Source organism: Clostridium sp. (assembly GCF_034179595.1).
In the GTDB taxonomy this organism is placed as follows: domain Bacteria; phylum Bacillota; class Clostridia; order Clostridiales; family Clostridiaceae; genus Clostridium.
Window position 1 is genome coordinate 1 of record NZ_JAXFPT010000084.1, and the last position, 57,671, is coordinate 57,671.

The window sequence follows — 57,671 nt, forward strand, 5'->3', positions numbered from 1 at the left end:
AGTACGAGAGGACCGGGATGGACTGACCTCTGGTGTACCAGTTGTTCTGCCAAGAGCATAGCTGGGTAGCTAAGTCGGGAAGGGATAAACGCTGAAAGCATCTAAGCGTGAAGCCCACCTCAAGATGAGATTTCCCATAGCGTAAGCTAGTAAGACCCCTTGAAGAACACAAGGTTGATAGGTCAGGGGTGTAAGCATGGTAACATGTTCAGCTGACTGATACTAATAGGTCGAGGGCTTGACCAATACATAGATAATCAACAAAAATTCGTGTACAATTTTCAGAGAATAATTCTGAATTTAATAATCCGCGATAGCTCAATGGTGGAGCATTCGGCTGTTAACCGACAGGTTGGAGGTTCGAGTCCTCTTCGCGGAGCCAAAAATAAGCTAAATTTAGCTTATTTTTTTTGCGTTCATTTCTATAAAAAATTTAATTAATAATGTATATTTATATAAGTTTATGTTAAAATATGTAATGAACAATGTTACGAAATTGTAATTTATATTAACATTTTTGTAATAGTAAAATATAATTTAAGTAATATAATTATATTGTTAATAATAAAGGGATAAATCATAACAAACAATAATAAATATAATTAAATATAATTAAATGTAATTAAATATAATAAAGATAAGAGAAATTATAAGAAAAGGAATTTTAAGATGGCAAAAAGAAAAAAACAAGGTTTAGTATTAGGTTTAGTAGTATTATTAATTATTGGTGGAATAGGTATTTATTCAGCTTTTTCTTCAAATAATAAAAATGAACAAGCTTTAGCAAAGGAAAAAGACGATAAAGAAAGTAGTAATGAAAATAAAATAGAGGAGAAAGATAATTCAGGATATCTAGCATTAAAAGATGATCCTAACGCTGATGATGCAGTTGTTGTTTCAGAGCGTACTTCAGGTCTTCTTAAGGGTCAATTACATTATCCAGTAAGAGAAGATGGAAAAAAAGTAGTATATTTAACTTTTGATGATGGTCCATCAACTACAAATACTCCAGAAGTTTTAAAGATTTTAGATAAATATAATGTTAAGGGAACATTTTTCATAATGGGAAAAAGTATAGAGGCTAATAAAAAGGCAACTAGTGAAATTTTAAAGAAAATAGCCTCAAATGGTCATGCAATAGCAAACCATAGTTATAGCCATGATTATTCATATTTGTATCCAAATAGAGTTATAAATATAGAAAGATTTATGGAAGAATATAATAAAACAAATAATTTATTAAAATCTGTCTTAGGAAAAGATTTTGAAACTAGAGTAGTTAGATTCCCAGGAGGATACTGGTCATGGCAAGGAAGAGAACAAGCTAGGCCTGTATTAGATAAAAATAACGTAAATATTGTTGATTGGAATGCATTAAATGGAGATGCTGAAAATGGTGGAGTAAATACTCCTGAACAATTAGTTGAAAAAACTAAAACAAGTGTAGAAGCTTTAGGAGAAAATGCTGATAGTGTTGTATTTTTAATGCATGATACTTATCAAAAAGAGAATACAGTTAAGGCTTTACCTGAAATAATAGAATATTTTAAGGCTAAAGGATATGAATTTAGAACAATTAAATAATGTTAAGAAATATGAATATAGATTATAATAGTATTAAAGAAGCTTAGTTATATTAAGCTTCTTTTTTAGAATATTTGTTTAATATACAAAAGAGAGGTGTTAAATTTGGCTAAGATATTATTAGTAGAAGATGAAGTTAGTATAAGAGGATTTTTAAAAATAAATTTATTAAGAAATGATTTTGAGGTTATAGAAGCAGGTAATGGAGAAGATGGAATAAAAAAGGCGATTGAAGAAAATCCCGATATTGCTATATTAGATGTTATGCTGCCTGGAATAGATGGATTTCAAGTTTGTGATAAATTAAGAGAAAAATATCCTGATATGGGAATTATAATGCTTACAGCAAAGGGACAAGATATGGATAAGGTAATGGGTCTTGAATATGGTGCAGATGACTATATAGTTAAACCATTTAATCCTTTAGAAGTAGTCCTTAGAGTTAAGGCAATATTAAGAAGATTAGAGAAAAATACGGATGTGAAATCTAATGAAATTGTTAATGGTCCATTTGTAATAAATCTTTATTCACAAAAGATAACTAAGGATGGAGTAGAAATAGAATTAACACCAAAAGAATATTTAATCATGAAAACATTTATTGAAAATCCTAATAAGGCATTTTCAAGAGATGAACTTTTAAATAGTATTTGGGGTTGCAATTATTTTGGAGATCCTAAGATAATCGATGTTAATATTAGAAGATTAAGAGCAAAGATAGAAGAAAATTCTTCAGAACCGAAATTTATAGAAACTGTTTGGGGGATAGGCTATAGATGGAGAGGATAATATATGAAAAGTATAAAGAGTAGGATAATACGAAACTTTATAATAGTAGTTCTAATGACGATAATTATATTAGATACATTACTAGCTATTTTTGTAAGACAATATTATTATAATAATACGGAAACTATCCTTGAAAATCAGATTAATTTAGCAGTTAATTTTTATGATAGATATTATTCAACGTCATCATTATTAGAGAATATCTATGATAATGTTGATTCTTTTTGGAAACAAACATCAGCTCAAGTTCAAGTATTTGATGATAAAGGTAAGCTATTAATGGATTCTATAGGTGTTGATGATAGATCTATACAGCAGAGTAATGAAATTAAAAAAGCGTTAAAAGGTGAAAGTAGTAGATGGGTAGGAAATGTACCATATCAAAAACATAAAGTAATGGCTGTAACTAAACCTTTAAAGGTAAATGGAAAGATAATAGGAGTAATAAGATTTGTTACATCATTAAAGGTTATAGATGAATCTATAACTACAATAGTAGGATTTTTTATAATAATATCAATTATTGTTTTAATAATAGGAATTATAATTAGTCTTATTATGGCAAGAAATATAGTAACGCCTATATTAAAACTTAAAGATACAGCTAAAAAAATGGCAAATGGAGATTTAAGTCAGAGAAATAATTCTATATCTAAAGATGAAGTAGGTCAACTTGCAGACACTTTAGATTTTATGGCGGAAGAGCTTGAACAGAGAGAAGAGATGAAAAATAATTTTATATCATCAATTTCACATGAATTAAGAACTCCTTTAACTGCAATTAAAGGATGGGTAATAACACTTAATGATGATAATACAGATAAAGAAACATTAAAGCTTGGATTTGATATAATTGAAAAAGAAACTGATAGATTATCAGGTATGGTAGAAGAATTATTAGACTTTTCAAGGCTTATAAACAATAGGATAACTCTTAATAAACAACTTATAAGCATAAGAGATTTTGCAGAATATATAGATTTATATATGAGGCCTAGAGCAGAGCGGGAACATATAAATTTTTATGTATATAATAATGCTGGTGAAGATGAGTTTAGTATAGATGTAAATAGGATGAAGCAAGTGCTTATAAATGTAATTGATAATGCATTTAAATTTACACAACAACAAGGAAATGTTAGTGTAGAATTTAATACTTTAGAAGATAATTTTATTATAAAAGTAAAAGATAATGGATGTGGAATAGCTCCAGATGAAATTGATAAAGTTAAAGAAAAATTTTATAAGGGAAGCAATGCAAATTCAAATGCAGGTATTGGTCTTTCAATAGCAGATGAAATAATTAGGCTACATAATGGCAGTTTGGTTATAAAGAGTGAATTGCATTTTGGAACTGAAATTATAATAACTATACCTAAAGTTGAAGGAGCTGAAATCTATTATGAAAAATAGAGTAATATTATTTATAATTGCTATTTTTACTTTATTTTCATTAAGCGGTTGTGGTGCAATGGATATTAATCAGATGATTGAAATAAAGCCACCTAAGAATAATGACTTAGCTATAAGAGGAAAATGGCAAATAACAAATTATAAAGTTTTAGACAAGAATATATATAGTGATAATGTTGAGAGTTTAAAAGGTAAAATTATTGATATAGGAAATAAAAATATAAATATTGATGATAAAACATATGATGGTGTTGATTATAAGTTAAAAGTTGTAAAAGATGATTATTATATTTCTTATCAAGCAGGATTTACTATTAAGAATTTAGGAATACAAAATGATCATGTTGATATGATAACTGCAAATGATAAAAATAATATTATATTTGATTTTTTTCATATAGATGATGATAAAAGCTATATATATTATCAAGGAGTATTTCTTACTGTTAAAAAAGTTGGAGATATTTTAAAAGAAAGCTTTAAAAATAAAAGTAATAGATTAATAAATTCACCTACTCATATTGAAAAGGTAAAGAATGATTTAGGGCTATATTTAGCTTTTAAGCAACCAAGAGAGCAAAAAGAGGATGGAACATATACTGATGAAAAGTATAAAACGCTATGGATAAGTTACAAGAATGATAAGATTCAAAAGATAGAAGAGGCAGATGGTATAATATTTCCTAGAATGTCTGGAATATGGACATTAGAAAAGAGAGTATTAAATAATAATAATAAACATCAAGAGTATTTTGTAGCAAATACTCTTGATGGAAAAGGAAAAGAAGGTAGTGTTATACTAAATGATGATAAAGATATTTATAGGAGTATAAATTTTATAAGCAATGATTATATTTCTACTGAAAAGTATGAAGGAAATAATTTTGAAAATAAGTTTTCACAATATGAAGTACTTCCTGTAGATAATTTATCTACGGAAAAGCCTCTTGCAATACAAGATATTTATCCAAAAAATACAGATTTAATATATAAACAAGATTTTGGAAATGCATATGAAAAACTTACGGATAAACAAAAAAGCTTATCTAAAAAATATATTGAGTATAGTAATTTTACTATGAAAAGAGAAGAGGGCAAGTGGGTATTACAAGGAAAAATATCACCATTTAATCCTGACAATGATTCATATGATTATAAATTATCAATAATCCCAAATGAAAATCTAGTTAAATATGATACATTAGTAATTCCGTGGAGAGTATTAAAAAATAAAGTTCCTTTCATTGAAGATGCGTACATATCTCCAGGAGGAAATCTAGCTGTTATAATAATAAATGGAGAAGTATTGATTTATGAAATTAAAAATAATACATTAAGCGAAAAGCCAATAGAGAGATATGATATTGAAAAAGGAGAAAAAGTTATAATGGCAGAATGGTGTGAAAATGTTTATGTAGATTATTGGGGAAATTCATTTAAAGAGTTTCAAAAGAAATCAAAATAATGGGAGGTATAGAATGTTATCAAAAGAAGTTATAGGAAAAGTTCTATCAAAGTGCATGAGCACAGGTGGAGATTTTGCAGAAATTTATGAAGAAGATACAATAAATAATTCGTTAGGAATTTTAGATAATAAAGTAGAAAATGCTATAGGTGGTAGAAGCTATGGTGTTGGTATAAGAATCTTTAAGGGGCTTAAGAGCGTTTATGCATATACTAATGATAATTCATTAAGCAGTCTTTTAGATACAGCTTATAAAGCTGCTATAGCACTTGGAGAGCTAAAAGAAGAAAAAGAGATATTTGTTAATGATGCTATTTTAGTTCCAAATAAGCACATAATAAAGTATTATCCAGGTGATATTTTATATGCTAAAAAGATTGGACTAATGAAAATGGCATATCATAGTGCAAAGGAATATAGTGAAGATATTACAAAGGTAAGTGTTAGTTATTTAGATAAAGATCAAAGAATTTTAATAGCTAATACTGATGGATTATGTGTTGAAGATAGAAGAGTTAGAACAAGACTTGCAATAAGTGCAGTCGCATCAAAAAATGGTGAAAATCAGACAGGGTTTGAGGGCCCAGGACGTTCAATGGGATTTGAAATGTTTAATGAAATAGATCCAAAATGGTATGGAAAAGAGGCTGCAAGAAGTGCAGTTACAATGTTACATGCAAAAGAATGTCCAGCTGGAAAAATGACTGTTGCAATTGATAATGGATTTGGTGGAGTTTTATTCCATGAAGCTTGTGGTCATTCATTAGAAGCTACATCAGTTGCAAAGGGTAATTCAGAATTTGCAGAAAAAATAGGAGAACAAATAGCATCTTCAAAGGTTACTGCAATTGATGATGGAACTATAAAAAATGCTTGGGGCTCAATAAATATTGATGATGAAGGTATGCCATCTCAAAAGAATGTATTAATAGAAAATGGTATCTTAAAAGGATACATGATAGATAAATTAAATGCAAGAAGAATGGGAATGAAGCCAACAGGTAGTGGAAGAAGACAAAATTATAAGTATGCACCAACTTCAAGAATGACAAATACTTATATAGCACCTGGAAAAGATAATCCAGAAGATATAATAAAATCTATTGATGATGGATTATATGCAAGAAAACTTGGAGGAGGTTCAGTAAATCCAATTACAGGAGAATTTAACTTCTCAGTAGCAGAAGGTTATCTTGTTAAAAATGGTGTTATTACAGAACCAGTTAGAGGAGCTAGCCTTATAGGAAAAGGTAGTGAAGTATTAATGAATATTGATATGGTAGGAACTAACGTTGAGCAGGCACAAGGGATGTGTGGATCATCATCAGGAAGTATAGCAGTTAATGTTGGTCAGCCAATGATTAGATTAAAAGAAATAACTGTAGGTGGAAGATAGGAGGTGTATTAGGATATGGAATTTAAAGATTTTAAAAATAAACTTTTTGAAGAAGCAAGAAAAGAAGGACTTGCAGAATTTGAAATATATTTTTCAAATAAAGAAAGTTTAAGTATAAGCATATATAAAGAAGAGGTTGAAAAGTATAATTTAAATAAGTCATTTGGTGTATCTTTTAGAGCAAAGATAGATGGAAAGATGGGTTATTCTTATACTGAAATAATAGATGAAGATGCTATAAAAATGCTTGTAGAAAATGCAAAAGCATCAGCTTTATCAATAGAAAATGATGATCCTCAATTTATATATGAAGGTGATAAAGAATATAGTAAGGTTGAAAGCTACTATAAAGAATTAGAAAATATAGATGCAAAAAAACTTATTGATCTAGCTATAGATATGGAAAAAGAGTGTAAGAAATATTCAGATAAAGTAGTTAATTTTGCAGGTTGTGGTATAAGTTACGTAAATGTTAAATATGGTCTTATGAATTCAAAGGGGTTAGAGCTTACAGATAAATCTAATCTTTTAACAGCTTATGTTGTACCTATAATAAAAATAGATAATCAAAAGTATGATGGATTTGGGTATGGAAAAGCTAAATCAGTAGATGAGTTAAATCCAGAAAAAATAGCTAAACAAGCAATAGATGAGGCTATGGAAAAAGTAGGAGCAAGATCAATAAAATCAAATAAATATAAGACTGTAATAAAAAATGAAGCAATGGTTTCTCTACTTCAATCATTTTGGTCAGTATTTGATGCTGATTCAGCACAAAAGGGGATTTCACTATTAAAAGATAAAGAAGGCGAAATTATAGCTTCTGATAAAATTACAATAATAGATAATCCATTAATGAAAGATGGATTGGCTTCAGTTGGATTTGATGATGAAGGAGTTGCAACTTTTGAAAAAGAAGTAGTTGAAAATGGAAAACTTAAAACACTTCTTTATAATTTAAAGACTGCAAATAAAGCAGGTATTAAATCAACAGGAAATGGATTTAAAAGTTCATACGCATCACCAGTAAGTGTGGGACCTACAAATTTCTATCTAAAAAATGGAGAAAAAGATTTTAAAGAACTTTTAAAGGAAGTTAAGAATGGAGTTATAATTAGTGAGTTTTCAGGACTTCATGCAGGCGCTAATTCAATAACAGGGGATTTCTCATTAGCAGCTAAAGGATTTATGATAGAGGATGGAAAACAAACATTCCCTATAGAACAAATAACAGTATCAGGTAATTTCTTTAAGCTTTTAAAGGATGTAGAAGAAGTTTGTTCTGATATAAAGTTCCCAATGAGTAGTTTTGGATCTCCATCAGTACTTATTAGTGAATTATCAATAGCGGGAGAATAGCAGTTTACTTTTAAGCATAAGGATATAAATTTATATTCTTATGCTTTTTTATTAATAAATTCATAATATCTAAGTGATATAATACAAAGCGGAATTTAGGTGTAAGGAGTAAGCTTTTAATGGAACATATAATTACTATTATTATGAATATCACAGATAATTTTGGATATTTAGGGATATTTCTAATTACAATGCTTGAATATGCATGTTTACCATTACCAAGTGAAGTTATTTTACCGTTTATTGGTTTTGGAATTGCAAATGGAAAATATAATTTTATATTAGTATTTATATGTGTAATGTGTGCAGCGATAATAGGTGCATTAATAAGTTATACAATAGGATATTTGGGAGGAGATTCTATAATAAGGTGGCTTAAAGAAAAAGTACCACGTAGTGAAAAAGCAATAAATAGTATAGAGTTGTTATTTTTACGTTATGGAAAGCTTACAATATTTTTAACTAGAATTATGCCTTTTGCACGTACCCACGTATCACTATTTGCAGGAGTAGAAAAGGTTAATAAGTTTATATTTATTGCATTTTCATCTATGGGTATTGGTATTTGGAATTTTGGCTTATTGATTATAGGATATTATCTAGGAAGTAACATGAAGATTATAGAAAGTATAATAAAAAAATATTCGATTTTATGTATATCAGTAATAATAATTGCATTGCTTGTGTTTATATATAAAAAGTATTTAAAGAAAAATAACAAATAAATCTTATTATATTATTTAGCATCTATTAATTATTAGATGCTAAAATTCTAAATAATGGAGGCGAAAAGATGAATGTTGTAGGTATAGCAAATCAATTAATACATACATTTGGATATTTAGGAATTTGTCTTATTTGTGTATTACCATTGCCAAGTGAAGTGGTATTACCACTTATAGGATTAGGAGTTTCTTATGGAAAGTTTAATTTATTTTTAGTGCTATTATGTACAATAGCAACTGAAATTATAGTTTCTTTATTTAATTATATGGTTGGATATTATAAAGGTAATGATGCATTAATTAAAATTGAAAAAAAGTCTCCAAAGAGCAAAAAAATAATAGATAAGCTTGGATTAATATTAAACAAATATAAATGGTTTACAATTATATTAGCAAGGTTAGTACCTCTTTTACGTACATATATATCAGTATTAGCTGGTGTAGAAAAATTAAATAAATATATATTTATAATAATATCAACAATAGCAATTATAGTAGTAAATACATTTTTAGTAGAACTAGGATATTATACTGGAAATAATCAAATTCTAATAAAAAAGATATTAAGGAAATGTTATATAATTATAATTGTAATAGCAATAATCTTTGTACTTATATTAGTTGTATATAAATATAAAAAGAGCAAGAAATAAAATTCTTGCTCTTTATTATTAATTGTTATTATTATCCTTAAAATAATCAGAACGTATCATTTTATCTGACATATCAATAGAATTTTTTATAAGTGTTTTATCTTTATCTGAAAGATCAGTTAAATCACCAACAAGTTTGCCATTTGTAAGCACTGCATAATTTCTTTTTGTATTAAATAAGTTTCTTCCAAGTGCAGTATTTTGGTATTCACTAGAAGGAATTCCAAGAGCATATAAAAGTGTTGGCATTATATCAATTTGGCCACCTACAGTATTAAATGTTTTGCCAAGTGGTTTGCTCTTATTATAAATTATAAGAGGAACAGTTGGTTGTCCGTTGTTTGAATACCAATCTTTTTTGTTACTTAAATTAGCAAATTTACTTTTAAAGTTTTTATTTAAGTAATCTAATCTATATTGATAATATTTATGAACACCAGTATGATCTCCTTCTATTGCAATTACTGTATTATCAAGTAATCCTTCTTTATCAAGAAGACTTAAGAAATGGCCTATTTGAGCATCTGTATAATGTATGCTCTCTATATATCCTCCAAGTTCACCAAGTTCAGGATCTAAATTAAATTTAGTTAATTTTTCTGGAAGGTCAAATGGTCCATGGCTTGTAAGTGTTACAGTAAATGCGTAAAATGGTTGCTTTAATTTTTCTAGCATAGGAGCAACTTGATTAAAGTAAGTTTTATCGCTTAAACCAAGTCCAATTATTTCATCAGCATTAAATGAATAAAAATCAGTGAATCTTTTAAATCCTATTCCTGTTAATCCGCTTCTATAATTCCAGAAAGAACCCTTATCAGGATGTATAGCTTCAGTATCATAACCATTACGTTCAAGTATTAGTGGAAGAGAATTATAAACTGTATTTGGATATCTAAAGAATGTTGATCCTCTTTTAAGTGGTAGCATTGAAGTATTAACCATTAAATCTGCATCAGAGCTTGTCCCTTCATTAACTTGTTCATATATATTTGGAAAATAAGCTCCTTTACTGATTAAACTATCTAATACAGGAGTAACTTTTTTACCATTTATTTCTTGACCTAATATAAAACTTTCTAAAGATTCTACTTGTATTACAATTAGATTTTTACCCTTATACATTCCATAATAATCATTATTAGGTAAGTTTTCATTTTTAAATTTATAATAATCATTTATTTGATCTTTTTCTTCTTCAGTTAATTTATAAGGTTTTGAATCCTTATATACATTAATTGCATCAAATATATGATATCCAATAGGTGAAAAATATTGGATAGTATTTATTGGATCATAATTATCAAATAAATATGAGTTTTTAACATCTTTATTTCCAAGAATATATATGTTAAATGGTACATAGACAATAAAAATTATAGGAAGTATTAATGTACATAAAAATGTTTTTATAGCTCTTTTTTGAACTCTTACGTAAGATTTTCTAGTAAAGAAAACGTATATTGCCATTATTATGAAATCTATAAAAAATAAAATATCATATATACTAAACATCGAAAGTATACTTCCAGACATATTATCTAGATTTGCAGTTTGAGTAAATAAAAGCAATGATGGACCTGTTAAAAATCCTCTAAAGTATATAATATCAATTAAAATTACTATTGTTAGTATTAAATCCATTATAAATAGATATATTACTCTTCCTTTGCCTTTAAAAAGTAAAGCAAAACTTAAAAATATTAAAGCAAAAGCATAGTAATAATCTAAGAAATATCTAGAGTTATTAAATCCTTTTATGATATCTAAGTTATGAGGATTTTTACTAACGATAAAGCATTGTAAAAGAATACTTTTAAAAACTATTCCAAACAATGGAATTAAAAATAATATAATTCGAAAAAGTGTATCCTTATTAAATTCAAATTTAAAGTTTTTAAAGAACTCTTTCATGTTGTCACCCCTTTGAATGTAGTCAACTAAAATTATATTATATGGTCTATATTTAATCAATAAACTAAAATGTAGCAAGAAAGTATTAATATAATAATTTTATTAAACCTATAACTACAATGATATGGAATTAGAAAGTTTTTATATGATATAATTTATAGTATTAATTGGGTATTAAATTATTTTAAATAGAGATTAATTAATATGTAGTAAGGGAAGTGTAGGGCCATGAAAAAATATGATTTAGTAGTTATAGGTGGAGGAATAGCAGGAATGACAGCAACTCTTTCAGCTTTACAAAATGGAATAAAAAATATACTTTTAATTGAAAAGGAAGATGAATTTGGTGGTGTGCTAAATCAATGTATTCACAATGGCTTTGGTAAATCATATTTAGGGGAAGAAGTTACGGGGCCAGAATTTATAGAATTTATTAAGATTAAACTTTCTAAACATGAATTTGATAAAAAGAAAAAGACTAGCGTTTTAAATATATCTAAAGAAAAGATAATAACTTATGTAAATGAAAAAGAAGGAGTTTGTGATGTAGAAGCTAAAGCGATTATTTTAGCAACAGGTTGTAGAGAAAGATATACAGGAAATGTATTGACTTCAACAAGCGGATTTACTGGGGTATTTACAATAGGAAATGCACATAGATTCATAAATTTTGAAGGAATGTTACCAGGTAAAAATCCTGTAATAGTAGCTAATAATAGATGGGCATTAATACTTGCTAGAAGATTAGAAATCGAAGGTGGAAAAGTTTCTGCAATTATAATAAATGAAGATAATATTTTTAAGTTTACAGATGAAAACAAAGAAATACTTGAAGGCTTTGATATAGATATTTTAGAAAATACAAAGCTTGTAGATGTTTATGGTAATAAAAGAATTAATAAAGTTAAGGTATTTAATGAGAAAACAAATGAAATTAGAGAAATTGAATGTGATTCATTATTTTTATCAGTAGGCTATTACCCAGAACTTGGAATGGTGAAAAATCTTAATATAAAAATTGATGAAAATATTAATACTCCTTATGTAGATAATTATCAAACATCAGAAGACGGAATATTTGCTTGTGGAAATATAATATACGGTAAAAAATGCATAGAAATGAAAGATATAAATGGGTTTGATGCTGGATTTGTAGCATCAAATTATATCCATAATATATCTAAATAAAAGTTCATTTCCTAATGAATTTAAGTGAATTCCATCTAAAAATATCTGTTCGTGTATATGATTTTTAGTTAGTTTATAAAGGTCAGCATACTTGAATGGATATTTTTTTGACAGTGAAATAATTTTTTTTCTAAGAAGAGGTAAAGATTTATCACAATAATCATAATAATTTGAAGGCATAAATAAGTTTTCTGCTAAATCTTTTAGGATTATAGGAGGAATTCCAATTATAACCGAAGCACCGATACTAAGGCTATCTTTTATCATGAGTTCTATGTTATCAACTATATAGTTAATATTTCTACCACTTAATAAGTCATTAGTTCCACCCATTATAAATACTTTTTTAGGGGCTTTACTTGTTACATCTCTATAAAATCTAGTAAGCATAGAGGAAGTTGTATCTCCATTTATTCCTTTATTTAATATAGTGATATTATTATATTTTTCTTGAAGTTTATAAGCCCAAGAATCTTTTTTAGGAACTCCAAACCCAAAAGTAAGACTATCTCCAAATAAAATTATATCAACATCAGTATTCATAAAAACACCTCTTTTAAAATAGTTTATTAAAACACTTTTTGCATATTAAAGTTTTTCCTTTGTTTGCTTTAATTGAATCTTTAGGAGAAATTTCTTTATTACATATTTCGCATACAGAAATTGAAGTATTTTTTGTATCTGTTTCTTGTTTTGAATTTTTATTATTTGTTTGTTTTAAAGTAGAAACTTTTTTTATAGGATCATAATGTTTTTTTTCTAATGCAGTTTCTCTTTTATTTATTGAAAATGAAAGTTCAAATTCACTAACTGGGAATAATTCAAGTTCAAAACGTGGATCTTCTTTATCATAATATTCTTCAGTTATTATTTTAACTATCTGCGCATCATTTACTATAAGACCACTTTTTTCAATACCATCAAAAATACTTTTTGAAATATTTATTGTATCAGGATGACGCTTTTCACTTTTATAATAAACCTTAAGTATTGCAATTAAGCTTTCTGTAAAAGTAATGCTTGGATTTTGAGATCTTGCAATATATGCTATTTCTTGTTCGTAAAGAGCATATCTATCATGATTTTTATTACCTGTATTAAAGGGAAGTATAGCTCGTCCGTTTTTATTATGAAGTTTAAAATTTGATTTAGTTATGGGAGATCCTTTAACTATTATTTTAGCGTATTGTGACATAAAAAAACTCCTTCTAAATTTGATTTGTGAAATATTGAAATATAAATGTTAAAAATACATATATTTAAATATACATTATTAAAAAATACTTAACAAGTAGATGTTTCATTGATAATAAATTTGTAATGAAGTATAATTACAAATAGTAAATTTACATGATTTTTTAAAAAAGAGGGAGTTTAGATGGATAAAAAAGTAATTTTAGCAATTGAATCAAGTTGCGATGAAACATCAGCTGCTGTTGTAGTAAATGGTAGAGAAGTTTTATCTAACATAATAGCTTCTCAAATAGACACGCATAAAAAATTCGGAGGTGTTGTTCCTGAAGTAGCATCTAGAATGCACACTGAAGTTATAAATGCGGTTGTACAGGAAGCTTTAGAAAAAGCAAACATGACTTTAGATGATATAGATGCAATAGGAGTTACATATGGCCCAGGGCTTGTAGGAGCATTACTTGTAGGCCTACAATATGCTAAAGGATTATCTATGGCAACTAAAAAACCATTAGTTGGTGTTAATCATATAGAAGGACATATATCAGCAAATTACATACAACATAAGGATTTAAAACCACCTTTTGTATCACTTGTAGTATCAGGAGGACATACTTTCATAGTTCATGTAAAAGATTATGGAAAATATGAAGTTATAGGGCAAACAAGAGATGATGCAGCTGGAGAAGCATATGATAAAGTAGCAAGAGCGTTAGGGCTTGGATATCCAGGTGGACCTAAAATAGATAAATTAGCTAAAGAAGGAAATAAAGATGCAATAGCATTTCCAAGAGCTAAATTTCATGATAATACATTAGATTTTTCATTTAGTGGGCTAAAATCAGCAGTTTTAAATTATCTAAATAAAGCAAAGATGCAAAATGTTGAAGTTAATAGAGCTGATGTTGCAGCATCTTTCCAAAATGCTGTAGTAGAAGTATTAAAGGATAATGTTTTTAAAACTTGCAAAGATAAGAATTTAGATAAAATCGCAATAGCAGGTGGAGTTGCATCAAATTCAGCATTAAGAGAAGCATTAATTTTAGAAGGAAATAAAAGAGGAATAAAAATACTATTCCCAGATCCAATTTTATGTACAGATAATGCAGCAATGATAGGAAGTGCTGCCTATTTTAGATTTATAAAGGGTGAAGAATCAACATTGGATTTAAATGCTAAACCTAATTTAAAACTATAGTATAAATAGGGGGATGGATATGAAGTTACTACCTAATTCGAATAGTTTTCAAATTGTTGATATGAAAGAAAAAATTCCAAAGATGACGCTATTTAAAAGAATTATGATAATAACATTAATTGTATTGATTACTGGATTTTTAATTCAATGGGGATATGGCTTTTATATAAATGAAAGATTTGGGAGCCGAATGAAGTATACAAGAGTTAATGAAAAGAAAATGGAATACAATATTTCAGGAAGTGGAGATTTCACTGTTATTTTTGATGGTGATATAGGAATGAATTCTTATGAATGGAAAGGCGTAGCTGATGAAGTACAAAAGGAACTTGGAGTAAGAACTTTTGTATATAATAGACGTGGTTATGGTTTTAATGATTCAGGAAGTAGAATAGGCCCTAAAGAACAAGCTGAAGATTTAAAAATATTATTAAGAAAAGCAGCTGCAAGTGGACCTTATATATTAGTAGGAGAAGGATATGGAAGTTTAGTTATGACGAATTTTGCTAGTATGTATCCTGATGTAGTAAAAGGCGTAGTATTAATAAATCCATATGATGAAAATAAATCAGAAGATGGTACGAAAGAAAAAATTAAAGAAAGTGCTGATTTAATTAGGAAAAAAATAGAGTCTATTGGATCTAATTTTTCATTCACTCTATTATTAGATAAACTTGGACTAGCTAGTAGCGTTGATGACTTTGAAAATAATATTTCAGGTTTTATAGGACAAGAGTTTTCTTATAAGAAAAATCAAAGTAGTTATAGAAGTGCTGTTTACAACGAAACAAAAAATTTATATGACAAGATAGATAATAGTGAAAGAGATGGAATGTTTAAAGATATACCTTTTTATATATTAAGTAATGAAAGTGATAATTCACTTAAAAGACTTGGTGGTGGTGATTTAACATTCCAGTATAAGAGTGATTATAATGGACCAGCTTATTCTATTGTAGATTCAAAGAATGTTGAAAATGCAATTAAGAAAGTTGTTGAAACAGCTAGGAAAATTGAGAAGAAGAATTCTCAAAATAAAAATTAATGGATAGATAATAAATCTTAGGATATATTATTAATACTGAATAGGATAATCCTATTCAGTATTTTTTGTTAAAATATAAATAAAATTTAAGTAAAAATTTTCTTTTATGCCATATATTTGACACAAAACTTTTTTATACTTAAAATATGATGTATTTAAATAATTTGGAGGTATTTAATGAGTTACTTAGATGATAATACAAAGGCAAATACAAATGAGTATGGTGATAACATAGAAAAAACCAAAAGATCTAAGAAAAATGGTAGAAGAATTTTTGGCATAGGGGCACTTGTTGTTATTGTAGCATTACTTTCAGGATTTTGTGGTAGTGGCTTAACATATATTATGATGAAAAAAGATAATGTGGGTGTAGCTACTCAAACTGAAAATATAGCAAATGAAAATGCTGTTGCAGATTTTAAAAATTCACAGCCTATGACAACGCAACAAGTATTTAATAAAGTAGCACCAGCTGTTGTAATAGTTTCAACTAAAGGGTTAATGGAAAATGGCTTTACATCTCAAGAAGTCGAAGGTATAGGATCAGGATTTATAATAAATGAAGACGGAGATATTTTAACTAATTATCATGTTGTTGAAGGTGCTCAAGAAGTTACAGTAACTTTAAGTACAGGTAAAGAAGTAAAAGCAAAAGTAGTAAATTATGATCAAACACAAGATATTGCTATGATTAGACTAGAAGGTGATGTGAAGGTTCCAGCGGTTGCAGAACTTGGAAATTCAGATACTGTTAAACCAGGAGAAGAAGTTATAGCAATAGGTACTCCTTTATCAAAGGATTTTGCTCAAACAGTTACAAAAGGTGTTGTAAGTGCTGTTGGAAGAACAGTTACTACTGATAACGGTAAGCAAGTTAACTTAATTCAAACAGATGCTGCTATAAATCAAGGAAATAGTGGAGGACCTTTAGTTAATGCACAAGGTCAAGTAATTGGAATAAACACTTTAAAATTAGCTGGAGGAGCTGAAGGAATAGGCTTTGCAATTCCAATAAATGAAGTTAAATCAAAATTAGATGTTTTATCAAAACCTGTATTAACTTTAGGAGTTAAAGTTAGAGAAATAAATGAGCAACTATCAAAGAAATATGACTTACCAGAAGGTATATATGTAGTTGAAGTAGTTTCATTCTCACCAGCAGAAAAAGCAGGAATTAAATCAGGAGATGTTATAACATATTTTGATGGTAAGAGAGTAAAAACACTTGAAGAAGTAAATAAAATTAAAAACACTAAGAATGCTGGAGATAAGGTAAGTGTTAAGGTTGTTAGAGATGGCAAAACAAAGACACTTGAATTAACTTTAGAAGCACAATAAATATAATAAATGCACATCAATTTATAAATTGGTGTGCATTTTTTTATAAATAATTAATGAATTAATGAGCTTTTTATATTTTCATATGCATTTAAAGTATTTTTTGCTGTCTGTTTCCAAGAAAACTCTAAGCTTCTTTTATAACCTTTTTCAATTAAGTCATTTCTAATATTATCATTTTCAAGTACATTAAATATAGCATTAGATAACTCTTCATCTACTGAAGGGTTAATAAGAAATGCTGCATCTTTAGTAACTTCAGGAATTGATGTAGTATTAGAAGTTATAACAGGAGTTTTACAACTCATAGCTTCAAGTGGAGGCAGTCCAAAACCTTCATAATAAGATGGGTATACAAAAAGATCTGCACCATTATAAAAAATAGGAAGATCCTTATCTTCTGCAAAACCAGTAAATATAATATCATTTTCTAGATTTAAGCTTTCAACATATCTTTTTAAATTAAGCCCTTCATCTTTCAAAGAACCAACAAGAACTAATTTATATTTTTTAGATAAACTATTTTTAACTTTAGAAAATGCATTTATAAGTCCATGAACGTTCTTTCTTTTACTAAATCCTCCTATATATAATATATAAGGTTCGTTGAAACTAAATTTATTTTGAATTGTTTTTCTACATTCATTTTTATTCATAGGTACAAATTCAGAATTTGTAGAGAGTGGTGTAACAAAAACTTTGTCTTCTGGATAACCACTAAAAAATCTTAATATATCTTTTTTAGAATACTCAGAAACAGTAATTATTCCTTTAGAATTTTCTATTATGTTTGGTATATCTTTTAAAAATCTTTTTAGATAGCCTGAACCCACAGTTTCTGGCATTATATAAGGAATAAGATCATGAATTGTTACTATAGTATTTATATCGTGATTAAAAGGAAAGCCTATGCCATTTTGAGGGATATGGTATAAATCTAATTTTTTAGAGCTTATTATATTTGGTATATATTCTCTTTCAAAAAATGTGCTATGACGTCCAGAACAATAAATGAGTTCTGTATTATCTTTACTAAAATTATTATCTATTTTTCCAGTCCATATAAGAGTAAATTCATTATCTTTATTTATGTTTATCATTTCTGAAATTAAGTTTTTTGTATATGTTCCTATTCCAGTTCCAGAATGTAGATTTATACTTCTAGAATCTATGCCAATTTTCATTAAAACACCTCAATTTATCTGTATATTATAAAATATTATTCAGGATAAAATGTGTGAATGAAATCACATTAAATTATTAGTATTCATATAATAAATTAAATAAATTTTGGGAGAAGTATATGAATGAAAAGGTTATTAAAGATTTAATAGAGAAAAATTATGATTTAGAAGTTAAAAGCAGTACTAAAATTAAAAATACTTATAAGATAAGTGCAGATGAGGAATATTGTTTTAAGGTAGTAAAATATAATTTTCCTCATTTTTATTTTATTCTTTCAGCTATAGTGCATTTGAAAAATAGAGGTTTTTCAAATGTATTAGATATAATAAAAGATAAAAAAGGAAATTTATATATAGAATTACCAGATGGAAGTTATGCTTATTTAACTAAGTGGATAGAAGCAAGGCAAGCTGATTATAATGACATAAATGAATTAAAAATTGTTTCTGAAAATTTATCTAAGCTTCATCTATATAGTAGAGATTTTACTATAACTCCTCTTATGAAGCCGAGAATATATTGGCTTTCATGGATAAATACATTTAAAACAAGACGTGATGAAATACTAGATTTTGCACATAGAATATCTCAAAAGGCAAAAAAGAATGAATTTGATAATATATTTTTAAAAAATCTAAATGAAGAGATTAAAAGAGCTAATAGAAGCATAGATGGGCTTATAAATAGTGATTATGTTTCTATTATGGAAGATCATTTAATGAAAAGAGAGTTTTGTCATCATGATTTTGCAAATCACAATATATTGATAGGAAAAAATAATAAAATAAATATAATTGATTTTGATTATTGCATCTTAGATAGTCATTTACATGATTTATGTTCTTTACTTATAAGATCTATGAAATATAATAGATGGGATATTAAGAAAGCTAATATAATATTTGAAGGATATTCTAAAAATATCGAAATTTCTAAAAAAGAAAAACAGGTAATCAAGTTTTTTATGCTATTTCCACAAGATTTTTGGCAAAGAGGATTACAAGTTTATTGGGAACAACAACCATGGGGAGAAGAATTCTTTGTGCAAAAAATAAATAAATATCTAGATGATAGAAAAGCAAAGGAAGAATTTTTAGAAGATTTTTTTAATTAGGAGATGATTACTATAAATCAAGAAGTTCTTAAAAATTTTTTATTAGAAAATGATATTTATATAATAGATAAGTATTTTAAAAATAAAAGAGAAAGCATAAATATTTCAAATCATATAGATATAATAATTAATTTACAGGAAATTTTAATGAGATATCATTCTATTGAAAAGAATAGTATTTTAAGTGAGATAGGTAAGAGAGTAGATAGAATTAGTGTTATGGCTAAAAAATTAGACGAGAGATTTTATCAATTAAACTATTATGAAAAATGTGTCTTAGATAAAGTAAAGGATCAATTAAGAAAAATTGAAAATGTTGATTGTATGGATATATATAGAAGAGGAATGCTTAAAGATGAAATATGCATTGAACGAGTTGATGAAAATAATTTAAGAGTAGTAGATAGAATGGAAATAGGAAAGATAAAAAGGATTAATTTTAACATAATAGAAGATGATTTTATAAATTATTTAATTAGATATAAGAAGATATACAGCAAAGAAGCTTTAAGAGAATATGCCAAAGAGTATGTACAAAAAACAAACCTTAAAAAGAATAGTCTTCAATATATAAATTTAATGGTTGATATGCCAATAGATAGCCTTAAACATTGGTATAAAAATAGGTACGAATGGAAAGATGGAAATATTGATGAATTTAAGGTGATAGCTGAAAGGGAATTGAATTTTTAAAGGAGGCATATAATGGGCAGGGTTAAATATGAAGATAAGAAGTTTTTATGTAAATATGATTTAAGTAAAAACTTTTTTGATAAGCTAGGACTCGATATATTAGATATTACTCCTCTAAGAAAATTATATATACTAAACACCACTTCAGGAAAAAAGATATTAAAAAAAGTTGATTATGATGAGGATAGAATAAGATTTATAGATGAATCTCTTAATTATGTAAGTGAAAACTTTCCATATATAATGAAAATGAATAAACTACAAGAAAGTAAAAGTTATATAAAATGGAAGAATGAAATATATATAGTAATGGATTTGATAGAAGGAAGAGAAGCATCAATAAGCAATCCTTTAGAAGTTGAAATGTGCAGTGAAGCATTAGCTAGAATGCATAAGGCATCTCAAATGATTGAAGAAAATTTAGAAGCTAAAAATATAACTATTAAAAGATCTAATAATTTATTTAATTACTATAAGGAAATAAAAGAAGATCTTACAAAAATAAAGCAGTGGGTAAGTGGTTATACTTATAAAAATGAATTTGATAAATTATTTCTAGAAAATTGTGATAGATATATAGAAGAAATATCAAAAGTTAATGAAATGATTTGGGTTAGTGGATATAGAGAATTATTAATGAATAAAGAACTTAATTGTCTTTGTCATAATGATCTTGCAAATCATAACTTTGTTATAAATGAAAATAAAGTTAATTTAATAGATTTTGATTATTCCACAGTAGGATTAAGGACATTAGATATAGCTGATTTTCTTCTAAAATGGATTAAAAATAGTGTATTTGATATAAAAAAAGGAGAGCTTGCTTTAAAAAGTTATAGCAATATATTTAAGATAACGGATGAAGAATATAAGCTTATATATATATTAATGAGTTTTCCAAGAGATATATATTCAATAATAAAATCATATTATCATAAGAGTAAAGAATGGGAAGAAGAAGTTTTTATTCATAGGTTTATAACAAAGCTTGAAAATGATGTTTTTAGAATAAAGTTCTTAGATGATTATAAAAGATTCTATGAAGAAAAGATATTATAAAAAATGTGAGTGATTAATTTAATCACTCACTTTATTTTATTTATTTAATATATCCTTATAAGCCTCTATTGTATTTAATGCTGTGTTTTTCCATGAAAACAATCTACTTCTAGTTAGTGATTTTTTGACCATAGCTAAGACAAGTAAGCTATCACTTAAAACTTTTTGCATAGCATAACTTAAATCATCAGGGTTATGGGGGTTTATAAGTAATGCAGAATCATAGCATACCTCTGGAAGAGAAGTTTCTGTAGAGGCTATTACAGGAGTGCCACAAGCCATAGCTTCTATAGGTGGTAATCCAAATCCCTCATAAAAGGATGGATATACAAGCATTTCGCAAGCATTATAAAAATAAGGTAAATCTTCAAGTGGAACAAAGTCAGTAAATATAACATTGCTTTCTATATTTAATTTTCTAGCTCTATTTAAATAAAGATCATATGAAGGACCTTTTTTGCCTGTTATAACTAATTTAACATTCTTCTTATATGGGGGAGGTAATAATGAGAATGCTTCAATTAAGCCAAGTATATTTTTTCTTGGGCTAAACCCTCCAACATATAGTATAAAATCTGATGAAATACCATATTTTTTTTGAATATTCTTTTTGCATTGAGATTTACTCATAGGTTTATAGATTTCTTCAGCAGCTAAATAAGTTACATATATTTTTTCTTTAGGAAAATTAAATTCTTTACTTATATCTTGTTTAGAAAATTCTGATACTGTAATTATTCCATCACAAGTTCTTAAAATTTTAGGTATTTCTTCATTGAAAATTCTAAGATAATTATCGCTAACTGTTTCTGGCATTCTAAGAGGGATTATATCATGTAATGTAATAGCTTTTTTACAATTAATATTGTTAGAAAGTCCTACACCGTTTTGGGGAACATGATATAATTCCATGCTATTATTAGATAAAATATTAGGAACTCTTACCTCATCCCAAAAATTCTCCTTAACTACAGTGTCAACATTTTCAATTTTAAAGTTCTTATTTAGATTACTTAATTCTGGATTATTAGGCGTAAAAATTAAATAATCATTATTAAAATCTATATTATTTAAGCTATTTATTAATTGATATGTGTACGTACCAATTCCAGTTCCTCTATACCATTTTGCGGCTCTACCATCAATACCAACTTTCATGATTTAATCCTTTCAAAGTACTTTTAATATTATTATATCTATTTGCCTTAAAAAATGTTAATAAAACAAGTATGTGATACATATAAATATTAGGGGGTGATTAAAATGATGAGAGAATTTGAAATTGAAAGGCAATTTAACATCGAAATTGAAACTTTAAAGGCAAATAAGGGCGTATATTATTTAAAGACTAATAAAGGGGAACGTTGCTTAAAAAAGATAAATTATGGACCACAAAAACTGTTATTTGTATATGGTGCTAAAGAGCATTTAATAAATAATGGTTTTGATAAAGTAGATAAATATTTTTTAAACATAGAAGGTGAACCATATGCATTAGTAAATGAAGATTTATATACATTATCAATATGGTTAAAAGGAAGAGAGTGTGATTTTCATAAAATTTCAGAAGTAAAACTAGCTGCTGAGACTTTAGCAAAATTACATGAAGCTTCAAAAGGATACGATCCACCTGAAAATTCAAAATTAAAAAGTGATCTTGGAAGATGGCTTAATCTTATGCAAAAAAGAGTAAAATCATTAGATAAAATGAGAGATATGGTTAGAAAAAAGAGCAATAAGAGCGACTTTGATTTAATATATATTAAGTCAATGGAATTTTATAAAGAAATGGGAAAAGAAGCTTTTAATACATTACAAAATTCTAATTATCTTGGACTTTGTGAAATAGCAGAAAATGATAAGAGTTTCTGTCATCATGATTTTACTTATCATAATATTATAATTGATGAGAATGATGATGTTAATATTATAGATTTTGATTATTGCAAGAGAGAAATAAGAGCTTTTGATATATCTAATTTCATGATAAAGGTACTAAAAAGAGTTGAATGGGATTTTGAATATGCAAAAGCTATAATTGAAGCATATGATAGTGTATCTCCTATAAGAGAAGATGAATATAAGGTTTTATTAGCTTATTTACAATTCCCACAAAGATATTGGAGATTAGCAAATAGATATTATTATAATGAAGTTAATTGGGGACAAAATACTTTTGCTAAAAGACTTCAAGGAATAATAGATGAAAGAGAAAATTATTTAGCATTCTTAGAAAAATTTAAAAAAGAATACAATATTAAATAAAATAAAACTCCATCTTAAATGGAGTTTTATTTTATTTAAATCATAAACAATATTTTCTACATACAATAAAATAGAATAATATTATTTTTAGGTGATTTATATGGTTGTAGGAGATATTGTAGTTAGAAAATCATATGGTAAAGATATTTCTTTTAAGATAATTGATATAAAAGAAATAGATGGAAAGGTAACATTTATATTAAAAGGATTAAATATAAGAATTTTAGCTGATGCTGAAGATGGAGACTTAGAAAAAGTTTCGGAAGATTATTCAGGTGAAAAAGATAAAATATTAAATAGCAGAGTTAATAAAGCCATAAAAACTGCTATTTCATCTAGAGATATATATAACAGAAAAGGTATAACAAAGCCTAATAATAAAATTAGTAAGGTTTACAACAATGAAAGTGAAGAATTATTTTTTGGTAGGCCTGGCAAGATACTTCATGTTGATGGAGATAAAGAATATATGGATACTTGTCTTAAAGTATATAAACAACTCTCACTTGATGCGGTAGGTGTAGCATTAGCAGAAGAAGAACAACCTAAAAAAATAGTTGATTTAGTAAAACAAATTAAGCCTGATATAGTAGTTTTAACTGGGCATGATGGTGTTTTAAGATCAACTGAAGATTATTTAAATCTTAATAATTATAGAAACTCTATATTTTATAGAGATGCAGTAAAAGCGCTCAGGGATTATAACTCAAGTTATGATGAATTAGTAATTTTTGCAGGTGCATGCCAAAGTTGTTATGAGAGTTTATTAGATGCAGGAGCAAATTTTGCGTCTTCTCCAAGCAGGGTTCTTATTCATTGTTTAGATCCTGTATTTGTATGTGAAAAGATTGCCTATGCTAAGATTAATGAAGTTGTATCAATTAAGGAAGTCATTGATAATACAATTACTGGCATAAAAGGGGTTGGAGGTTTGCAAACTAGGGGCAAATATAGAGAAGGATATCCTAAATCATCATATATCCTATAATTAGTACTATAGAATATATAATTAATTTATATAAAGGAGAAATATTAATATTCAATTATATTATAATTTTTCCTTTATATTTTATAAATTTAGTAAAAATAAGTTAATTTTATGTTAGATGTATAAACATGATTACATTTACAAATAATAAAAATATAATAAAATCGTAGAAATATATTGACATTTTAATTATTAAGTGATAAAATTAAAATTTTATTTGACTTAATTTCTAGAAAATGGTATAATTAAAATAGAAAGAGGGTGTTTTTATGAAAACTAATAGGACAATTGCTTCAATTAAAAAAAATATTGAAGGACACCTTGGAGAAAAAGTAACATTAAAAGCTAATGGAGGAAGAAAAAAGATTCTGGTTAATGATGGAGTCTTAGAAAGCGCTTACCCTAGCATATTTGTAATAAGATTAGACAATGACGCCCAAAGAACCGTGACATATAGTTATTCAGATGTATTAACTCAAACAGTACAATTATATTTTCCAGGATAGAAAACAAAACTTCGAATTTTTCGAAGTTTTTTTCTATTTAAAAAAATATAAAAAAAAGAAAGATGGTGGGTTTCCATCTTTCAACTATGGTATAAAAGGGTATTGAGAATTTATGAGAGGTTATATGGTCAATAACCAATAACTATATTACGACAAAAAAATATATTTGTCAACAAAAATATAAAATAAATTTTAAATTTGTCTAAAAAAATATATATTTCACGAAAAAAAGTTCTTTAATATGGATAATATGGTAAAAAAATTAATAATAGATTGTAAAAAATGTTTCTTTTTAATTTCACATTAGTCATACATTTTGAATATTTTTATATAAATAGTAGTAAGTAGTTTATTAGGAGGGATTAACAAAATGTCAAAGATAGATGTGATAAAAGAAAATATACAATTTGAGCAACTTTTAAGAGAATGTGATACAACAAATATGTTAAATGAAGAATATCTTATACCTGATACTCATCCAGATGTAGAAAAAGTTTTAATGATAGAAGCAAAACCTAATATTTCTTCTAAAGAAATATTAGCAGATAAAGTTATAATAGAAGGAACGGTTGATTATAATTTATTATATTTAGCAAAGGAAGAAAACACAGTAGTTTCATCAGTAAATTATTCTCAAAAATTTAATAGTAGTTTAAATTTAGAAGAGGATGAACATAGAGTATTATGCGAAGTTGAATGTAGAGTAGAACATATTGAAGGGAAAATAATCAATGAGAGAAAAGTATCTATTGATGGAATGCTTGTTTTTAATTGGGAATTATATAATGAAAAAGAAGTAGAACTTATAAAAGATATTGAAGGAGTAGATGGAGTAGAAATTCTTAAGAAAAATGAAGTTATAAATAATACAAATGCTAATAAAAATATAGATATAGCTGGGAAATCAGTTATAAGAGTTAGTATGGATAAGCCACAAATATCTAAAATATTAAAGTCTAAATTAAATCTTCATAAAAAAGAGATAAAAGTTGGTGAAGATAAGGTTTATTGTGGATGTTATTGTACGCTTTCAATATTATACTTAAGCAATGAAAGTAAGGATATATATTATTTAGAAGATAATATATATCTATCAAAAGAAGTTGAAGTAAGTGGTGTAACTCCTGATATGATGATAACAGCTGATTATAATATAAAAAATAAGGATGTTGTTGTTGAAGAAGATGATTTAGGAGAAGCTAGAATTATTAATACAGAAGTTACGGTTGAATGTAATGTAAAAGTATTTTCAAATAAAAATGTAGATATAGTGATTGATGCATATTCACCAAAGTTTGGTATAGAAGTTTTAAAAGATGAATATGAAATGGGTATGGTTAAAGGTATCTACAATAATGAAACAATAGTAAAAGATAATATTTATATGAATGAAGGAGATATGATGCCAGAGAAAATAATAACTTTTTCTGGTAAGCCAGTAATTACTGAAAAATCATTAATAGATGATAGAGTTATAGTTGGAGGATATATAAGCTGTGAAGTTGTATATAAAACAAACGATGAAGAGAAATATCTAGAAAAGGTATCTGGTGATATTCCATTTAATGTTGGTATTGAAGCAAATGGTGTTAATGAGAATATGAAAGCTTTAGTTAAAGCTAGTATAGAAAGTATGGAAGTGGCTATAGAAGCTAATACAATTGCTATAAAAGCTAACTTAAATATGTGTGCTAAGGTTTTATATGAAGTTAGAAAAGAGTTTGTAAAAGATGTGCTAGAAGGTAGCGAAGAAGAAATACAAAAAAATGCTAGTATAACTATATATATAATTAGTGAGGGGGATACTTTATGGAACCTTGCTAAAAAATATAGTACAACAGTAGATGAAATTGTTAGGATAAATGAAATAGAGGATCCTAATTTCTTAATGGCTGGAGAAAAAATATTAATACCTGGAAGAGCAATTGTTTAACTTAATATAAAAAATAAAGAGATCTTACTAATATTTTAGTAGGATCTTTTTTTATTTCAAAGATTACTGAATAAATATTTTGTTTATAGGAAATAATATTAAACGCATGATTTGAGGTGATTATATGGAATCTAAATTAAACTATGATTTAGTTGTTATAGGTGGAGCAGAAGATAAAAATGGAAGAAAAGAAATTTTAAATGAAATATGTAACTTAATAAATAAAGATGAAGACTTACTTTTGGTAGCTACAATAGCATCTGAAATACAAGAAGAAATGGAAGATATCTATAATAGAGTTTTTAGAGAAATAGGAGTAAAAAATATAGAATTTTTAAATATAGATGATAGATCAGAATCTTATCTTGAAGAGAATGTAGAGCTTATAAAAGATTCTAAATTAATATTTTTCACAGGTGGAGATCAACTAAAAATAACTAGTCTTATCGGAGGAACTCCATTAAATAAAGCACTTATGGATGGGATGCATAATGGAAAAATAATAGTTGGAACATCAGCGGGTGCATCAGTTATGAGTGGGACTATGATTTTAGAAGGAGAAAGTGAAGAATCTCCTAAAAAATATAGTATAAATATGTGTCCTGGGCTAGGGCTTATAGAAAATGTTGTTATTGATCAACATTTTAGTCAAAGAGGAAGAATAGGCAGGTTATTAACAGCTATAGCTGAAAATCCAGGATATTTAGGAATAGGAATAGATGAAGATACAGCTATAGTTGTTGATGAAAGAAAGATTATTAAGGTTATTGGAAATGGAGCTGTATACATAATTGATGGAAGTTTAATAAATCATACAAATATATCAGAGCAATATAGAAATAAAACTTTAAGTATATTTAATGTTAAATTACATGTACTAATTAAAGGAAATAGATTTGATTTAATAAATAAGATACCTTTTGAGGAGGAAGTAGTTAGAGATGAAGATAAAAGGGATAAGGATATTTAAAGGGAGGAATATATATTCACATAGAAAGTGTATAAGAATGGACTTAGATTTAGAAGGATATTCTGAAACACCAAGCAATAAAATAGAGGGTTTTAATGATAAGCTTTTAGAACTTTTACCTATTTTAAAAGAACATAGATGTGGTATAGATGTTGAAGGTGGCTTTGTCATAAGGTTAAATGAAGGGACTTATTTATCACATATTTGTGAGCATATTATAATTGCAATACAAAATATTCTAGGTTTAGATGTTTCTTATGGAAAAGCAAGAGTATGTGAAGGAGAACATTATTATATAATTTATGAATTTATGTATGAAGATACCGCGATTGAAGTTGGAAAATTAGCTGTAAATTTAATAAATTCTTTAATAAATAAAAAAGAATTTAATTTCAAAGAAAGGTTAGAAATTATAAAAGATATTTTAAATAAAGAAGTAATAGGTCCAAGTACAGATGCTATAAAACAAGCAGCCGAAAAAGTAGGCTTGCCTGTTTTTCAAATAGATAATTCGGGTTATTATCAAATAGGATATGGAAAACAAGGGCGTATTATTGAAGCAACTATAGGCTCAAATACAACATGTGTTAGCGTTGATATAGCATGTGATAAAATGCTTACAAAAACACTTCTTAGAAGTCAAAGTATTCCAGTAGCTGATGGAGAGAAAATACACAATGTTATAGATTTGCTTAAAACAGCTCAAAGTATTGGATATCCTGTCGTATTAAAACCACAATGCGGAAATCAAGGAAAAGGTGTATTTTTAAATATTAAAGATGAGAAAGAACTTATAAATATATATAATAAATTATCAAAAAAATACGAAGATATAATAGTTGAAAAGTACGTTAGTGGAAATGATTATAGAGTATGTGTAATAAATAATGAAGTAGTAGCAGTTTCACTAAGAGTTCCTCCAAAAGTTTTAGGTGATGGCAAAAAAAGTATAAAAGAACTTATAGATGATTTAAATAATAATCCTTTAAGAGGTGATAATCATGAAAAGCCTTTAACTAAAATTAAGATTGATAATGATATGGAAGAACTTCTTCTAGAGTCAGGATATAAAATAAATAGTATTCCTAAAGTTAATGAAGAAGTTATTTTAAGAAGAAATGCAAATCTTTCTACTGGTGGAATTGCTATAGATTGCACAAATGAGATATGTGAAGAAAATAAGCAATTTTGTATAAGAGCTGCAAAAATTATAGGTTTAGATATATGTGGTATTGATATAACAGCTCCAAGCATAAGAGAATCTATAAAAGATAATGGAGTAATAATGGAGGTAAATGCTGCACCAGGAATAAGAATGCATCATTATCCATCAAGTGGGCAATCTGTAGATGTTGGAAAGGCTATATTAAACCACTTATATAATGGAAAACCTAAAAATATACCTGTAATTTCTATTACTGGAACTAATGGAAAGACTACAACTACTAGATTAATATCATATGTATTAAAACTTATGGGAAATACTGTAGGTATGACATCTACTGAAGGAATTTATATAGGAGATGAATGTATAGATATAGGAGATGATACAGGATATGATAGTGCAAAAGCTGTACTATTAAATAAGGATATAGATGTTGCAGTATTTGAAACAGCTAGAGGCGGAATGATTAAAAAAGGATTAGCTTATGATTTAGCTGATGTTGGAGTTATTACTAATATTACAGAAGATCACTTAGGTCTAGATGAAGTATGTACAATGGAAGACTTGAGTTTTGTAAAATCACTAATAATTGAAGCTGTAAAACCAAACGGATATTCAGTAATAAATGCAGATGATAATTGGAGCAGAAAATTAATAGATAGGGCTAAAGGTGAAATTATATATTTCTCTAAAGATAAAGATAATCCTTTAATTCAAAAAAATATACAAGAAGGAAAAAAAGCAGTCTTTATAGATGGAGATATGTTATGTGTGATTAACAATAATAAAAAATATAATGTACTTAAAATTGATGATATACCACTAACTTTAAATGGGAAATTATTATTTAATATAGAAAATTCATTAGCAGCATGTGCAGCATTAGTTGGACTTGGTATAGATTATTGCATGATAGCACGAGGTTTTAATAAATTTAAATTAGATAATAGGCATAATGCAGGAAGATTTAATATATATGAAGTTGATGGAAGAACTATTGTATTAGATTATGGTCATAATTTAGAAGGGTATAGAGCTATATTTCAAGCATTAAACAATATAGAGCATAATAATTTAATTGGTGTTATTGGTATACCAGGAGATAGAAGCGATAGCATGGCTATTGATATAGGGAAAATAAGCGAAGAATATTTAGATTTTATAATAATAAAAGAGGACATAGATAAAAGAGGAAGAGAAGCTGGAGAAATTGCAGATTTAATAAAATCTGGAATAAAAAATAAAGAAAAATGCAAAGTTTTATTAGAAGAGTGCAAAGCTTTTGAAGAGGCTATAAAAGTTAGCTCAAAGGGTGATATTATAATCGTATTTTTTGAGGAATTAGAACCTTTGATAAATGTTATTGAAAATTATAAAAATCATAATACTGATGAAAGAATAGCTAGTTTATAATTTTTAAATGGGCATGTAATATTTTAATAACCTTAATTTATAAGGTTATTAAAATATTATGTGTCTATTGTTTTATATTACATAAATAGACAGAGAGAATTAGCTATGATAAAATATGAGATAACATTAACGGAGAGAAGGGATATGTGTAATGAAAACAAAGGCATATGCTAAGGTTAATATAGCATTAGATGTTATAGGGAAAAGAGAAGATGGATATCATTTATTAAAAATGATAATGCAAGCTATAGATTTATATGATGAGATAATAGTAGAAAAAATAGATAAAGGAATAAAAATCAATTGTAATAAACCATATGTTCCTACTGATGAAAGAAATTTAGCTTATAAAGCAGCAAAATTATTTATAGATAAATTTAATATTAATTCAGGAGTAAGTATAACTATCAAAAAAAATATACCAGTTTCAGCTGGTTTAGCTGGTGGAAGTACAGATTGTGCAGCAGTCTTAAAACTTATGAATAGTATATTTAAAACTAATCTTACAGATCAAGAGTTAATGGATCTAGGTGTAAAGCTTGGTGCTGATGTTCCTTATTGTATAGTTGGAGGCACAGCGCTTTGTGAAGGAATAGGAGAAAAGATAACTAAAATAAAGCCTTTTAAGGATAAAATATTAGTTTTAGTAAAACCTCCTTTTGGTGTTTCAACAAAAGCTGTTTATCAAGATTTTGATTTATCAAAAGTTGTGTTTCACCCTGATGTAGAAGGACTTATTAAAAATATAGAAAAAGATAATTTAGATTATGTAGCAAAGAATATGAAAAATTTACTTGAAAATGTTACTCTTCTAAAGTACAAAGAAATAATTTCAATTAAGCAAGCTATGATTGAAAATGGATCAATTGGAAGTATGATGAGTGGAAGCGGACCAACTGTGTTTGCATTCTTTGATGATATGGTTAAAGCACAAAAGTGTTATGATGTAATGAAAAAGAAATATAAGGATACTTATATAACAAGAACTATATAAAAAATAATAAAATATTTGTATAAAACTCTCTTAACTGGTAATACTCATTAATAGTTAAGGGGGTTTTTATTATGAAGAAAGTATTTTATTTATTTACATTAGTTATAGGTTTAATGGTATTCTTAGGGTGTACAAGCAGTGAAATGAATAGCATCAATACAAATAGTGAAATAACATATGATTATGATAGTGTTCAAGATGAAATAATTAGATTTCATGTAATTGCAAATAGTGATAGTGATAAGGATCAACAATTAAAGCTAAAAGTAAGAGATGAAGTAATAAAATTTCTTTCTCCATTATTAGATCAATCATCTAGCATAGAAGAATCAAGAAAAATTCTTAAAGAAAATGATGAAGAAGTTAAAAAAATAGCTAAAAAGGTTATAGAGGAAAATGGGTATAAATATAGTGTTGAAAGTGAGCTTTCAAGAGAAAACTTCCCTGAAAAAATATATGGTAATATAGTTTTACCGCAAGGAGAATATGAAGCTTATAGAATTTTAATAGGAAAATCATCAGGTCAAAATTGGTGGTGTGTAATGTTTCCTCCATTATGTTTTGTAGATGTAACTAAGGGAGAAGTTGCATATAATGAAACAGAAAGACAAATGAATGAAGTTGTTAATAACAAAAATAAACAAGATGATAATGAAGAGGACAATAAGCAAGATAATGACAAGGTTTTAGAAAATAATATTGATGAAAAAATTAATCAAACTATAGTTGATAATGAATCTGTAAAAGAAATAGATATAGAAGATGATAAGGATAATATTACAATAGATAAAAATAGCATTAAAGTAGATAAAGATGATAAAGAAAATATTACAGTAGATAAAGATGAAATATCTAATGATATATCTGGTATGGACTTAGAAGTTAATGATTTAGAAAATGATGATAAAAAAATAGAAGATGATACAACTATTCAAGAAGATAATTATAATGTTAAACTTAAAAGCGTAGAATTAATAAAAGGTTTATTTAAATAATTACAATAAAATTTAACTTGATAAAATGAATAAAGAATCATAAACTATAATTATTATAAAATTATAAGACTATAAAAATGTGTAGCTATAATAAGTAAAATGATATATAGACACATGATGTAAAACGAAGAAGGGAGCAGAATGATTTGCAAAAAAAAGCAGTTATTAAAATAGTTAGTAATGCAACTATGGAAAATGATGAACTTATAGAAGTAGTTACTCCTGGTAGTTTAAAAAAAGAAAATGATGAAATAGTTGCAATGTATAAAGAAACTGAAATATCTGGAATGAGTGGAACAGATACAAAGCTTAGAATTGGTGATGAATATATAATTCTTGAAAGAGAAGGAACTACATCAACAAAGATGCACTTTGAAAAAGGTAAACCAACAATTAGTTTATATAATACACCTTATGGAATGTTAGAATTAACAATTCAAACTAAGAAATTAGATATAGATATAACAGAAGATGGTGGAGATGTTGAAATAGATTATGAAATGCAAGTAGCAGGACAACCACCGATTAAAACAAAATTAAAGTTAAATATAAAAGCATAAAATTTACCTCATTAGATCAATATTATTTTGGTTTAATGGGGTATTTTTTGTGTATTTGAAATAAATTTTGAAATTAAATATATAAAAAATATGGGAATTTGTTTAGAAAATAATAATTTTAAGAATTATTATTTGAAAAAAAGATAAAATAAAAAGAAAAACAAAAAATATAAATAAATTGTAAAAAAAATATGACTAGATATTCAAAATTAAATGTGATAACATATTGCCTATGTTATTTGAATAAATTTTTTTAGCGCAAATACCCCATAAATAAAATTTACGGGGTAATATCTATTATAACTTAAAAAAAATAAATGTCAAGAACTTTTTTATTAGGAGGAACTGAGATGAACAAGAGGACAAAATATGTATTTGTAACAGGTGGAGTAGTTTCAGCATTAGGAAAAGGAATTACAGCAGCATCACTTGGTAGATTATTAAAAAATAGAGGAGTAAAAGTATCAATACAAAAATTTGATCCATATCTAAATGTGGATCCAGGTACAATGAGTCCATATCAACATGGTGAAGTATTTGTAACTGATGATGGAGCGGAAACAGATTTAGATTTAGGACACTATGAAAGATTCATTGATGAAAACTTAACTCAAAATAGTAATGTAACTACAGGTAGAATATATTGGTCAGTTATATCAAAAGAAAGAAGAGGAGAATATTTAGGCGGAACAGTTCAAGTAATACCTCATATAACTAATGCAATAAAAGAAAAAGTTTATAGAGTATCAAAAGAAAGAGACGTAGATGTTGTGATAACAGAAATTGGCGGAACAGTTGGAGATATAGAATCACAACCTTTCTTAGAAGCAATAAGACAAGTAAGATCAGAAGTAGGTTCAGAAAATGTTTGCTTTATACACGTTACTTTAGTTCCATACCTTGGAAAGGCAGGAGAACTTAAAACTAAACCAACTCAACACTCAGTTAAAGAATTAAGAAGTATAGGAATACAACCAGATATAATAGTATGTAGATCAGAAAAAGAATTATCAGAAGATATTAAAAATAAAATAGGATTATTCTGTAATATAGAAGGAAAATCTGTTATACAAAATTTAGATGCTGAACACCTTTATGAAGTGCCTTTAATGTTACATAAAGAAGGTTTAGATAATTTAGTTTGTGAAAAATTAAATCTTGGATGTAAAGATATAGATAATTCAGAATGGATAGAGATGGTTGAAAAGATAAAAAATCTACAAAATGAAGTTACAATAGCTCTAGTTGGAAAATATGTTGAATTACATGATGCATATATATCAGTAGTAGAAGCTTTAAGTCACGGAGGACTTGCAAACAATGCAAATGTAAATATTAAATGGGTAAATTCAGAAGAACTAGAAAGCCAAGATGTAAATGAAGTTTTATCTGGAGTAAGCGGAGTTTTAGTTCCAGGTGGATTTGGAGATAGAGGAGTAGAAGGTAAGATAGAAGCTATAAGATGGGCTAGAGAAAATAAAGTACCTTTCCTTGGAATTTGTCTTGGAATGCAATGTGCAGTTATTGAATTTGCAAGAAATGTTGTAGGACTTGAAGGTGCACATAGTTCAGAATTAAATCAAAATACAAAATATCCAGTTATAGATATTATGCCAGAACAAAAGGATATAGAAGACATGGGTGGAACAATGAGACTTGGATTATATCCATGTAAATTAGACGAAGAAACAAAGGCATATGAAGCATACAAAGATGAAGTTGTATATGAAAGACATAGACATAGATATGAATTCAATAATGAATTTAGAAAAGAAATTACTGAAAGCGGAATGACAATCTCAGGAACAAGCCCAGATGGAAGATTAGTAGAGATAGTTGAAATAAAAGATCACCCATGGTTTGTTGCAGCTCAATTCCATCCAGAATTAAAATCAAGACCAAATAGACCACATCCATTATTTATTGATTTTATAGAAGCTGCTTTAAATGAAAAATAAAAAAGTTATGATAAAGATAAGGTATTCTAAGAATTTTAGAATACCTTATTTTGTTTTTGGATAAGATTATTAATATAATTATTATAAGATGAATCTTTTAAATTAATTATAAACAAATACTTTAAATATATTGCAAACATAGAGTTATTGAAGGATAATAAAAATAAAGTCAGAATGTCTAATAGCTTACCTTAAAAATTCCCTAAGAATAGATTTAAGTTTTTATATAAATATTTAACTGAATATGGAGGTGTCATTTTGACAAGAGAAGTTTACGAAGGTATGACGTTAGCAAGTTTAAAAGAAATTGCTAAGGAATTAAATATAAAAAATATATCAAAATATAAAAAGAGTGAATTAATAGATGAAATAATAGAAAATAAAGTAAATTCTATAGAAAAAGATGGTGTTATATTAAAAGAAAAAATAGCACCTAAGGTGAGAAATAATACAAATAATTATCAAAGTATGGGAAGAGTACAGTCTCAAAATGATAGAAACAATATTCAAGGGGAAAAACAACATAATTCTGCAGAAAGAAAAAATTATAATCAAAATGATTTAGATCAAAGTGTAACGGTATCAGGTATTTTAGAAATTCAGGAAAATAATAGTTTTGGTTTTTTAAGAGGAAAAAATTGTTTAAGTAGTAATGAAGATGTATATGTATCTCCTGCTCAAATTAGAAGATTTAATTTATTAACTGGAGATAAATTAGAAGGAAAGGTTAGAGAACCTAAAGAAGGAGAAAAATTTAAAGCTTTAATATATCTAGAAAAAGTAAATGATGAAAGTCCGGATAAAGCTATAGGAAGAACAAGATTTGAAAAACTAACACCAATTTATCCAAAAGAAAGAATAAAACTTGAAAGAAAAGATGAAAATGATCTTTCAACAAGATTAATGGATATAATATGTCCGATAGGTAAGGGACAAAGAGGGATGATTGTTGCGCCACCAAAGGCAGGTAAGACAACTCTTCTAAAAAAATTAGCTCAAAATATATCAAAAAATTGTCCAGAGGTTAAGCTTATAGTTCTACTTATAGATGAAAGACCAGAAGAAGTTACAGATATGCAAAGATCAATAGATGGGGAAGTTATTTATTCAACTTTTGATGAAGAGCCTCAAAATCATGAAAAGGTATCTAAAATGGTATTAGAACATGGTAAAAGAAGAGTTGAGCAAGGTCAAGATGTTGTAATACTTTTAGATAGCTTGACAAGACTTTCAAGAGCATATAATTTAACAATAACTCCAACAGGAAGAACATTAACAGGGGGATTAGATCCTGGAGCATTAATAATGCCTAAAAAGTTCTTTGGCGCTGCAAGAAATATTGAAGAAGGTGGAAGTTTAACAATTCTTGCAACAGCTCTTGTAGATACTGGTTCAAGAATGGATGACATGATATTTGAAGAATTTAAAGGAACAGGAAATATGGAAGTTCATTTAGATAGAAAGCTTCAAGAAAGAAGAATATTCCCTGCCATAGATATTTATAAATCAGGAACAAGAAAAGAAGATCTATTATTAACTGAAGAAGAAAAAGAAGTTGCATTTGCAATCAGAAAGATTATGTATACAGACGGAAATGTAGAAAATGTAACTGAAAATCTTATCAAAATGCTAAGTAAAACTAAAAATAATGAAGAGTTTATAAAGGTGTTTGAAAAAGCTAATATTTAAAAGTAAAAAAATAATACAAAAGTTATTTAACTTTTGTATTATTTTTTTTATAAGTCAAATCATTTACTATATCAACTATTGAAGTTTGAGAATAAGTATTTGATAAATCTTCTAATTTATGTTTCATATTTTCTAAAATTGAACTATCTTTAATTAAAGAATTTATAAGTGGATTTATTTCTTTTATATTATTAGTTGATAGTGCATAACCTTCTTTAGTTAAAAATTCAGTATTTTCCTTTTCTTGACCAGGTATTGCAAATGGTATTATTAAAGGTAGATTTTTTGCAATTGACTCAGTAACTGTAAGTCCACCTGGTTTTGAAATTATAACATCTGAATATTCCATAAATGAGGCTATATCGTTAGAAAATCCTAATATGTGTAGCTTTTTATTTTTATAATTTTTATTACAATGATCCATTAAGTTATTTTTTAATGAGATATTATTACCACAAACAACTGTAATTCTAAGCTTATGTTGATTTTCTAATAGTTCATCAAGAACATAAGAAATATTTTTTAACCCCATACTTCCACTCATAAGCAAGATATTGAAATATTCTTTATTTTTTATATAAGGAATGTTTTCATCTCTATCAAAAAAAGATTCTTTTATAGGAATACCTAGAGGGTAAATCCTATTTCCTTCTATATTCTTATCTATTAATGATTTCTTGGTATAATCGCTACCTGTTATGTAAATATCTACATTTTTACTAATATAAGAATAATGAGCTTTAAAATCTGTAACAACTGATATAAAAGGTATGTCTAATCCTTCTTCCTTTAATTTATTTACTATACCAACACCAAGTGGATGAGTTGATATTATTAAATCAGGTTTTTCAGATTTTATTAGATTGTAAAGTCTTTTTCTTATAAATAAAAATGGTATATTAATTAATATGTTTGTAAATCTATTATTTGTTAATCTATAAATAAGTCCGTAAATACTTGGAAAACTCATTGCAGATACTGTATATCCATTTATTATAATGTTCGTTAAAAATCTACTACTATTACTTAAGAAGTCATATTTAATACATTTATAGTTGTTTTTTTGAAGCAAATCAGTAAGAGATTTAGCAGCTTGATTATGACCTTGTCCAGTAGAAGTGGTTAATATAATCACTTTTTTCATTAATTTCACTCGCTTCATTTAATTTTTATACAGATATAGTCTAACATTATTTTAATATAAATAAAATGAATATTTAGTAAAAAGAAAATGGGAAAGACGTTAAGTCTTTCCCTAAATTTCTTACTTATTAAGGTTGAATCTCTTGTTGAATTTATCAACTCTTCCACCAACATCAACGATTTTTTGTTTACCAGTGAAGAATGGGTGGCATTTAGAGCATATTTCTACTTTAAGTTCTTCTTTAACTGAACCAGTTGTAAAAGTATTTCCACATGCACACTTAACCACTGCATCGTGATGGTATTCTGGATGTATGCCTTCTCTCATGTTTTTCACCTCTTTATATTTTAGTTTTATTGCACTAATGTACAATAAATAACTACTAGAGTATATCATAGTAATATAAGTTCAGTCAACAAAAGATAAGATTAAAAAAAACTTTTTATAGAGAATTATAAATGCTATAATCATTATTAATCAAAACGCAAAAGGAGAGAAAAATTTTGAGTAAATTATATTTTAGATATGGGGCCATGAATTCAGGAAAATCAACACATTTAATGCAAGTTGCTCACAATTATGAAGAAAGAGGAATGAGAGTTTTATTAATGAAACCTTCAACAGATAAAAAAGGTGGAACTAAACTTGTATCTAGACTAGGAGTAGTTAGAGAAGTTGATATTGTAGTTGAAAGTAACGAAAATATTTGTGATATAGTTAAAAATAATATTAAAGAGTATGGGAAATTACATTGCATTCTAGTAGATGAAGTTCAATTTATGAAAAAGGAACAAATAGATCAATTATTTGAAGTTGCAGTAACTTTAGATATTCCTATAATATGTTATGGATTAAGAACTGATTTTAAGATGCAAGGTTTTGAAGGTAGCGAAAGATTATTATTACTTGCACATAGTATAGAAGAAATGAAAACTATATGTAAATGTGGAAATAAAGCTATAATGAATGCAAGAAAAATAAATGATAAATTTGTTTTTGAAGGTCAACAAGTAGCTATAGATAATATAGATGATGTTCATTATGAATCCTTATGTGGGGAGTGTTATTTTAAATATAAAAAACAAATATAAGGAGGGAGTTTATTGAAGAGACGTGATGTTGGAGGTCAGGCCGTAATTGAAGGGGTAATGATGCGAGGAAGCAAAGGTATGGCAACAGCTGTAAGAAAAGAAGATGGTACTATAGCTGTTGAAGTTAAGAAAACTAAGCCTATTACTCAAAAACATAAAATATTAAAGATCCCATTTATAAGAGGGATATTTGTACTTATAGATTCTTTAGTACAGGGGATAAAGTCTTTGAATTATTCAGCATCATTTTTTGATGAGGAAGAGCCTTCATCTTTTGAAAAGTGGCTAGAGAGTAAATTTGGAGACAAAAGTAACAATTTAATTATTACTTTTACTATGTTTATTTCATTTATACTTTCAGTATTTTTATTTATTGCAATACCAACAGGAGTTGCATCATTTTTCTCAAGATTTAACATATCTAGTATAGGTCTTAATTTGATAGAAGCAGTTATTAAGATATGTATTTTATTAGGGTATATGCTTGGGATTAGTAAGTTAGATGATATGTATAGATTATTTCAATATCATGGAGCTGAACATAAAACAATTTTTTGTTATGAAGCTGGAGATCTATTAACTGTTGAAAATGTAAGAAGATATTCAAGATTTCATCCAAGATGTGGAACAAATTTCTTATTTCTTATAATGTTTGTAAGTATAGTAATATTTGCTCTTACTGGATGGGGAAGTTTTATAGAAAGACTATTAATTAGAATAGTATTAATACCAGTTGTTTCAGGAATAACATATGAAATCATAAAGTGGCTTGGAAAATCTGATAATAGATTGGCAAGGCTTATTTCAATGCCTGGATTAAAATTACAATGGATTACAACAAGAGAACCTGATGATTCTCAAATAGAAGTTGCAATTAAATCTTTAAAAGCAGCTGAAGGATTATTGGAGGAATAAATGACAATATTAGAACTTTTAGATAAAGGAACAAAAATATTATTAGAAGTAGATAAAGAAAATGCTAGATTAGATGCTACATTATTATTAGGATATATAATAGGAAAAGATAGACTTTATATCTTAATTCATGGAGAAGAAAAAATAAGTGAAGATAACCAAAAAAGATATCTAGAGCTTATAGAAAAAAGAAAATTAAAAATGCCTATAAAATATATTTTAGGTACTTGTGAATTTATGGGTTTAGATTTTTATGTTGAAGAAGGTGTATTAATCCCTAGGGGAGATACCGAAATATTAGTTGAAGAAGTATTAAAGCATATAAGTGATGATGAAAAATTAGATGTATGTGATTTATGCTCTGGAAGTGGAGCTATTGGTATATCGTTAGCATACTATAGAAAAAACATCAATGTAGATTCTATAGATTATTTTGAAAAACCAAAAGAAATTACAATAAAAAATATTAGAAAACACAATTTAGAAAATCGAATGAGATTTATTGAAAGTGATTTATTAAAAGCTATTATAGATGAAGGGAAAAAATATGATATCATTGTATCTAATCCTCCATATATAAGAGAAGAAGAGATAAATAACTTAATGGATGATGTTAGGGTATATGAACCACATACTGCTTTAAGTGGAGGAGAAGATGGTTTAATTTTCTATAGAAGAATAGTTGATGAAAGTAAACTTGTATTAAAAGAAAATGGAATATTAGCTTTTGAGATTGGACATGATCAAGGGGAAGATGTAAAAACTCTTATGGAAAAAAATAGCTTTAAAGATGTGAGAGTTATAAAAGATTTAGCAGGTCATGATAGAGTTGTTATAGGATATCTTACGATTATTGAAAAAGGATTATAAGATATGATATAATATTTAAATATGAAATTATATAGTACGGAGTGATAAAATGTTATTAGATAAATTAGCATTCATAGAAAACAAGTATGATGAATTATCAGTAAAGATTAGTGATCCTTCAATTATGGCAAACCAAAATGAATGGAGAAAATTATGTAAAGAGCACGCCGACTTAGAAGTAATAGTTGGAGCTTATAAAGAATATAAAAAAGTTATAGAAGATTTACAAGATAACAAAGAAATGCTTGAAATTGAATCTGATAAAGAAATGAAGGAAATGCTTCAAGAAGAAATTAATGAACTTAAGAAAAGAGAAGAAGAATTAGAACAACACATACAAATCTTATTATTACCTAAAGATCCAAATGATGATAAGAACGTATTTGTAGAAATAAGAGCAGGTGCTGGTGGAGATGAAGCAGCATTATTTGCAGCTAATCTTTTCAGAATGTATACAAGATATGCAGAAAATAATAGATGGACTGTTGAACTTATGAGTACTAATGAAACTGGAATAGGTGGACTTAAAGAAGTTGTATTCATGATTAAAGGTAATGGTGCATATTCAAAGCTTAAATATGAAAGTGGAGTTCATAGAGTACAAAGAGTTCCAGATACAGAATCAAGTGGTAGAATACATACTTCAACAGCAACTGTTGCGGTATTACCAGAAGTTGATGATGTAGAAATAGAAATCAATGAAAAAGATATTAAGTTTGATGTATTTAGAGCATCAGGTAATGGGGGACAATGTGTTAATACAACTGACTCAGCTGTAAGACTTACACACATACCTACAGGTATAGTAATATCATGCCAAGACGAAAAATCACAGCTTAAAAATAAAGAAAAGGCTATGAAAGTTTTAAGAGCGAGATTATATGAAAAAGCAGAAGCTGAAAGAGCAGCTGGAATTGCTGAAGATAGAAAATCGCAAGTAGGTACAGGGGATAGAAGTGAGAGAATCAGAACTTACAACTATCCACAAGGTAGAGTTACAGACCATAGAATTGGTTTAACTCTTTATAAACTTGAAGCGTTCTTAAATGGAGATATAGACGAAGTTATAAATGCACTTATAACTGCTGATCAAGCTGAAAAAATGAAACAAATGGGAAATACAGAAAAGTAATGTTAAAAATAAAAAGCCTTGCATTGACAATGTAAGGCTTTTACAATATATGAAGGGGCAAAGTATGGATATTTTTAAAGCATTAAAAAAAGAAAAAAAATCAATAAAAAGATTTTATATATATATGATCATATTAGCCATTTTTTTACCAACTACATTATGGTTAACAGGAATAATAACAAGATTTTATATAATATATGTATTGGTTTTAGAGCTTTTAATAATACTTGCTGTTTTGAAAAAGAGAGATTATACAAAAATTGATTATATGTATAAAAATAATAGATTGAAGTTTAAAAGTGGATTATTTAGTCAAACTAATACTATATTGTGCGATACTATACTTATAGTGCATACTGATGGTATAGAAGACTATATGAAAATAATATTAGTTAGTAATACAAAGTTAAGAAATAAGAGAATGAGACCTATATCAAAAGGTTTCTTAAAAAGATATCCTGAAGTTGCAAAGCTATATAAAAAGCTAAGAAAACTTGAGCCAGATGAAAAATATTATTTTCAAATAGTTAGAAAAGGTGGACTTAGAAAATATCTTTTTTTAGATGAAATATTTAAATATTGTGTTAAAGCAGATTATACAGAAGAGTGTATTCAAAATATAAAGATTGCACGTGGAGAAACTTTGAGTTAGAAAGAAGGAATCAATTTTGAAAACAAGGATTGCTACTTTAGATGGAATTGATGATTTAAAATATATAAAAGAAGCAGCACAAGTCATAAAAGATGGAGGCATAGTTGCATTTCCAACTGAAACTGTGTATGGATTAGGAGCAAATGCCTTAGATGAAGAATGTGTTAAAAAAATTTTTATAGCAAAAGGAAGACCACAAGATAATCCATTAATTGTACATGTTGCATCAAAAGATATAAGTAAATATGTAAAAAATATTCCTGATATTGCAATTAAGTTAATGGATAAATTTTGGCCAGGTCCAATGACGTTAATATTGGAGAAAAAAGATATAATACCAATGGAAACAAGTGCAAATCTAAATACTATAGGTATTAGAATGCCATCAAATGAAGTTGCTTTAAAGCTTATTGAAGAGTCAGGAGTACCTATTGCTGCGCCATCTGCTAATATAAGTGGAAGACCAAGTCCAACTGATATAGAAAGATGTATAGAAGATCTTTCTGGAAGAGTAGATTATATAATTGGTGGACAAAAAAGTGAAGTTGGATTAGAATCTACTATAATAGATTGTACTGTTTATCCTCCGATGGTTTTAAGACCAGGTGGAATAACTTTAGAAATGTTAAGAGAAGTAGATGAAAACATAGTTATTGATAAGGGATTGCTTAATAATTCAGAAGAGTTTAAGCCTAAAGCACCAGGAATGAAGTATAGACATTATGCACCTAATGCAAAACTTAAAATTATAAAAGGAAATAGAAAAAAAACTATTGAAAAAATTAATGAAATGGTGCAAAATTATATAGATAATGGGAAAAAAGTAGGACTACTTGTAACTAAAGAAAATAGTTCTAAATATCCTAAGGGAGAAAAAATCATCATCGGAGAAGAGAACAATTTAGAAGAAATTGCATCAAATCTTTTTGAAGCTTTAAGAGGTTTTAATGATTTAAATGTAGATATAATACTTGCAGAAGCTTTCAATGAAGATGGTTTAGGTGTTGCTATAATGAATAGATTAAGTAAGGCAGCAGGTCATGATATTATAAATGTATAATAACTTGGAGGTTTTTTATGAAAGTGCTATTTGTATGTACGTCAAATACATGTAGAAGTCCAATTGCAGAGCAGATATTTAACAAACTAAATTACAATACGCATTTATCAGCAAAATCAGCTGGTATTACTATTGTTCCTGGAAGTGTAATTACTGAAAATTCAGCACAATTAATAAAAAAAGAATTAGATATAGATATTGCAAGTAGAGAGGCTATACAGTTAAATGATAATATGGTTAAATTTGCTGATGTTATTTTAACAATGACGAATTACGGTAGAGATTTTATAAAAAATAATTATCCAAATTATAAGAGCAAGATATTTTCAATATGTGAGTATGCTGGCGTTGCGGGTGAAATAATTGATCCGTACGGCGGTACAATTTCTGTTTATGAAAAAATGTATAAAGAATTAGAGGAGATAATTCCTCTTGTAATAAGTAAATTAAAGAAAGATGGAAGTGTGTAATTATTTTATTACATGCTACGCTTTCTTTTTTTATAAATTTAAATACATATGAGAATAATTGGAGGTGTAATAATGAAAATCGCATTAGGGTCAGACCATGGTGGTTATAAATTAAAAAATGAAATCATTTCATTTTTAAAAGAAAATGGATATGAAATAAAGGATTTTGGTACTTATAGTACTGAATCATGTGATTATCCTGATTTTGCAGAAAAAGTTGCAGAAGCAGTTGTATCAAAGGAATTTGATTTTGGTATATTAGTTTGTGGAACAGGAATAGGAATAAGTATTTCAGCAAATAAAATACCAGGTGTTAGAGCTGCTTTATGTTCTGATACTTTCAGTGCTCATGCAACTAGAGAACACAATGATGCTAACATCCTTGCTTTAGGAGAAAGAGTTGTAGGACCAGGTCTTGCAATAGATATAGTTAAAACATTCTTAACTTCAGAATTTCAAGGTGAAAGACATCAAAAGAGAATAGACAAAATATCTCTTATAGAGAAAAAGTATAATAAATAACATATTGGAGGAATTAAAAATGAGTAAAGTTACAGAAATCAATCATCCATTAATATTACACAAATTAGCATTTATAAGAAGCAAAGAAACAGGTTCAAAAGATTTTAGAGAATTAGTTTCAGAAGTTTCAATGCTAATGGCATATGAAGTTACAAGAAATCTTCCAACTGAAAATGTTGAAATAGAAACACCTGTATGCAAAACAAAATGTAGAGTTTTAGCAGGAAAAAAATTAGCTATAGTACCAATATTAAGAGCAGGTCTTGGAATGGTAGATGGTATTTTAAAATTAATACCAGCAGCTAAAGTTGGACATATTGGATTATATAGAGATGAGGAAACATTACAACCAGTTGAGTATTTCTGTAAGCTACCTCAAGATATAGCAGAAAGAGATATAATAGTTGTAGACCCAATGCTTGCAACTGGTGGATCAGCAATAGATGCAATAACTATGCTTAAAAATAGAGGTGCAAAATATATAAAATTAATGTGCTTAATTTCATCACCAGAAGGAATAAAAGCAATAAAAGAAGCACATCCAGATGTTGATATATTTGTTGCTGCAATAGATGAAAAATTAAATGAAGATGGATATATAGTACCAGGTCTTGGAGATGCTGGAGATAGACTATTTGGAACTAAGTAGTTTTAACAAATAAAAACCCCTATATAGGGGTTTTTATTTATAAATATAATTTAAATATCTTCAACATTAAATGAAAGTTCTATTTTTTCAACAGAGGGCTTAAGGCGAGTTAATTTAATTCCAGCAGATTCAAACATTCTCTTTGATGCTTTAACTGTGTCTGTATTAGAATACTTATCGCTTAGATATATAACTTCTTTTATACCGCTTTGAATAATAGCCTTAGCACATTCATTACAAGGAAATAATGCAACGTAAAGCTTAGCATTTTCAAGTGATACACCTCTATTATTTAAAATAGCATTTAATTCTGCATGCACAACATAAGGATATTTTGTATCTAAAAAATCTCCTTCTCTTTCCCATGAATATGTATCATCTGAACATCCAAATGCAAATCCATTATATCCAACAGATAATACTCTATTATTAGGACTTACAATACATGCGCCAACTTGTGTGCTTGGATCTTTACTTCTTTTTCCTGATAAAAGAGCAAGTCCCATAAAATATTCATCCCAAGAAATATAATCAGTTCTTTTCATAATGAAATCTCCTTTAAATAAAAAAATATGTAATTAGTACATATTATAATACATATAGATATAAAAACAAAAATATTTAAAATTGTTTGTTTAAAATTTAACAAAAAGTATTGATTATTATATAAATGGTGGTATAATAAAAGTATGTTAAGAGTTTAACAAAGAGAAAAATTTGTTAATTATAAATTGGGAGGTATTATTAATGAGAGACGTAGTAATTGTAAGTGCAGTAAGAACAGCATTAGGTTCATTCGGAGGATCATTAAAAGATGTTCCAGCTGCAGAATTAGGAGCAATAGTAATAAAAGAAGCTGTAAAAAGAGCTGGAATTAAACCTGAAATGGTAGAAGAAGTTTTAATGGGAAATGTTATTCAAGCAGGTCTTGGACAAAACGTTGCTAGACAAGCTACAATAAAGGCAGGTCTTCCAAATGAAACTTCAGCAATGACTATAAATAAGGTATGTGGATCAGGATTAAGAGCAGTTAGTTTAGCAGCTCAAATGATAAAAGCAGGAGATACAGATATCGTTGTAGCAGGTGGTATGGAAAACATGTCAAGAGCTCCATATCTTTTAGATACTGCAAGATGGGGTCAAAGAATGGGTGACGGAAAGATGATTGACTCAATGATAAACGATGCTTTGTGGGATGCATTTAATAACTACCATATGGGAGTTACTGCTGAAAACATTGCTAAAGAATGGGGTATAACAAGAGAAGAACAAGATGAATTTGCTGTAGCTTCTCAAAACAAGGCTGAAAAAGCTATAAAAGAAGGAAGATTTAAGGATGAAATAGTTCCTGTTACAATTCCACAAAGAAAAGGAGAACCAAAAATATTTGATACAGATGAATTCCCAAGATTCGGAGCAACTATGGAATCAGTATCAAAATTAAGACCTGCATTTATAAAAGATGGAACAGTTACAGCTGCTAATGCATCAGGTATAAATGATGGAGCTGCTGCTTTTGTAGTAATGAGTGCAGAAAAAGCAGAAGAATTAGGAATTAAGCCAATGGCTAAAATCCTTTCATATGGATCAAAAGGATTAGATCCTTCAATAATGGGATATGGACCATTCTATGCTACAAAGAAAGCTTTAGAAAATACAGGATTAGAAGTTAAAGACATAGACCTTATAGAAGCAAATGAAGCATTTGCAGCTCAAAGTTTAGCTGTAGCTAAGGATTTAGGATTTGATATGAGCAAAGTAAATGTAAATGGTGGAGCTATAGCTTTAGGACACCCAGTTGGAGCTTCAGGAGCTAGAATATTAGTTACATTACTTTACGAAATGCAAAAAAGAGATGCTAAGACTGGTTTAGCTACACTTTGCATAGGTGGAGGAATGGGAACAGCATTAGTTGTTGAAAGATAATATATAATAATATTTATAAAAATGTAATATATTTACCAAAATACACCTTAGGATTTTGTCCTAAGGTGTATTTTTCTGAGAAAAATGAATAAAAAAATATCTAGATAATTTAGTTGTAAGAATAATTAGAAAAATTAGATAAACAAGATAAATCCTTTTAAAATATAAAAGTATACTGAAAAATAGCTTATTTTAAATAGCACAAATATGAACAAAATAAAAACATTATTAATAATATTGTAATGCAATGAATAGAAAACAATTATTTAATTCAAACTAAATATGTACTAGATAATTCTTAAAAGATTATAAGTATAGAAAATTCAATAATGAAAAGGAAAACATAATGGTAAAAATTATAATTTTTTTATATATATTCTAAATTTTAAATAAGATAAAACGATAATAATTTCTGAATTTTCTAAAAAATGAATTGATATAAAAATTAAAAATCGTAAAATTAGAAAAATTAAAAAAAGTAGAGTTAATAGGTGTAAAAGAGAATTATTAAGTTATAAATTAATTAAATCAAAAAAAAGAGAGAAATTTTAAGAAAAATAAGGCTTTTGACAAAAAAATATATAAACTATAATTAAGAGTATGATTGCCGAGGAGGTAAGTTATGGTTGGAAATTTAAGTGGAATACTTAAACAAACTTTTAAAGGTAGTATGATAATTCTTACTGCAGGACTTATAGTTACATATTTAATAAATATAAATTATTGTTTCCCATTTTTAATAGGATCAATTGTTAGTATTTTAAATTTTTTAATAAGTGCTACAGTTACTAGCAAGACTATTAATAGTAACATCGATTTAAAAGGTATTATGCTTATGCTTAGTTTTGTAATAAGAATATTAATAATATCAATTATTGGTTTGTTATTATTTCAAATGAAATTTAATATAGTATTTTATCTTATTGGCTATATGTCCAACTTCATTTCTCTATTTATGGCAATTAAATATGAAGAAAGGAAGTGATTGAGTGGAAGAATTATTTAAACAAATTAGTTCTGTTGCTTTACAACAATGGGCAATAATTATTATAGTAGCTGTTATTTTAATATTAATGACAAGAAATCTTTCTGTAGTACCTAAGGGAAAAAGACAAACAATAATAGAACTTATAATTGAAACTATTAATAACTGGACTCATAGTACTATGGGAGATAAGTACACAGGATTTGCACCTTATATTGGTACAGTAGTTATCTTTATTTTCTGTATGAATATAACTGACCTTATAGGATTAAGACCAGTAACATCCAATTATAGTGTTGCATTAATATTATCATTAACAACATTTGTAATGGTTCAAGTAAATGCAATCATGAAAAATGGTGGAGTAGGATATCTAAAAGGATATGCTCACCCAAGTCCAGCTTTATTACCCATCAATATATTAGAGAGGGTAATGTTACCTGTTACATTAAGCTTTAGACTTTTTGGTAATGTAACTGTTGGAGTAGTAATTATTGAGTTATTATTACAAGCACTAGGTAATTTAGCTTGGTTTGCTCAATTAGCTATCCCAGTGCCATTTATGGCATACTTCGATTTATTTGATGCATTTCTTCAAGCATTCATCTTTACTACATTAACAATGATTTATATAAAGATGACAGCAGAAGAATAATCTAAAAAAATCAAAATTTAGTCAAAAATTTTTTAAAAGTATTAAGGAGGAATTTAATTATGACTGGAGCAGAATTTATAGTAGGAATGCGTGCAATAGGTGCAGGTCTTGCAGTTATCGCAGCGTTAGGTGCAGGTGTTGGTATTGGTAATGCAACAGCAAGTTTATTAGAAAGTACAGCTAGACAACCAGAAGCAAGTGGTAAACTTACATCTACATATTTCATTGGTTGTGCGTTAGCAGAAACAACAGCAATATACGGATTACTAATTTCATTCATATTATTATTTGTTGGTATCAAATAGTTTTTTGAATACTATAAAAAAAGTAGGTTTTTAATAAGCCTGGAAGGGAGGCTTTAAGTTTGGAAATTAACATGAATATTAGCATTCCACAAATGATAGTAACTTTAGTAAATTTACTTATATTATTTTGGATAGTTAAACATTTTGCTTTTGATAGAGTAAATAAGATTTTAAAAGAAAGAAAGAATCTTATTGAAGATACAATAAGTAAAGCTGATGAGGATTTAGAAAAAGCAAGAGTATTAAAGCTTCAAAATGAAAAAGAAATCAGCTCAGCTAGAGAAGAAGGAAAAGAAATTGTTACTCAATATAAGGCTAAAGCAGATGAGGTTTACAAGGAAATAGTAGAAGAAGCTAGAAGAGAAGCAGGATCTATTATTGAAAAGTCTAAAGTTGAAATTAATAGAGAAAGTGCAAAAGCTAAAGAGGAAATCAAGACTCAAGCAGTAGAACTTGCTGTATTCCTTGCAGAAAAAGCACTTGGAGATTCTATTGATGAAAAGCAACATAGAGAACTTATAGATGACTATATAAGCAAGGTAGGTATGTAATTATGTACGAATATTTAGATCGTAGATATGCCTTAGCTTTATATAAAGTAGCAGAAGAAAAAAATAAAGTCGAGGAGTATCTTGAAGACTTAAGAAAGATTTGCGATATAATTGATAATAATAAAGAATTTTATGAAGTCATTAAATATCCTCAAATAAGCACTAAACAAAAAAAGAAGATTTTCACAGATATATTTAAGGGTAAGATTGATGAAGAGTTATTATCATTTTTACTAATCCTTATTGAAAAAGGCAGAATCTTATACGTAAGACAAAAGCTAAATCAAATGGAACAAATCCATTTAGAAAAAGAAAATAAGGTAATTGCAAAGGTTAAAAGTGTTATAGAACTTACAGAAGATCAGACTTTAAGACTAAAAGAAAAGCTTGAAAAGAAGTATAACAAAACAGTAATTATAGAACATGAAATTGATAAGAGTATAATAGGCGGATTATACGTAAGAGTTGGAAATGATGTTATTGATGGATCAGTAAAATCAAGACTTGAAGATATGAGAGCCTTAATGCTTAAGATGGAATAGAGGTGAAACCGTGAATATCAAACCAGAAGAGATTACTTCTATAATTAAAAATGAAATTGAAAAGTATGACAAACAAATTAAAACAGTAGATTCAGGTACAATCATACAAATCGGTGATGGTATTGCTAGAGTATATGGCTTAGACGATTGTATGGAAGGTGAATTATTAGAATTCCCAAATGATGTTTATGGTATGGCATTAAATCTTGAACAAGATAATGTCGGATGCGTTTTACTTGGTTCTGAAGAAGGAATCAAGGAAGGAGACGTAGTTAAGAGAACTGGTAAAATTGTTGAAGTTGGAGTTGGAGAACAATTAATAGGTAGAGTTTTAAATGGACTTGGAAATCCTATTGATGCCAAAGGACCAATAAAGCCAGATGCTTACAGACCAATTGAAGTTCACGCTCCTAGCATATTAGATAGAAGTTCAGTTAATGAACCATTACAAACAGGGATAAAAGCGATTGACTCAATGATTCCAATTGGTAAGGGACAAAGAGAACTTATCATAGGGGATAGACAAATAGGTAAGACTGCTATTACTATAGATACAATAATCAACCAAAAAGGTAAAGATGTAATTTGTATATATGTAGCAATAGGTCAAAAACAATCAACAGTAGCACATATAGTAAATACATTAACAGAATTTGGTGCAATGGATTATACAACTGTTGTTGCTGCAACAGCATCAGAATCAGCACCATTACAATACTTAGCACCTTATGTTGGATGTTCAATTGGTGAGCATTTCATGCACCAAGGTAAAGATGTATTAGTTATATATGATGACTTATCAAAGCACGCTGTTGCTTATAGAACAATGTCATTATTACTTAAAAGACCACCAGGCAGAGAAGCATATCCTGGGGATGTATTCTACATACATTCAAGATTACTTGAAAGAGCAGCTAAGCTTTCAGAAAAGAACGGTGGAGGTTCATTAACAGCACTTCCAATAATAGAAACACTTGCAGGAGACGTTACTGCATATATCCCAACTAACGTTATATCAATAACAGATGGACAAATATTCTTAGAATCAGATCTTTTCTATTCAGGACAAAGACCAGCTGTTAATGCCGGTATATCAGTATCAAGAGTTGGGGGTAATGCTCAAATCAAGGCTATGAAACAAGTTTCAGGTACTTTAAGATTAGAGCTTGCCCAATACAGAGAATTAGCATCATTTGCTCAATTTGGATCAGATTTAGATGCTGATACTTCAAGAAGACTTGAAAAAGGTAAGAGAATGGTTGAAATCTTAAAACAAGACCAATACTCACCAATGAGAGTTGAAAATCAAATCATGATTCTTTATGCTGCAGTAAATGATTATTTATCAGACATAAAAGTTGAAGATATAAGAAAGTTCGAAAAAGATTTCTTAGAATACATGGATACTCAACACAGAGAAGTAGGAAAAGAAATATTAGAAAAGAAAGTTTTAACTGATGAATTAAAAGCATCTCTTGATAAAGTAATTGCTGAATTCAAAAAAATATTCTTAAACGCATAGCTTATAATTTAAGCTATGCCATCTTTTAGGAGGTGGAGGTATGCCAGCTGGACTTATTGAAATTAAGCGTAGAATTAAGTCGGTAGAGAATACTAAAAAAATAACAAAAGCCATGGGACTTGTTGCCACTTCTAAGTTAAGAAGAGTCAGAACGGAATTAAACAAAAATAACAAATTCTTTGAAGCTACTAGAAATATAGCACAAGAAGCATATTCATCAATGGATGTTGAAAAAGAGGGCTTATATTTTAAAGGTGGTCAATCAAAAAGAAAGTTATATATAGTTGTAACATCAGATTCAGGACTATGCGGAGGATATAATGTTAATGTAGCATTAGGACTTAAGAATCATGCTGAAATGGAAAAATCAAATAGCTTAGTTATGTGCCTAGGTAAAAAAGGTGTATCTTACATGAATAGATATGGATTTGAAACTGTAGCTGAATATGTAGATATAAAAGAAGCTGTAGATATAAGGGAAGTTTCAATGATCCTTAATCATGCTATAAGATTATATAATTCAAGCGAAGTTGGTGAAGTTTATGTTGTTTATACACACTTTAACTCACCAGTATCTCAAGAAGTTAAAATTGATAAAATGTTACCTATAGAGTTTGACGAAGTAAAAGAAGATATTGGATTTATGGTAGAACCAAATAATGAATCTTCAATAGAGGCAACTTTTGATTTTTATTTAAAATCAAAATTAATCAATTGTATTTTACATGCAAAAACTAGTGAAGAATCTTCAAGAATGACTGCGATGGACGGAGCTACAAAAAATGCAGATGACTTGTTAGATTCATTAAACACTAAGTATAACAGAATTAGACAGACTGCTATAACCCAAGAAATTGCAGAAATAGTTGGTGGAGCAGGAGCACAAAAATAGTGAGGAGGTATCATAATGCCTAATAATATAGGAAAAGTAGTTCAAGTTATTGGACCCGTAGTTGATATAAAGTTTGATACTGAGTCACTTCCAAATATTTATAATGCTATTGAAATAGAAATCGATGGAGAAATTTTAATAACTGAAGTTGAACAACACGTCGGAGATGACGTAGTAAGAACAATAGCTATGGAAGCGACAGAAGGATTAAGAAGAGGTATGAAGGCAGTCGATACAGGAAAACCAATATCAGTTCCTGTAGGAGAATGCGTTCTAGGAAGATTATTCAATGTTTTAGGAAACCCGGTTGATAAAGAAATAGCTGGAGATATTAAATCTAAGGAATTTTATCCAATACATAGACCAGCTCCAACATTTGCAGAACAATCAGTTGAACCTGAAATGTTTGAAACAGGAATAAAGGTTGTTGACCTTATAGCTCCTTACCAAAAAGGTGGTAAGATAGGTTTATTTGGGGGTGCCGGTGTTGGTAAAACAGTACTTATCCAAGAACTTATAAATAATATAGCAAAAGAACACGGTGGATTATCAGTATTTACAGGTGTTGGAGAAAGATCAAGAGAAGGTAATGACCTTTACCATGAAATGAAAGATTCAGGAGTTTTAAATAAGACTGCATTAGTATTCGGTCAAATGAATGAACCACCTGGTGCTAGAATGAGAGTTGCACTTACTGGACTTACAATGGCAGAATATTTCAGAGATCAAGGTCAAGACGTGTTACTATTTATAGATAACATATTCAGATTCTCACAAGCAGGTTCTGAGGTTTCAGCACTTCTTGGTAGAATACCTTCAGCCGTTGGTTACCAACCAACACTTGCAACTGAAATGGGTGCTCTTCAAGAAAGAATAACATCAACAACACATGGTTCAATTACATCAGTTCAAGCTGTATACGTACCAGCCGATGACTTAACTGACCCAGCACCAGCTACAACATTCTCTCACTTAGATGCAACAACAGTTTTATCAAGAAGTGTAGCAGAACGTGGAATTTACCCAGCTGTTGACCCATTAGATTCAACATCAAGAATACTAGATCCAAGAGTAGTTGGAGCAGAACATTATGAAGTTGCATCAAAGGTTAAGCTTATATTAGAAAGATATAAAGAACTTCAAGATATCATTGCTATATTAGGGGTTGACGAATTATCAGATGAAGATAAGTTAACAGTTAGTAGAGCAAGAAAAGTTCAAAACTTCTTATCACAACCATTTACAGTAGCAGAACAATTTACTGGTATGAAAGGTAAATATGTTACAATAGAAGAAACTGTAAGAGGATTCAAAGAAATTATTGAAGGTAAGCACGATAATTTACCAGAATCAGCATTCATATTTGTCGGAAATATAGATGAAGCTATAGAAAAAGCTAAGACTTTAGCATAAGGGGATGACGCAATATGGCTAATACCTTTAAACTAACAATCATGACACCTGACAATATCAAGATGGATGAAGAAGTTTTAAGTATAATTACAAAAACATCTGAAGGTAAGTATGAACTTCTTGCAAACCACGCTTCTATAGTACTTAATACAGTACCTTGCGTTACAGAAGTTACAAAAGCAAATGGAGAAAAGTTAAGTTTATTTACTTCAGATGGAGTAATTGGTTTTAAAAATAATGAACTAAACTTCTGCTGCGGATCATCTGAAACAAAAGATGAAATTGATAGCGGAAGAGCAGAAGAAGCAAAGCAAAGAGCAGAAAAGCGTTTAAAAGACGAAAAATTCGATCAACAAAGAGTTGAAGCTGCTTTAAGTAGAGCTATTGCTAGATTAGAATTAAAAAAATAGTGATATATACTATAAAATCCTAGATAAGTTAGAACAATCTAACTATCTGGGATTTTTTTGTTTTTGTAATTATTTTAGCAATAATCACAAAAGAATATTAAAGATTATATATTATATTATGAAGCTAAAAGTGCATATAAAAGGAAAAAAATGACAACAATAGAGATGAAGGGCGGTATGGTATATGGAAATAAAAAGCTTATTCATCTGTTTTATTGTTTTCTTATTTAATTTATTAGGAATATCAAATGCTGAAAATATTAATATCAATAATTATAGACATGTAGAAAGTTTAGTGATGAACGAAACTGTATTTTCAGAAAATGGAGTTAAAATCCAGTATAATATTGAGTCAGATATAAAAGATGAAGTACAAAGAATTAAAAATATTTATGCTAAAGAATATTATATACAAGATATTGGAGATTCGAATCATTTTTACATTAAGGGCAAAAATGATATAGAAATAAGGGTATGGAGAGAAGACAATAAAGTTTTTGTTGAAGGAATAATAATTAATTGCAAAAAAGAAAATTCTACGGCTAATCTAAAGAAAGAATTACAAAAATTACAATGTGACAATACTAATTCATTGAGGTATTTTGAATATTATAAAGGTAGAATAAATTCTTTAAATGATATAGAAAAATTAGAGTTAGAAGAAAATTTAATTCAAGTACACAATGGTTATGTTGGTAAAAGTACGCTTAAAAGCGGTGAAAGAATTAGTTATGCTATTATGAAATATAATACAGGTTTATATGTAATTATAGGAACTCCTATTATATTTACAACATACTAAGAATTAATTATGGAGGAAAATATGGAAAAAATAATAGTAAAAGGTGTTAATAAACTAAAAGGGGAAGTTGATATAAATTCCGCTAAAAACTCAATTTTACCAATAATAATATCAACAATATTATCTCCTAATGAAATAACAATACAAAATATTCCCATGTTAGAAGATGTTCAAGTTATATTAAATTTACTTGATGGTTTAAATTGTAATATTAATTACTCAAATATAAATAAATCCCTTAAAATAAATACAAGTAATTTGAAATCTTTAGATACAACAAATGAACTTGTAAGAAAAATGAGAGCTTCATTCTTGCTGATGGGTCCGATGCTTGCTAGATTTGGATATTGTAAATTATCAATGCCTGGAGGATGCAATATAGGAAGTAGACCTATTGATTTACATTTAAAAGGATTTGAAGCTTTAGGTGCAGAAATTATACAAGGATATGGTTTTGTTGAAGCAAAAGCAAAAGAACTTGTAGGTAATAGGATATATTTAGATTTCCCATCTGTTGGGGCTACAGAAAATATTATGATGGCAGCTGTTTTGGCAAAAGGTACAACAATCATAGAAAATGCAGCTGAAGAGCCAGAAATATGGGATCTAGCAAATTTTTTAAATTCTATGGGCGCTAAGATAAGTGGTGCAGGAGTTGGTAAGATCACTATAGAAGGTGTTGAAGCTTTAAACGGAATAGTGTATAAACCTATTTTTGATAGGATAGAAGCGGGAACATTTATGGTAGCTGCTGCTATAACAAATAGTATTATAAAGATAAATAATGTAAAAGAAGAGCATATGAGACCTTTAATAGAAAAATTAAAAGAATGTGGCGTTATATTAACGAAAGAGAATGACAGTATAGTAGTGGATGGTACATTTAATAAAAAACCAGTAGATATAAAGACATTACCATATCCAGGTTTCCCAACTGATATGCAACCACAAATGATGGCACTTTTAGCTGTTGTTAAAGGATCAAGTATAATTACTGAAACCGTATTTGAAAATAGATTTATGCATGTAGCAGAACTTGTTAGAATGGGAGCTAAAATAAAGATAGACGGTAGAACAGCAGTAATTGATGGGGTTGATTCTCTTACAGGATGTGAAGTTAAGGCAACAGATTTAAGAGCAGGTGCAGCCATGATTTTAGCAGGTTTAGTAGCTGATGGTATTACAGAAATAAGCGATATATACCATATAGATAGAGGATATTTAAATATAGAAGAAAAATTTAGAAGGTTAGGCGCAGATGTCTATAGAATTAAAAAATAGAAGGTAATAAATTACCTTCTATTTTTTATATGTCTACATAAATTTAAATAAGTAAGTATATTTAAAGATATTAATAAATATAAATAGATGTATATATTTTAAAAGTAAGTGGGGGGTATAAAGTGAGAGAAAGAGAGATTATTGAAAGTATAAAGAAAATAGGTTTAATAACAGGTTTTATATTAATATTTACTTTGATAATCCCATTCATACTTATGGGAAGTTCTATAAAAAATTTTATTTCTCCTACTGAAGAAATTTCTAGCGAAAAGAAAATTGATATAGCTATGGAAGGAGAAAATAAAGTAAAAGTATATATGACATCAGAAAAGAAGGTTAAAAAGATTGATGTTGAAGAATACATATTAGGTGTAGTTTCTAGTGAAATGCCAGCTACTTTTGAAGAAGAAGCATTAAAAGCTCAAGCTATTGCAGCTAGAACTTTTTACTATAGTAAGAGGATGAAAAACTGTAATTTAGCAAGTGGTGGAGAAATATGTGATAGTATACATTGTCAAGTTTACATGGATAAAGAAGAAAGACTTAAAAAGTGGCCTAAAGAAGATAGAGATAAATATTATGAAAAAGTAAAAAAAGCTGTAGAAGATACTAAGGGACAAGTATTAACTTATGATAATGAAATTGTACTATATCCCCAATTCTTCTCAACTAGTTCAGGGAAGACAGAGAATGCAGAAGATGTTTTTTCATCTAAGGTTCCATATTTAAAATCTGTAAGCAGTGAAGGGGAAGAAGTGTCTGCTTCATATGAATCAGAAAAAGAAGTGACAAATAAAGACTTTGCAGCAATAGTAAATTCTAAATACAATAAAGCAAATTTAAGTTCAAGCAATATAAGTAAAAAGGTGCAAATAAAATCAAGAACTGATGGAGGTTCAGTTAAAGAAATACAGCTTGGAGGTACTATAATAAAAGGAACAGAATTTAGAAGTTTATTTGATTTAAAATCAGCAAACTTTACTCTTGAATATTCACAAAATAAAGTAAAGATTAAATGTAAAGGAAATGGCCATGGAGTAGGAATGAGTCAGTGGGGAGCAAATTTGATGGCTAAGGAAGGAAAAGGTTATGAAGAGATATTAAAGCATTACTATACAGGTGTAGAGCTTGGAAAAATAA

The 57,671-nt window shown here is 27.8% G+C and carries 53 protein-coding genes, 1 tRNA gene, 1 rRNA gene and 2 pseudogenes (1 of these 57 running past the window's edge); 49 read left to right on the top strand and 8 right to left on the bottom strand.

What is annotated here, in order from left to right; translation table 11 throughout:
- From SPJ33_RS10090 to SPJ33_RS10135, 10 genes are all read left to right on the top strand, one after another.
- Positions 1-246 (top strand): 23S ribosomal RNA (locus SPJ33_RS10090); the annotation flags it as partial.
- A 61-nt stretch (positions 247-307) separates the two neighbouring features.
- Positions 308-382 (top strand) — tRNA-Asn (locus tag SPJ33_RS10095).
- Between the two features lie 287 nt (positions 383-669).
- Entirely contained in the window at positions 670-1,584 is a 915-nt protein-coding gene (locus SPJ33_RS10100; protein WP_321117836.1) for a polysaccharide deacetylase family protein, read from the top strand.
- 105 nt (positions 1,585-1,689) lie between these two features.
- Positions 1,690-2,373 (top strand): response regulator transcription factor, encoded by a 684-nt coding sequence (locus SPJ33_RS10105; RefSeq protein ID WP_321117837.1) that lies wholly within the window; start codon positions 1,690-1,692, stop codon positions 2,371-2,373.
- A 3-nt stretch (positions 2,374-2,376) separates the two neighbouring features.
- Positions 2,377-3,786, top strand: a complete 1,410-nt coding sequence (locus tag SPJ33_RS10110; protein ID WP_321117838.1) for a HAMP domain-containing sensor histidine kinase — start codon at positions 2,377-2,379, stop codon at positions 3,784-3,786.
- On the top strand, positions 3,776-5,251 hold the full coding sequence (locus SPJ33_RS10115; RefSeq protein ID WP_321117839.1) for a hypothetical protein: 1,476 nt from the start codon (positions 3,776-3,778) through the stop codon (positions 5,249-5,251). Before SPJ33_RS10110 ends, SPJ33_RS10115 begins: the two co-directional genes overlap by 11 nt.
- A 13-nt stretch (positions 5,252-5,264) precedes the next feature.
- On the top strand, positions 5,265-6,647 hold the full coding sequence (locus SPJ33_RS10120; RefSeq protein ID WP_321117840.1) for a TldD/PmbA family protein: 1,383 nt from the start codon (positions 5,265-5,267) through the stop codon (positions 6,645-6,647).
- Positions 6,648-6,662: 15 nt separating this feature from the next.
- Positions 6,663-8,006, top strand: coding sequence for a TldD/PmbA family protein (locus SPJ33_RS10125; RefSeq protein WP_321117841.1), 1,344 nt, complete (start codon positions 6,663-6,665; stop codon positions 8,004-8,006).
- Between the two features lie 119 nt (positions 8,007-8,125).
- Positions 8,126-8,731: a DedA family protein gene (locus SPJ33_RS10130; RefSeq protein WP_321117842.1), complete on the top strand. Its 606-nt coding sequence runs from the start codon at positions 8,126-8,128 to the stop codon at positions 8,729-8,731.
- Positions 8,732-8,799: 68 nt separating this feature from the next.
- Positions 8,800-9,384, top strand: a complete 585-nt coding sequence (locus SPJ33_RS10135) for a DedA family protein (RefSeq protein WP_321117843.1) — start codon at positions 8,800-8,802, stop codon at positions 9,382-9,384.
- Between the two features lie 18 nt (positions 9,385-9,402).
- On the opposite strand, the gene SPJ33_RS10140 is transcribed toward SPJ33_RS10135, so the two are convergent.
- On the bottom strand, positions 9,403-11,295 hold the full coding sequence (locus SPJ33_RS10140) for an LTA synthase family protein (RefSeq protein WP_321117844.1): 1,893 nt from the start codon (positions 11,293-11,295) through the stop codon (positions 9,403-9,405).
- Positions 11,296-11,523: 228 nt separating this feature from the next.
- Between SPJ33_RS10140 and SPJ33_RS10145 the strand changes: the two genes are divergently transcribed.
- Positions 11,524-12,483 (top strand): NAD(P)/FAD-dependent oxidoreductase, encoded by a 960-nt coding sequence (locus tag SPJ33_RS10145; RefSeq protein WP_321117845.1) that lies wholly within the window; start codon positions 11,524-11,526, stop codon positions 12,481-12,483.
- Here the strand turns inward: SPJ33_RS10145 and SPJ33_RS10150 are convergent.
- Entirely contained in the window at positions 12,454-13,026 is a 573-nt protein-coding gene (locus SPJ33_RS10150; protein ID WP_321117846.1) for a GDSL-type esterase/lipase family protein, read from the bottom strand. The genes SPJ33_RS10145 and SPJ33_RS10150 overlap by 30 nt on opposite strands.
- A 13-nt stretch (positions 13,027-13,039) precedes the next feature.
- Positions 13,040-13,678, bottom strand: a complete 639-nt coding sequence (locus SPJ33_RS10155) for a RusA family crossover junction endodeoxyribonuclease (RefSeq protein ID WP_321117847.1) — start codon at positions 13,676-13,678, stop codon at positions 13,040-13,042.
- 183 nt (positions 13,679-13,861) lie between these two features.
- Between SPJ33_RS10155 and tsaD the strand changes: the two genes are divergently transcribed.
- The 3 genes from tsaD to SPJ33_RS10170 all read left to right on the top strand — a co-directional run bounded on the left by tsaD (position 13,862) and on the right by SPJ33_RS10170 (position 17,255).
- Positions 13,862-14,872: a tRNA (adenosine(37)-N6)-threonylcarbamoyltransferase complex transferase subunit TsaD gene (gene tsaD, locus SPJ33_RS10160; protein ID WP_321117848.1), complete on the top strand. Its 1,011-nt coding sequence runs from the start codon at positions 13,862-13,864 to the stop codon at positions 14,870-14,872.
- Between the two features lie 19 nt (positions 14,873-14,891).
- The gene (locus SPJ33_RS10165) at positions 14,892-15,917 is read left to right on the top strand and encodes an alpha/beta hydrolase (RefSeq protein WP_321117849.1); all 1,026 of its coding nucleotides are present in this window, start codon (positions 14,892-14,894) and stop codon (positions 15,915-15,917) included.
- A gap of 177 nt (positions 15,918-16,094) precedes the next feature.
- Positions 16,095-17,255 (top strand): S1C family serine protease, encoded by a 1,161-nt coding sequence (locus SPJ33_RS10170; RefSeq protein ID WP_321117851.1) that lies wholly within the window; start codon positions 16,095-16,097, stop codon positions 17,253-17,255.
- A gap of 53 nt (positions 17,256-17,308) precedes the next feature.
- Here the strand turns inward: SPJ33_RS10170 and SPJ33_RS10175 are convergent, their stop codons facing one another.
- A complete protein-coding gene (locus tag SPJ33_RS10175; RefSeq protein WP_321117852.1) occupies positions 17,309-18,439 on the bottom strand; it encodes a glycosyltransferase family 1 protein in 1,131 nt (376 codons plus the stop codon).
- A gap of 119 nt (positions 18,440-18,558) precedes the next feature.
- On the opposite strand from SPJ33_RS10175, the gene SPJ33_RS10180 reads away from it, so the two are divergent.
- Genes SPJ33_RS10180 through SPJ33_RS10190 form a run of 3 tightly spaced genes read left to right on the top strand, consistent with a single transcriptional unit; the run spans position 18,559 to position 21,306 of the window.
- Complete coding sequence (locus SPJ33_RS10180; protein ID WP_321117853.1) at positions 18,559-19,554, top strand: CotS family spore coat protein; 996 nt, start codon at positions 18,559-18,561, stop codon at positions 19,552-19,554.
- Positions 19,555-19,557: 3 nt separating this feature from the next.
- Complete coding sequence (locus SPJ33_RS10185) at positions 19,558-20,247, top strand: hypothetical protein (RefSeq protein WP_321117854.1); 690 nt, start codon at positions 19,558-19,560, stop codon at positions 20,245-20,247.
- A 12-nt stretch (positions 20,248-20,259) separates the two neighbouring features.
- Entirely contained in the window at positions 20,260-21,306 is a 1,047-nt protein-coding gene (locus SPJ33_RS10190) for a CotS family spore coat protein (RefSeq protein ID WP_321117855.1), read from the top strand.
- A 36-nt stretch (positions 21,307-21,342) separates the two neighbouring features.
- Here SPJ33_RS10190 and SPJ33_RS10195 read toward each other — a convergent pair whose 3' ends face one another.
- A complete protein-coding gene (locus tag SPJ33_RS10195) occupies positions 21,343-22,464 on the bottom strand; it encodes a glycosyltransferase family 1 protein (protein ID WP_321117856.1) in 1,122 nt (373 codons plus the stop codon).
- Positions 22,465-22,569: 105 nt separating this feature from the next.
- On the opposite strand from SPJ33_RS10195, the gene SPJ33_RS10200 reads away from it, so the two are divergent.
- From SPJ33_RS10200 to rho, 11 genes and pseudogenes are all read left to right on the top strand, one after another.
- Complete coding sequence (locus SPJ33_RS10200; RefSeq protein WP_321117857.1) at positions 22,570-23,571, top strand: CotS family spore coat protein; 1,002 nt, start codon at positions 22,570-22,572, stop codon at positions 23,569-23,571.
- 100 nt (positions 23,572-23,671) lie between these two features.
- Positions 23,672-24,559: a sporulation peptidase YabG gene (gene yabG / locus SPJ33_RS10205; RefSeq protein WP_321117858.1), complete on the top strand. Its 888-nt coding sequence runs from the start codon at positions 23,672-23,674 to the stop codon at positions 24,557-24,559.
- Between the two features lie 269 nt (positions 24,560-24,828).
- A complete protein-coding gene (locus tag SPJ33_RS10210) occupies positions 24,829-25,065 on the top strand; it encodes a Veg family protein (RefSeq protein ID WP_321117859.1) in 237 nt (78 codons plus the stop codon).
- Positions 25,066-25,435: 370 nt separating this feature from the next.
- Positions 25,436-26,998, top strand: a complete 1,563-nt coding sequence (locus SPJ33_RS10215) for a DUF3794 and LysM peptidoglycan-binding domain-containing protein (protein ID WP_321117860.1) — start codon at positions 25,436-25,438, stop codon at positions 26,996-26,998.
- Between the two features lie 124 nt (positions 26,999-27,122).
- Entirely contained in the window at positions 27,123-27,968 is an 846-nt protein-coding gene (locus SPJ33_RS10220) for a cyanophycinase (RefSeq protein ID WP_321117861.1), read from the top strand.
- Entirely contained in the window at positions 27,940-30,546 is a 2,607-nt protein-coding gene (gene cphA, locus SPJ33_RS10225) for a cyanophycin synthetase (protein ID WP_321117862.1), read from the top strand. Before SPJ33_RS10220 ends, cphA begins: the two co-directional genes overlap by 29 nt.
- A gap of 151 nt (positions 30,547-30,697) precedes the next feature.
- Complete coding sequence (gene ispE / locus SPJ33_RS10230) at positions 30,698-31,540, top strand: 4-(cytidine 5'-diphospho)-2-C-methyl-D-erythritol kinase (RefSeq protein WP_321117863.1); 843 nt, start codon at positions 30,698-30,700, stop codon at positions 31,538-31,540.
- Positions 31,541-31,611: 71 nt separating this feature from the next.
- Positions 31,612-32,256 (top strand): annotated as a pseudogene (gene spoIIR, locus SPJ33_RS10235) (stage II sporulation protein R); the annotation flags it as partial.
- Between the two features lie 425 nt (positions 32,257-32,681).
- Positions 32,682-33,095, top strand: coding sequence for a DUF1934 domain-containing protein (locus tag SPJ33_RS10240; RefSeq protein ID WP_321117864.1), 414 nt, complete (start codon positions 32,682-32,684; stop codon positions 33,093-33,095).
- A gap of 350 nt (positions 33,096-33,445) precedes the next feature.
- Positions 33,446-35,053 (top strand): CTP synthase, encoded by a 1,608-nt coding sequence (locus tag SPJ33_RS10245; protein ID WP_321117865.1) that lies wholly within the window; start codon positions 33,446-33,448, stop codon positions 35,051-35,053.
- Between the two features lie 258 nt (positions 35,054-35,311).
- Positions 35,312-36,742 (top strand): transcription termination factor Rho, encoded by a 1,431-nt coding sequence (rho, locus tag SPJ33_RS10250; RefSeq protein ID WP_321117866.1) that lies wholly within the window; start codon positions 35,312-35,314, stop codon positions 36,740-36,742.
- A 22-nt stretch (positions 36,743-36,764) separates the two neighbouring features.
- Here rho and SPJ33_RS10255 read toward each other — a convergent pair whose 3' ends face one another.
- A complete protein-coding gene (locus SPJ33_RS10255) occupies positions 36,765-37,886 on the bottom strand; it encodes an MGDG synthase family glycosyltransferase (protein ID WP_321117867.1) in 1,122 nt (373 codons plus the stop codon).
- A gap of 120 nt (positions 37,887-38,006) precedes the next feature.
- A complete protein-coding gene (gene rpmE / locus SPJ33_RS10260; protein WP_321117868.1) occupies positions 38,007-38,213 on the bottom strand; it encodes a 50S ribosomal protein L31 in 207 nt (68 codons plus the stop codon).
- Between the two features lie 176 nt (positions 38,214-38,389).
- Here rpmE and SPJ33_RS10265 point away from each other — a divergent pair, with 176 nt between their 5' ends.
- The 8 genes and pseudogenes from SPJ33_RS10265 (at position 38,390) to upp (ending at position 45,247) form a co-directional block, all read left to right on the top strand.
- Positions 38,390-38,977, top strand: coding sequence for a thymidine kinase (locus SPJ33_RS10265; protein ID WP_321117869.1), 588 nt, complete (start codon positions 38,390-38,392; stop codon positions 38,975-38,977).
- 12 nt (positions 38,978-38,989) lie between these two features.
- Positions 38,990-40,762 (top strand): annotated as a pseudogene (prmC, locus tag SPJ33_RS10270) (peptide chain release factor N(5)-glutamine methyltransferase).
- 49 nt (positions 40,763-40,811) lie between these two features.
- Positions 40,812-41,894 (top strand): peptide chain release factor 1, encoded by a 1,083-nt coding sequence (gene prfA / locus SPJ33_RS10275; RefSeq protein ID WP_321117870.1) that lies wholly within the window; start codon positions 40,812-40,814, stop codon positions 41,892-41,894.
- 64 nt (positions 41,895-41,958) lie between these two features.
- Positions 41,959-42,546, top strand: a complete 588-nt coding sequence (locus tag SPJ33_RS10280) for a hypothetical protein (protein WP_321117871.1) — start codon at positions 41,959-41,961, stop codon at positions 42,544-42,546.
- Positions 42,547-42,562: 16 nt separating this feature from the next.
- Positions 42,563-43,606 carry an L-threonylcarbamoyladenylate synthase gene (locus SPJ33_RS10285; RefSeq protein WP_321117872.1) on the top strand — a complete coding sequence of 348 codons (1,044 nt, stop codon included), beginning with the start codon at positions 42,563-42,565 and terminating at the stop codon, positions 43,604-43,606.
- 17 nt (positions 43,607-43,623) lie between these two features.
- The gene (locus SPJ33_RS10290) at positions 43,624-44,076 is read left to right on the top strand and encodes a low molecular weight protein arginine phosphatase (RefSeq protein WP_321117873.1); all 453 of its coding nucleotides are present in this window, start codon (positions 43,624-43,626) and stop codon (positions 44,074-44,076) included.
- Between the two features lie 72 nt (positions 44,077-44,148).
- Positions 44,149-44,598, top strand: coding sequence for a ribose 5-phosphate isomerase B (rpiB, locus tag SPJ33_RS10295; protein WP_321117875.1), 450 nt, complete (start codon positions 44,149-44,151; stop codon positions 44,596-44,598).
- 19 nt (positions 44,599-44,617) lie between these two features.
- A complete protein-coding gene (upp, locus tag SPJ33_RS10300; protein WP_321117876.1) occupies positions 44,618-45,247 on the top strand; it encodes a uracil phosphoribosyltransferase in 630 nt (209 codons plus the stop codon).
- 50 nt (positions 45,248-45,297) lie between these two features.
- Here the strand turns inward: upp and SPJ33_RS10305 are convergent, their stop codons facing one another.
- Positions 45,298-45,792, bottom strand: a complete 495-nt coding sequence (locus SPJ33_RS10305) for a dCMP deaminase family protein (RefSeq protein ID WP_321117877.1) — start codon at positions 45,790-45,792, stop codon at positions 45,298-45,300.
- A 202-nt stretch (positions 45,793-45,994) separates the two neighbouring features.
- On the opposite strand from SPJ33_RS10305, the gene SPJ33_RS10310 reads away from it, so the two are divergent.
- From SPJ33_RS10310 to spoIID, 13 genes are all read left to right on the top strand, one after another.
- Positions 45,995-47,173, top strand: a complete 1,179-nt coding sequence (locus tag SPJ33_RS10310; protein WP_321117878.1) for an acetyl-CoA C-acetyltransferase — start codon at positions 45,995-45,997, stop codon at positions 47,171-47,173.
- A 622-nt stretch (positions 47,174-47,795) separates the two neighbouring features.
- The gene (locus SPJ33_RS10315) at positions 47,796-48,158 is read left to right on the top strand and encodes an ATP synthase subunit I (protein WP_321117879.1); all 363 of its coding nucleotides are present in this window, start codon (positions 47,796-47,798) and stop codon (positions 48,156-48,158) included.
- Between the two features lie 4 nt (positions 48,159-48,162).
- Positions 48,163-48,813: a F0F1 ATP synthase subunit A gene (locus SPJ33_RS10320; protein WP_321117880.1), complete on the top strand. Its 651-nt coding sequence runs from the start codon at positions 48,163-48,165 to the stop codon at positions 48,811-48,813.
- Between the two features lie 59 nt (positions 48,814-48,872).
- The gene (gene atpE / locus SPJ33_RS10325) at positions 48,873-49,118 is read left to right on the top strand and encodes an ATP synthase F0 subunit C (RefSeq protein ID WP_414627229.1); all 246 of its coding nucleotides are present in this window, start codon (positions 48,873-48,875) and stop codon (positions 49,116-49,118) included.
- A 59-nt stretch (positions 49,119-49,177) separates the two neighbouring features.
- A complete protein-coding gene (locus tag SPJ33_RS10330) occupies positions 49,178-49,669 on the top strand; it encodes a F0F1 ATP synthase subunit B (RefSeq protein ID WP_321117881.1) in 492 nt (163 codons plus the stop codon).
- A 2-nt stretch (positions 49,670-49,671) separates the two neighbouring features.
- Complete coding sequence (locus SPJ33_RS10335) at positions 49,672-50,211, top strand: F0F1 ATP synthase subunit delta (RefSeq protein ID WP_321117882.1); 540 nt, start codon at positions 49,672-49,674, stop codon at positions 50,209-50,211.
- Positions 50,212-50,221: 10 nt separating this feature from the next.
- Positions 50,222-51,733: a F0F1 ATP synthase subunit alpha gene (gene atpA / locus SPJ33_RS10340; RefSeq protein ID WP_321117883.1), complete on the top strand. Its 1,512-nt coding sequence runs from the start codon at positions 50,222-50,224 to the stop codon at positions 51,731-51,733.
- A 40-nt stretch (positions 51,734-51,773) separates the two neighbouring features.
- On the top strand, positions 51,774-52,625 hold the full coding sequence (atpG, locus tag SPJ33_RS10345; protein ID WP_321117884.1) for an ATP synthase F1 subunit gamma: 852 nt from the start codon (positions 51,774-51,776) through the stop codon (positions 52,623-52,625).
- Positions 52,626-52,640: 15 nt separating this feature from the next.
- A complete protein-coding gene (atpD, locus tag SPJ33_RS10350; protein WP_321117885.1) occupies positions 52,641-54,038 on the top strand; it encodes a F0F1 ATP synthase subunit beta in 1,398 nt (465 codons plus the stop codon).
- Positions 54,039-54,052: 14 nt separating this feature from the next.
- The gene (locus SPJ33_RS10355; protein ID WP_321117886.1) at positions 54,053-54,448 is read left to right on the top strand and encodes an ATP synthase delta/epsilon chain alpha-helix domain-containing protein; all 396 of its coding nucleotides are present in this window, start codon (positions 54,053-54,055) and stop codon (positions 54,446-54,448) included.
- Between the two features lie 184 nt (positions 54,449-54,632).
- On the top strand, positions 54,633-55,250 hold the full coding sequence (locus SPJ33_RS10360; protein ID WP_321117887.1) for a hypothetical protein: 618 nt from the start codon (positions 54,633-54,635) through the stop codon (positions 55,248-55,250).
- 21 nt (positions 55,251-55,271) lie between these two features.
- Positions 55,272-56,531 (top strand): UDP-N-acetylglucosamine 1-carboxyvinyltransferase, encoded by a 1,260-nt coding sequence (murA, locus tag SPJ33_RS10365; protein ID WP_321117888.1) that lies wholly within the window; start codon positions 55,272-55,274, stop codon positions 56,529-56,531.
- Positions 56,532-56,653: 122 nt separating this feature from the next.
- Positions 56,654-57,671, top strand: partial view of a stage II sporulation protein D gene (gene spoIID, locus SPJ33_RS10370; RefSeq protein WP_321117889.1) — the 5' portion only. It continues 11 nt past the right edge of the window; 1,018 of the gene's 1,029 nt are visible here — the first part of the coding sequence; it begins with the start codon at positions 56,654-56,656; its stop codon lies off the right edge, out of view.

Bases quoted from the DNA above. Each gene is read 5' to 3' on its own strand.
- SPJ33_RS10100 (WP_321117836.1), top strand. From the start codon at position 670: ATGGCAAAAAGAAAAAAACAAGGTTTAGTATTAGGTTTAGTAGTATTA.
- SPJ33_RS10110 (WP_321117838.1), top strand. From the start codon at position 2,377: ATGAAAAGTATAAAGAGTAGGATAATACGAAACTTTATAATAGTAGTT.
- SPJ33_RS10115 (WP_321117839.1), top strand. From the start codon at position 3,776: ATGAAAAATAGAGTAATATTATTTATAATTGCTATTTTTACTTTATTT.
- SPJ33_RS10120 (WP_321117840.1), top strand. From the start codon at position 5,265: ATGTTATCAAAAGAAGTTATAGGAAAAGTTCTATCAAAGTGCATGAGC.
- SPJ33_RS10125 (WP_321117841.1), top strand. From the start codon at position 6,663: ATGGAATTTAAAGATTTTAAAAATAAACTTTTTGAAGAAGCAAGAAAA.
- SPJ33_RS10130 (WP_321117842.1), top strand. From the start codon at position 8,126: ATGGAACATATAATTACTATTATTATGAATATCACAGATAATTTTGGA.
- SPJ33_RS10135 (WP_321117843.1), top strand. From the start codon at position 8,800: ATGAATGTTGTAGGTATAGCAAATCAATTAATACATACATTTGGATAT.
- SPJ33_RS10140 (WP_321117844.1), bottom strand. From the start codon at position 11,295: ATGAAAGAGTTCTTTAAAAACTTTAAATTTGAATTTAATAAGGATACA.
- SPJ33_RS10145 (WP_321117845.1), top strand. From the start codon at position 11,524: ATGAAAAAATATGATTTAGTAGTTATAGGTGGAGGAATAGCAGGAATG.
- SPJ33_RS10150 (WP_321117846.1), bottom strand. From the start codon at position 13,026: ATGAATACTGATGTTGATATAATTTTATTTGGAGATAGTCTTACTTTT.
- SPJ33_RS10155 (WP_321117847.1), bottom strand. From the start codon at position 13,678: ATGTCACAATACGCTAAAATAATAGTTAAAGGATCTCCCATAACTAAA.
- tsaD (WP_321117848.1), top strand. From the start codon at position 13,862: ATGGATAAAAAAGTAATTTTAGCAATTGAATCAAGTTGCGATGAAACA.
- SPJ33_RS10165 (WP_321117849.1), top strand. From the start codon at position 14,892: ATGAAGTTACTACCTAATTCGAATAGTTTTCAAATTGTTGATATGAAA.
- SPJ33_RS10170 (WP_321117851.1), top strand. From the start codon at position 16,095: ATGAGTTACTTAGATGATAATACAAAGGCAAATACAAATGAGTATGGT.
- SPJ33_RS10175 (WP_321117852.1), bottom strand. From the start codon at position 18,439: ATGAAAATTGGCATAGATTCTAGAAGTATAAATCTACATTCTGGAACT.
- SPJ33_RS10180 (WP_321117853.1), top strand. From the start codon at position 18,559: ATGAATGAAAAGGTTATTAAAGATTTAATAGAGAAAAATTATGATTTA.
- SPJ33_RS10185 (WP_321117854.1), top strand. From the start codon at position 19,558: ATGATTACTATAAATCAAGAAGTTCTTAAAAATTTTTTATTAGAAAAT.
- SPJ33_RS10190 (WP_321117855.1), top strand. From the start codon at position 20,260: ATGGGCAGGGTTAAATATGAAGATAAGAAGTTTTTATGTAAATATGAT.
- SPJ33_RS10195 (WP_321117856.1), bottom strand. From the start codon at position 22,464: ATGAAAGTTGGTATTGATGGTAGAGCCGCAAAATGGTATAGAGGAACT.
- SPJ33_RS10200 (WP_321117857.1), top strand. From the start codon at position 22,570: ATGATGAGAGAATTTGAAATTGAAAGGCAATTTAACATCGAAATTGAA.
- yabG (WP_321117858.1), top strand. From the start codon at position 23,672: ATGGTTGTAGGAGATATTGTAGTTAGAAAATCATATGGTAAAGATATT.
- SPJ33_RS10210 (WP_321117859.1), top strand. From the start codon at position 24,829: ATGAAAACTAATAGGACAATTGCTTCAATTAAAAAAAATATTGAAGGA.
- SPJ33_RS10215 (WP_321117860.1), top strand. From the start codon at position 25,436: ATGTCAAAGATAGATGTGATAAAAGAAAATATACAATTTGAGCAACTT.
- SPJ33_RS10220 (WP_321117861.1), top strand. From the start codon at position 27,123: ATGGAATCTAAATTAAACTATGATTTAGTTGTTATAGGTGGAGCAGAA.
- cphA (WP_321117862.1), top strand. From the start codon at position 27,940: ATGAAGATAAAAGGGATAAGGATATTTAAAGGGAGGAATATATATTCA.
- ispE (WP_321117863.1), top strand. From the start codon at position 30,698: ATGAAAACAAAGGCATATGCTAAGGTTAATATAGCATTAGATGTTATA.
- SPJ33_RS10245 (WP_321117865.1), top strand. From the start codon at position 33,446: ATGAACAAGAGGACAAAATATGTATTTGTAACAGGTGGAGTAGTTTCA.
- SPJ33_RS10255 (WP_321117867.1), bottom strand. From the start codon at position 37,886: ATGAAAAAAGTGATTATATTAACCACTTCTACTGGACAAGGTCATAAT.
- rpmE (WP_321117868.1), bottom strand. From the start codon at position 38,213: ATGAGAGAAGGCATACATCCAGAATACCATCACGATGCAGTGGTTAAG.
- prfA (WP_321117870.1), top strand. From the start codon at position 40,812: ATGTTATTAGATAAATTAGCATTCATAGAAAACAAGTATGATGAATTA.
- SPJ33_RS10280 (WP_321117871.1), top strand. From the start codon at position 41,959: ATGGATATTTTTAAAGCATTAAAAAAAGAAAAAAAATCAATAAAAAGA.
- SPJ33_RS10290 (WP_321117873.1), top strand. From the start codon at position 43,624: ATGAAAGTGCTATTTGTATGTACGTCAAATACATGTAGAAGTCCAATT.
- rpiB (WP_321117875.1), top strand. From the start codon at position 44,149: ATGAAAATCGCATTAGGGTCAGACCATGGTGGTTATAAATTAAAAAAT.
- upp (WP_321117876.1), top strand. From the start codon at position 44,618: ATGAGTAAAGTTACAGAAATCAATCATCCATTAATATTACACAAATTA.
- SPJ33_RS10305 (WP_321117877.1), bottom strand. From the start codon at position 45,792: ATGAAAAGAACTGATTATATTTCTTGGGATGAATATTTTATGGGACTT.
- SPJ33_RS10310 (WP_321117878.1), top strand. From the start codon at position 45,995: ATGAGAGACGTAGTAATTGTAAGTGCAGTAAGAACAGCATTAGGTTCA.
- SPJ33_RS10315 (WP_321117879.1), top strand. From the start codon at position 47,796: ATGGTTGGAAATTTAAGTGGAATACTTAAACAAACTTTTAAAGGTAGT.
- atpE (WP_414627229.1), top strand. From the start codon at position 48,873: ATGACTGGAGCAGAATTTATAGTAGGAATGCGTGCAATAGGTGCAGGT.
- SPJ33_RS10335 (WP_321117882.1), top strand. From the start codon at position 49,672: ATGTACGAATATTTAGATCGTAGATATGCCTTAGCTTTATATAAAGTA.
- atpG (WP_321117884.1), top strand. From the start codon at position 51,774: ATGCCAGCTGGACTTATTGAAATTAAGCGTAGAATTAAGTCGGTAGAG.
- atpD (WP_321117885.1), top strand. From the start codon at position 52,641: ATGCCTAATAATATAGGAAAAGTAGTTCAAGTTATTGGACCCGTAGTT.
- SPJ33_RS10355 (WP_321117886.1), top strand. From the start codon at position 54,053: ATGGCTAATACCTTTAAACTAACAATCATGACACCTGACAATATCAAG.
- SPJ33_RS10360 (WP_321117887.1), top strand. From the start codon at position 54,633: ATGGAAATAAAAAGCTTATTCATCTGTTTTATTGTTTTCTTATTTAAT.
- murA (WP_321117888.1), top strand. From the start codon at position 55,272: ATGGAAAAAATAATAGTAAAAGGTGTTAATAAACTAAAAGGGGAAGTT.